Source organism: Aeromonas tecta, assembly GCF_000820185.1.
Classification (GTDB): Bacteria; Pseudomonadota; Gammaproteobacteria; order Enterobacterales; family Aeromonadaceae; genus Aeromonas; species Aeromonas tecta.
Map to the genome: position 1 here is coordinate 1 of NZ_CDCA01000024.1, position 45,342 is coordinate 45,342.

41 protein-coding genes, 3 tRNA genes and 1 pseudogene are annotated in these 45,342 nt (G+C 60.4%); 29 read left to right on the top strand and 16 right to left on the bottom strand.

The window, feature by feature from the left end; translation table 11 throughout:
- Nucleotides 1-89 precede the first annotated feature (89 nt).
- The 3 genes from BN1137_RS08925 (at nt 90) to BN1137_RS08935 (ending at nt 2,948) form a co-directional block, all read left to right on the top strand.
- Nucleotides 90-1,616: a YjjI family glycine radical enzyme gene (locus tag BN1137_RS08925; protein WP_050718266.1), complete on the top strand. Its 1,527-nt coding sequence runs from the start codon at nt 90-92 to the stop codon at nt 1,614-1,616.
- A 10-nt stretch (nt 1,617-1,626) separates the two neighbouring features.
- Nucleotides 1,627-2,499 carry a YjjW family glycine radical enzyme activase gene (locus BN1137_RS08930; protein WP_050718299.1) on the top strand — a complete coding sequence of 291 codons (873 nt, stop codon included), beginning with the start codon at nt 1,627-1,629 and terminating at the stop codon, nt 2,497-2,499.
- Nucleotides 2,500-2,624: 125 nt separating this feature from the next.
- The gene (locus BN1137_RS08935) at nt 2,625-2,948 is read left to right on the top strand and encodes a DUF1820 family protein (RefSeq protein WP_050718300.1); all 324 of its coding nucleotides are present in this window, start codon (nt 2,625-2,627) and stop codon (nt 2,946-2,948) included.
- Nucleotides 2,949-2,961: 13 nt separating this feature from the next.
- Here BN1137_RS08935 and BN1137_RS08940 read toward each other — a convergent pair whose 3' ends face one another.
- The 3 genes from BN1137_RS08940 to BN1137_RS08950 form a co-directional block, all read right to left on the bottom strand.
- Nucleotides 2,962-3,891, bottom strand: a complete 930-nt coding sequence (locus BN1137_RS08940) for a LysR family transcriptional regulator (protein WP_050718267.1) — start codon at nt 3,889-3,891, stop codon at nt 2,962-2,964.
- A 133-nt stretch (nt 3,892-4,024) separates the two neighbouring features.
- The gene (locus BN1137_RS08945; protein ID WP_050718268.1) at nt 4,025-5,221 is read right to left on the bottom strand and encodes an amino acid aminotransferase; all 1,197 of its coding nucleotides are present in this window, start codon (nt 5,219-5,221) and stop codon (nt 4,025-4,027) included.
- Between the two features lie 185 nt (nt 5,222-5,406).
- Nucleotides 5,407-5,682 carry a metal/formaldehyde-sensitive transcriptional repressor gene (locus BN1137_RS08950; RefSeq protein WP_050718269.1) on the bottom strand — a complete coding sequence of 92 codons (276 nt, stop codon included), beginning with the start codon at nt 5,680-5,682 and terminating at the stop codon, nt 5,407-5,409.
- Nucleotides 5,683-5,753: 71 nt separating this feature from the next.
- Here BN1137_RS08950 and dmeF point away from each other — a divergent pair, with 71 nt between their 5' ends.
- Complete coding sequence (dmeF, locus tag BN1137_RS08955; protein WP_050718270.1) at nt 5,754-6,707, top strand: CDF family Co(II)/Ni(II) efflux transporter DmeF; 954 nt, start codon at nt 5,754-5,756, stop codon at nt 6,705-6,707.
- Nucleotides 6,708-6,720: 13 nt separating this feature from the next.
- Here the strand turns inward: dmeF and BN1137_RS08960 are convergent, their stop codons facing one another.
- Complete coding sequence (locus BN1137_RS08960; RefSeq protein WP_050718271.1) at nt 6,721-7,134, bottom strand: hypothetical protein; 414 nt, start codon at nt 7,132-7,134, stop codon at nt 6,721-6,723.
- Between the two features lie 261 nt (nt 7,135-7,395).
- Here BN1137_RS08960 and pulA point away from each other — a divergent pair, with 261 nt between their 5' ends.
- On the top strand, nt 7,396-11,433 hold the full coding sequence (gene pulA, locus BN1137_RS08965) for a pullulanase-type alpha-1,6-glucosidase (protein ID WP_050718272.1): 4,038 nt from the start codon (nt 7,396-7,398) through the stop codon (nt 11,431-11,433).
- A gap of 235 nt (nt 11,434-11,668) precedes the next feature.
- On the opposite strand, the gene BN1137_RS08970 is transcribed toward pulA, so the two are convergent.
- Entirely contained in the window at nt 11,669-14,113 is a 2,445-nt protein-coding gene (locus BN1137_RS08970; RefSeq protein WP_050718273.1) for a zinc/cadmium/mercury/lead-transporting ATPase, read from the bottom strand.
- Between the two features lie 237 nt (nt 14,114-14,350).
- On the opposite strand from BN1137_RS08970, the gene tpx reads away from it, so the two are divergent.
- Nucleotides 14,351-14,854: a thiol peroxidase gene (gene tpx, locus BN1137_RS08975; protein ID WP_050718274.1), complete on the top strand. Its 504-nt coding sequence runs from the start codon at nt 14,351-14,353 to the stop codon at nt 14,852-14,854.
- 79 nt (nt 14,855-14,933) lie between these two features.
- Here tpx and BN1137_RS08980 read toward each other — a convergent pair whose 3' ends face one another.
- Nucleotides 14,934-15,488: a hypothetical protein gene (locus BN1137_RS08980; protein ID WP_050718275.1), complete on the bottom strand. Its 555-nt coding sequence runs from the start codon at nt 15,486-15,488 to the stop codon at nt 14,934-14,936.
- 155 nt (nt 15,489-15,643) lie between these two features.
- Here BN1137_RS08980 and BN1137_RS08985 point away from each other — a divergent pair, with 155 nt between their 5' ends.
- Together BN1137_RS08985 and BN1137_RS08990 are read left to right on the top strand one after the other, a co-directional pair.
- Nucleotides 15,644-16,864 carry a DEAD/DEAH box helicase gene (locus tag BN1137_RS08985; RefSeq protein WP_050718276.1) on the top strand — a complete coding sequence of 407 codons (1,221 nt, stop codon included), beginning with the start codon at nt 15,644-15,646 and terminating at the stop codon, nt 16,862-16,864.
- A gap of 187 nt (nt 16,865-17,051) precedes the next feature.
- Nucleotides 17,052-18,545: an alkaline phosphatase D family protein gene (locus tag BN1137_RS08990; RefSeq protein ID WP_050718277.1), complete on the top strand. Its 1,494-nt coding sequence runs from the start codon at nt 17,052-17,054 to the stop codon at nt 18,543-18,545.
- A 117-nt stretch (nt 18,546-18,662) separates the two neighbouring features.
- Here BN1137_RS08990 and BN1137_RS08995 read toward each other — a convergent pair whose 3' ends face one another.
- The 5 genes from BN1137_RS08995 to BN1137_RS09015 form a co-directional block, all read right to left on the bottom strand.
- The gene (locus tag BN1137_RS08995; RefSeq protein WP_050718278.1) at nt 18,663-19,460 is read right to left on the bottom strand and encodes a hypothetical protein; all 798 of its coding nucleotides are present in this window, start codon (nt 19,458-19,460) and stop codon (nt 18,663-18,665) included.
- A complete protein-coding gene (locus tag BN1137_RS09000) occupies nt 19,457-20,773 on the bottom strand; it encodes a sphingomyelin phosphodiesterase (protein ID WP_050718279.1) in 1,317 nt (438 codons plus the stop codon). Before BN1137_RS09000 ends, BN1137_RS08995 begins: the two co-directional genes overlap by 4 nt.
- A gap of 192 nt (nt 20,774-20,965) precedes the next feature.
- Nucleotides 20,966-22,525 carry a methyl-accepting chemotaxis protein gene (locus BN1137_RS09005; protein WP_050718280.1) on the bottom strand — a complete coding sequence of 520 codons (1,560 nt, stop codon included), beginning with the start codon at nt 22,523-22,525 and terminating at the stop codon, nt 20,966-20,968.
- Nucleotides 22,526-22,682: 157 nt separating this feature from the next.
- Nucleotides 22,683-22,982: a hypothetical protein gene (locus tag BN1137_RS09010; RefSeq protein ID WP_050718281.1), complete on the bottom strand. Its 300-nt coding sequence runs from the start codon at nt 22,980-22,982 to the stop codon at nt 22,683-22,685.
- 126 nt (nt 22,983-23,108) lie between these two features.
- Nucleotides 23,109-24,713 (bottom strand): peptide ABC transporter substrate-binding protein, encoded by a 1,605-nt coding sequence (locus BN1137_RS09015; RefSeq protein ID WP_050718282.1) that lies wholly within the window; start codon nt 24,711-24,713, stop codon nt 23,109-23,111.
- Between the two features lie 179 nt (nt 24,714-24,892).
- On the opposite strand from BN1137_RS09015, the gene BN1137_RS09020 reads away from it, so the two are divergent.
- A complete protein-coding gene (locus BN1137_RS09020) occupies nt 24,893-25,600 on the top strand; it encodes a ParB-like protein (protein ID WP_050718283.1) in 708 nt (235 codons plus the stop codon).
- Nucleotides 25,601-25,648: 48 nt separating this feature from the next.
- On the opposite strand, the gene BN1137_RS09025 is transcribed toward BN1137_RS09020, so the two are convergent.
- On the bottom strand, nt 25,649-26,314 hold the full coding sequence (locus BN1137_RS09025; protein WP_050718284.1) for a CatB-related O-acetyltransferase: 666 nt from the start codon (nt 26,312-26,314) through the stop codon (nt 25,649-25,651).
- A gap of 296 nt (nt 26,315-26,610) precedes the next feature.
- Between BN1137_RS09025 and BN1137_RS09030 the strand changes: the two genes are divergently transcribed.
- Complete coding sequence (locus BN1137_RS09030; RefSeq protein WP_050718285.1) at nt 26,611-27,039, top strand: DUF2753 family protein; 429 nt, start codon at nt 26,611-26,613, stop codon at nt 27,037-27,039.
- A 3-nt stretch (nt 27,040-27,042) separates the two neighbouring features.
- Here the strand turns inward: BN1137_RS09030 and BN1137_RS09035 are convergent, their stop codons facing one another.
- Entirely contained in the window at nt 27,043-27,792 is a 750-nt protein-coding gene (locus BN1137_RS09035) for an enoyl-CoA hydratase-related protein (RefSeq protein ID WP_050718286.1), read from the bottom strand.
- An 89-nt stretch (nt 27,793-27,881) separates the two neighbouring features.
- Here BN1137_RS09035 and BN1137_RS09040 point away from each other — a divergent pair, with 89 nt between their 5' ends.
- From BN1137_RS09040 to BN1137_RS09050, 3 genes are all read left to right on the top strand, one after another.
- Entirely contained in the window at nt 27,882-28,322 is a 441-nt protein-coding gene (locus BN1137_RS09040) for a copper chaperone PCu(A)C (RefSeq protein ID WP_050718287.1), read from the top strand.
- A 92-nt stretch (nt 28,323-28,414) separates the two neighbouring features.
- Nucleotides 28,415-29,044, top strand: a complete 630-nt coding sequence (locus BN1137_RS09045) for a TIGR04219 family outer membrane beta-barrel protein (protein ID WP_050718288.1) — start codon at nt 28,415-28,417, stop codon at nt 29,042-29,044.
- A gap of 54 nt (nt 29,045-29,098) precedes the next feature.
- A complete protein-coding gene (locus tag BN1137_RS09050; protein WP_050718289.1) occupies nt 29,099-29,779 on the top strand; it encodes an SDR family oxidoreductase in 681 nt (226 codons plus the stop codon).
- Nucleotides 29,780-29,864: 85 nt separating this feature from the next.
- On the opposite strand, the pseudogene BN1137_RS23035 reads toward BN1137_RS09050, so the two are convergent.
- From BN1137_RS23035 to BN1137_RS09060, 3 genes and pseudogenes are all read right to left on the bottom strand, one after another.
- Nucleotides 29,865-29,984 (bottom strand): annotated as a pseudogene (locus BN1137_RS23035) (His/Gly/Thr/Pro-type tRNA ligase C-terminal domain-containing protein); the annotation flags it as partial.
- 287 nt (nt 29,985-30,271) lie between these two features.
- Nucleotides 30,272-30,901 (bottom strand): 3'-5' exonuclease, encoded by a 630-nt coding sequence (locus BN1137_RS09055; RefSeq protein ID WP_050718290.1) that lies wholly within the window; start codon nt 30,899-30,901, stop codon nt 30,272-30,274.
- A 195-nt stretch (nt 30,902-31,096) separates the two neighbouring features.
- Nucleotides 31,097-32,821, bottom strand: a complete 1,725-nt coding sequence (locus BN1137_RS09060; RefSeq protein ID WP_050718291.1) for a proline--tRNA ligase — start codon at nt 32,819-32,821, stop codon at nt 31,097-31,099.
- A gap of 250 nt (nt 32,822-33,071) precedes the next feature.
- On the opposite strand from BN1137_RS09060, the gene ruvA reads away from it, so the two are divergent.
- The 16 genes from ruvA to BN1137_RS09135 all read left to right on the top strand — a co-directional run bounded on the left by ruvA (nt 33,072) and on the right by BN1137_RS09135 (nt 45,304).
- The gene (gene ruvA, locus BN1137_RS09065; RefSeq protein WP_042653365.1) at nt 33,072-33,686 is read left to right on the top strand and encodes a Holliday junction branch migration protein RuvA; all 615 of its coding nucleotides are present in this window, start codon (nt 33,072-33,074) and stop codon (nt 33,684-33,686) included.
- 60 nt (nt 33,687-33,746) lie between these two features.
- The gene (gene ruvB, locus BN1137_RS09070; protein WP_042653366.1) at nt 33,747-34,757 is read left to right on the top strand and encodes a Holliday junction branch migration DNA helicase RuvB; all 1,011 of its coding nucleotides are present in this window, start codon (nt 33,747-33,749) and stop codon (nt 34,755-34,757) included.
- 935 nt (nt 34,758-35,692) lie between these two features.
- Entirely contained in the window at nt 35,693-37,249 is a 1,557-nt protein-coding gene (cydA, locus tag BN1137_RS09075; RefSeq protein WP_050718292.1) for a cytochrome ubiquinol oxidase subunit I, read from the top strand.
- Nucleotides 37,250-37,261: 12 nt separating this feature from the next.
- Nucleotides 37,262-38,398, top strand: coding sequence for a cytochrome d ubiquinol oxidase subunit II (gene cydB / locus BN1137_RS09080; RefSeq protein ID WP_050718293.1), 1,137 nt, complete (start codon nt 37,262-37,264; stop codon nt 38,396-38,398).
- Between the two features lie 14 nt (nt 38,399-38,412).
- On the top strand, nt 38,413-38,529 hold the full coding sequence (gene cydX / locus BN1137_RS21900) for a cytochrome bd-I oxidase subunit CydX (protein WP_005331536.1): 117 nt from the start codon (nt 38,413-38,415) through the stop codon (nt 38,527-38,529).
- Nucleotides 38,516-38,827 carry a cyd operon YbgE family protein gene (locus BN1137_RS09085; protein ID WP_050718294.1) on the top strand — a complete coding sequence of 104 codons (312 nt, stop codon included), beginning with the start codon at nt 38,516-38,518 and terminating at the stop codon, nt 38,825-38,827. Before cydX ends, BN1137_RS09085 begins: the two co-directional genes overlap by 14 nt.
- 369 nt (nt 38,828-39,196) lie before the next feature.
- On the top strand, nt 39,197-39,604 hold the full coding sequence (gene ybgC / locus BN1137_RS09090) for a tol-pal system-associated acyl-CoA thioesterase (RefSeq protein WP_050718295.1): 408 nt from the start codon (nt 39,197-39,199) through the stop codon (nt 39,602-39,604).
- Nucleotides 39,594-40,283, top strand: a complete 690-nt coding sequence (gene tolQ, locus BN1137_RS09095) for a protein TolQ (RefSeq protein WP_050718296.1) — start codon at nt 39,594-39,596, stop codon at nt 40,281-40,283. The genes ybgC and tolQ overlap by 11 nt, the downstream gene beginning before the upstream one ends.
- Entirely contained in the window at nt 40,284-40,730 is a 447-nt protein-coding gene (gene tolR, locus BN1137_RS09100) for a protein TolR (protein ID WP_005331545.1), read from the top strand.
- A 5-nt stretch (nt 40,731-40,735) separates the two neighbouring features.
- Nucleotides 40,736-41,866: a cell envelope integrity protein TolA gene (tolA, locus tag BN1137_RS09105; protein WP_050718297.1), complete on the top strand. Its 1,131-nt coding sequence runs from the start codon at nt 40,736-40,738 to the stop codon at nt 41,864-41,866.
- A gap of 80 nt (nt 41,867-41,946) precedes the next feature.
- Nucleotides 41,947-43,272, top strand: coding sequence for a Tol-Pal system beta propeller repeat protein TolB (gene tolB, locus BN1137_RS09110; protein WP_050718301.1), 1,326 nt, complete (start codon nt 41,947-41,949; stop codon nt 43,270-43,272).
- Between the two features lie 50 nt (nt 43,273-43,322).
- Nucleotides 43,323-43,847, top strand: a complete 525-nt coding sequence (pal, locus tag BN1137_RS09115; RefSeq protein ID WP_033130714.1) for a peptidoglycan-associated lipoprotein Pal — start codon at nt 43,323-43,325, stop codon at nt 43,845-43,847.
- A 160-nt stretch (nt 43,848-44,007) separates the two neighbouring features.
- Entirely contained in the window at nt 44,008-44,808 is an 801-nt protein-coding gene (ybgF, locus tag BN1137_RS09120; RefSeq protein ID WP_050718298.1) for a tol-pal system protein YbgF, read from the top strand.
- A gap of 174 nt (nt 44,809-44,982) precedes the next feature.
- A tRNA-Lys gene (locus tag BN1137_RS09125) sits at nt 44,983-45,058 on the top strand.
- Between the two features lie 32 nt (nt 45,059-45,090).
- Nucleotides 45,091-45,166 (top strand) — tRNA-Val (locus BN1137_RS09130).
- Nucleotides 45,167-45,228: 62 nt separating this feature from the next.
- Nucleotides 45,229-45,304 (top strand) — tRNA-Lys (locus tag BN1137_RS09135).
- Nucleotides 45,305-45,342 lie beyond the last annotated feature (38 nt).

The following is a 45,342-nucleotide window of genomic DNA, read 5'->3' on the forward strand; positions in this document are numbered from 1 at the left end:
ATTATCGACATCCGCTGTGTTGTGAATGTCACTTCAAATAAGGCCCTGCAAGTGTGAGGATTTAGCCATCATCCGTTTAGGAGCCTGCTATGTCCCTCACCGCCACCTGTCAGCGCATAGTGCGCGACCCTCTGCTCTCACCATCCCAAAAGAGTCACGCCCTGGCGCTGGCCGCCGAGAATGCCCTGCCTTACCCCGAGCTGCCCGCCAGCGTCGCCGATGCCATGGCAGAGGGAGTGTTGTGCGACATGTTTGAGGGGCACGCCCCCTACAAGCCGCGCTATGTGTTGCCGGATTACCAACGATTCCTGAGCCAGGGCTCGGCCTGGCTGGAGCTGGCGCCGCCCACGGATTTCGATGAGGCCCTCGATGCCCTGCGCATCTTCTATCACCATGTGCCCTCGGTGACCGGCATGCCGGTCTGGCTGGGGCGGCTGGATCAGTTGCTGCTGCCCTTTGTCGGGGCGCTGGACGATGAGACCCTCTATGGCAAGTTGCGGCGCTTCTGGATCTACCTGGACAGGGTGCTGCCGGACGCCTTCATGCACGTCAACATAGGGCCGGACGACAACCGGGTCTGCCGCCTGATCCTGCGCATCGACGGTGAACTCAAGCAGGTGGCGCCAAACCTCAGCCTGTTCCACGACCCTTCCCAGACTCCGGACTCTCTGCTGATGCAGGCGGTACAAAATATCGCAGAGTGTGGAAAACCCCATATCGTCAACTATCCACTGCACAGAGACACCTTCGATACCCGTGGTTTTGGCATCGTCAGCTGCTATAACGCCCTGCCGCTCGGGGGCGGAGCCAACACCCTGGTGCGTATCTCCCTCAAGGAAGTGGCCGCCCGGAGTGCCGGTATCGATGACTTCATGAATACCTGTCTGCCCCACTATTGCGAGCAGGCCTCCCTGCTCATCGAGGCTCGTGCCCGCTTCCTGCATCAGGCGTCCGGCTTCTTCGACAGCTTCCTGGTGCAGGAAGGGCTGATCGAAGAGGAGCGCTTCGTGCCCATGTTCGGCATCTATGGCATGGCGGAGGCGGTCAATATCTTGATGGACAAGGAAAATCTGCCTGAGCGTTACGGTCGTGACGAGGAGGCAAATAGGCTCGGCTATCGCATCTCGGCAGAGCTTTCTGACTATGTGACCAACAGACCTCAACCCCATGCCTGGGGCGGGCGAGCCCTGCTCCATGCCCAAGGCGGGCTCAGTGTGGATCGGGGGGTGACACCCGGGGTGAGGATACCCTATGGCGAGGAGCCGGATCCCGCCAGCCATGTGCTGGCGCTGGCGCCGCACCACGGCTTCTATGGCTCCGGCATCAGCGAGATCCTGACCCTGGATCCCACCATACGCCAAAACCCCCAGGCCCTGCTGCAGCTGTGCAAGGGGGCCTTCGCCATCGGCATGCGCGAATTCAGCGCCAATGTGGCGGACAGCGATCTGGTGCGGGTGACCGGCTACATGATCCGCAAGAGCGACGTGGCTCGCTTCGCGGCCGAAGGCTCGCGCCTGCAGACCACCTGCCTCGGCGCCGAGGCGAGCGAGCTGACCGGTATTCGCCAGCGGGCGCCACGGGTGGTGGGGCTTGAGGCCTGCCTGGGTGAGCGGTGACCTGAGCCGACTGCTGGCGAGGACCGCCATCGTCAGCAGAATATTGCCCTTCTCCTGCGTGGATGGGCCGGGCAATCGTCTGGTTATTTTCCTGCAGGGCTGCAACTTTCGCTGCCCGGGTTGCCACAACCCACACACCATAGGCTTGTGCGATCACTGCGGCGACTGCGTGGCCGATTGTCCAAGCGGCGCCCTGACGATGGCGGAGGGGCGGGTGAGCTGGCAGGCGGCGCTCTGTACCCATTGCGATCGCTGCACCGACGGTTGCCCACGCCAAGCCAGCCCCAAGACTCAAGTAATGTCGGTGGCCGAGGTGTTGGCAGAGCTGCGCCGCTATGGCCCGTTGCTGAGCGGCGTCACCGTCTCCGGCGGCGAGGCCAGCACCCAGTTGCCCTTCGTGGTCGCGCTGTTCACCACCATCAAGAGCGATCCCGCATTGACCCGCTTGAGCTGCCTGCTGGACAGCAACGGCTCCCTGGCGCCAACGGGCTGGCAACGGCTGCTGCCGGTGCTGGACGGCGCCATGCTCGATCTCAAGGGGTGGCGGGATGAGGTACACCGCGCGCTGACCGGTTATGATCGCGAGCGGGTGCTGGCCTCCCTGCAGCTGCTGGCGAGGTGCGGCAAGCTGACCGAGTTGCGCCTGCTGCAGGTGCCGGGCAGGACGGACTTCATTGATGCGCAGGGGAGGCTGGACGCCGGCCTCTGCGCCTTCTTGCGAAGTCTGGGCCCCGTGCCCATTCGCCTCAACGGCTTTCGCCAGCACGGGGTACGCGGCGCGGCGCTGGACTGGCAGGAGGCGACCCGCGCCGAGCTGGAGCAGCTCGCCAATGCCCTGCAGATGCAGGGCTTTGACGCTGTGTCACTGCCAGCTATCTATTGAATTGTGACGCCGTCCCGATTTTTTTCGCCCTGAGACTCGATATGACGTAGCTGTGATGGCCGTCTATTTGAGCCATGGGAGGGGGCGGCTAGAATGGGAAAACCGTCCACCATCAACAGATGCCCATGAGTGAAGCCAACGCCTTATATCGAGTGCAGTTCATTTGTCACAGCGAGCGTTACGAGGTCTACGTCAGAGAGGTGAATCAAGGCCAGCTGTTCGGCTTCATCGAGATAGCCAACTTCGTCTGGGACAACCACACCGCGCTTATCGTCGATCCCGGTCACGAGAAGCTCAAGAGCGAGTTTGCCGACGTCAACCGCACCCTGATCCCCATGCATCAGGTGCTGCGCATCGATCAGGTGCGCAAGCAGGGGGCGGCCCGCATCACCGAACTCGGCAACAACGTCGCCACCTTCCCCGGCCCCATCTATACCAAGAAGCCCTGAGCCCGCCCAAGGCTCAGCCCTGCTTTATAGCTCGTCCCAGCTGCAGGATCCGCTGGCGGAACCAGCGCAGTGCGGGCTCTTCCCCCGTTGGGCCATACCACACCAGGCTGTGGGTCACGGCGCCATAGTCGAAGGGGACCTCGAGGCGCACTAGCCCCGGTAGGTCGGACTGCGTCGCCCAGCCCTCGATGGCGGTGAGGATGAGATCGCTTTGGCGCAGCAAGGCTGCCGCGCTGCCAAAGTCCGGCAGGGTGGCACCTATCTGGCGGCGCACCTGCAACTGGGCAAGGCTCTGCTCGAAGAAGGGGTTCGCCAGTTCTTGATCGCGAATGGCGATGTGGCGCCAGCTCAGGTAAGCATCCAGATCCCAGGCTCGGCTGAGCGCCGGATGATCCGCCCGCAGCAAACAGACCAGCCTGTCTTCGCACAGGGTTTCCCACACCAGACCTGAGTGGCGGGGCAGGGGCTGACTCTGATCGTGGGGTAGGATCACGAAGTCGAGTTTGCCCGCCGCCAGCGCCGCCAGCCCCCGCTCATCCTTGTTCCAGATGGTGGGGGAGAGCCCAGGTACCTCCCGCATCAACTGACCCAATATGGGGCCCATCGGCCAACTCATGCCGCTCTCTCGCACTGCTATGTTCAGCTGTCCCTGCCAGTGGGCGGGGTCGAAGCCACTTTGACTGGTGAGGCCGTTCAGCTCGCTCAGTAGCCGGTGCAGGCTGGGCCCGAGTCGCTCGGCAAATGGCGTGAGCAGCAACTGGTTGCCCTGGCGATAGAGCAGCTGATCCCCGAGCAGCTCCCGCAGCTGATTGAGGGTCTTGCTGACGGAAGAGGGTGTGGTGCAGAGACGCTCGGCGCTGCGGGTGACGCTGCGGCTATCCAGCAGCAGGTGCAGGGTGACCAGATGGCGTCCGCCCAGGCGAGAGAGGGCAATCAGATCCATAGCGGCTCCCGGGATGGCATGAGCATGACCAGATGGTGTGCTCTCTGGCGAGAGAGGGAGGTCAGTTCCATAGAAGCTCCAGATAAGACGGAGAAGGGGAAACAAAAAGCCCCGCCGAGGCGGGGCTTGGGGCTTAGCCCTTGAGTACGGCAGCCATGGCGTCGGCCACGTAGTCGACGTTGCGGCTGTTGAGGCCCGCCACGCACATGCGACCGGAGCGCACCAGGTAGACGGCAAACTCTTCCCGCAGGCGATCGACCTGCTCCGGGGTGAAGCCGGTGTAGCTGAACATGCCGCGCTGGCTGATGAAGTAGCCAAAATCACGGCCAGGCACCTTGGCGCTCAGCACCTCGAACAGCTTCTGGCGCATGGCCTTGATGCGCACGCGCATCTCGTTCACTTCGCTCACCCAGAGGGCGTGCAGGCTGGCGTCGTTCATCACCGCTGCGGTGATCTGACCGCCGTGAGTGGGGGGGCTGGAGTAGTTGCGACGCACGGTCGCCTTCATCTGACCCAGCACCCGGCCCGCCTCTTCTGCATCCTGGCAGATGACCGACAGGCCGCCGCAGCGCTCGCCGTAGAAGGAGAGGTTCTTGGAGAAGGAGTTGCTGACGAAGAAGCTGACCCCCGCATCGACCATGGCGCGGATGGCGTAGGCATCCTCTTCCAGGCCATCACCGAAGCCCTGATAGGCGATGTCCATGAAGGGGATGAGGTTCTTTTCGACCACGAGGGTGATGACCTGATCCCACTGGGCGCGGGAGAGATCCACCCCGGTCGGGTTGTGGCAGCAGGGGTGCAGCAGCACGATGCTCTTGGCCGGCAGGGCACCGATGCAGGCGATCATGGCATCGAACTGGACGCCGCCGGTGGCCGCGTCGTAGTAGGGGTAGTCGTGCACCTTGATGCCGGCGCCCTCGAACATGGCCTTGTGGTTGTCCCAGGTCGGATTGCTGACCCAAACCTCGGAGGTCGGGAAGTAGCGCTTGAGCAGATCGGCACCTATCTTCAATGCGCCCGAGCCGCCAATGGTCTGGATGGTGGCGATGCGACCGGCCTTGACTGCGGCATGCTCGGCCCCAAACAGCAGATGCTGCACGGCGGTGCGGTAGTTGGCAGCCCCTTCCATCGGCTGATAGGGGCGGGGCGCCGGGGCGGCGGCACGGGCGGCTTCGGCCTGCTGTACTGAGGCCAGCAGCGGAATGCGACCCTGCTCATCGTAATAGAGGCCGATCCCCAGGTTCACCTTCTGTTCGCGGGTGTCTTTGTGGAAGGTCTCGACTAGCGTCAGTATGGGGTCGCCAGCGTAGGCATCGACGTGTTCAAACATGGGGGGTCCTTGCGAATTGGAATCCAGAGTATGGCGATCGGTGATCGGCAGCCATGATGGCGTAAAGCCTGTTAGGGCTCAAGTCTGAACCCACTGTATTTCCCCCTTTCCCCCGAACTGAGCCACATGATGTCGAATATGGCGCTGGCGAGCGTTGAGGTGACGTTCGCCAATCAGTTAGCCCCTTATTTTAGGTAGGAGCGCAGCACCCGCACCACCTGGTCCAGATCCTCCAGCCGCTCGGTCGGGGTCGCCTCGGCGGCGCCAAGATGTTCGCGCATATGGCCCTCCAGCACCTCCAGCATCAGGCCGTTGACGGCGCCGCGAATGGCCGCGATCTGCTGCAAGATGGCGGCGCAGTCACTCTCCTGCTCCAGCGCGCTCTCCAGCGCCCCCGTCTGCCCTTTGATACGCCTGACCCTGGCCAGCAGCTTTTTCTTGTTGTGCACAGTGTGTGACATGCAGGATCCTCTCGATCGATAAAACTATACTGGGGTATAGTATATTGCATCCCAGCTCTCAGGAGAAATTCATGTCATCCGTCGCCTCTCACTGCCATCAACCCGTCGTACATCAAGGCAACCCTCTGGCCGAACAGAAGACCCGCTGGGCCGTGCTGCTGACCCTCGTCATGATGGTGGCGGAGATCGGCGGCGGCTGGATCTTCAACTCCATGGCGCTGCTGGCCGACGGTTGGCACATGAGCTCCCACGCCCTGGCGCTCGGCCTCTCGGTGCTGGCCTACCGCGCCGCCCGCCACTATGCGCGGGACTACAGGTTCAGCTTCGGCACCTGGAAGATAGAGGTGCTTGGCGGCTTCACCAGCGCCCTGCTGCTGGTGGGGGTGGCCGGGTTGATGCTGTTCGAATCGGTGGCCCGGCTGCTGGATCCCAGCCCGATCCATTATCAGCAGGCCATCGGCATCGCCCTACTTGGCCTCCTGGTCAACCTGACCTGTGCCTGGCTGCTCAAGGACGATCATGACCATCATCACGGTCACGACCACAGTCATCATGGGCATGACCATGGGCATGCTCACCATGAGCACGCCGATCAGCATGGCCATCAGGACTTGAACCTGCGGGCCGCCTATATCCACGTACTGGCGGATGCGGCGACTTCGGTACTGGCCATCTTCGCGCTGGTGGGGGGCATGTTGTGGGGGGCCGACTGGCTGGATCCCCTGATGGGCATAGCGGGCGCCGTGCTGGTCGCGGTATGGGCCAAGGGTCTGTTGCGAGACACTGGGCTGGTGCTGCTGGATGCCGAGATGGACGCCCCCGTGGTGGAGGAGATCCGGGAGGTGATTGCCGAGCTGCAGGGTGCCGAGATCCGTGACCTGCACGTCTGGCGGGTCGGGCAGGGGCAATACGCCGGTGTGTTGTCGCTGAAGATGGCTGAGCCAGTGCCGGCCAGCGAGATCCGCGAGCGGCTCGCCATCCACGAGGAGCTGGTGCACCTGACCATCGAGATTGCCAGGAGTTGAGACTGCGAGCGCCTCAGTGGGGCTGACGCTCGTCCCCCTCGTGGGACTTGTCATGCCAGATGGAGCCTATCAGCAGCTTGAGCAGCAGACCGGGCGGGTTGTCCAACAGGCGGCCGGATTCGAGCTGCAGATGGCCGTCCGAGCGAAAGCCCAGGCTGGCGTGCACCTTTCCCTCCTCATCGACTATCTGGATTAGTCCGTTCAGGGTTCCCCGCTCGCCGGGCTGGCAGCGCAGACGCAGCTCACGGGATTCTCCCAGCAGGGTAAAGGCACGGGATTGGGGAGGGGTCTCTTCGTAATCGGGCCAGTTGAAGAAGCTGTACTGCTCGGCGAGCCCGCCGGCCTGTTGGCAAAACTGGTCAAACAGCTGGCTGATGGCCAGGTACTCCCCATCCAGTCGTTTCGCCTGTTCATTGATGCGCGTCATCGGTTAACCCTCTCTATCCATTTGATCGGAATTGGTTTTTTTCTGCTGCGATCTCGTTGCTCTGGTGATGCTGCATATTTTGGCTCTGGTCTGTGAGCTTGCTCCAATTTTCGTTATGAAAACGTTATCTTGTTGAAAGAGATTGGTTTTTTTTGTCGCGTTGCTCACATTTACAACAATCCTCGCTGATTAATATGGCATCGCTCGGCTACGGCCGGGTACTCGTCTATCGAGACTAACTACAGCGGGAATTATAAAAAAATGGATATGAAAAAGACCAAAGTGGCGCTGGTAACAGCCTCACTGCTCGCGCTTTTGTCTGGCTGTAATGACAACAGCTCCTCTGCTACTACCCCAACCCCACAGGATGAGCCTGTCGCTCGCCTTCCCAATATGCAACCCCCGGCCGAACAGTTGGTAGCCGGTCCCAATGAGGCGGTGATCGCCCTGGTGGATACCCAGACCAGCGCCGCACGCAGTATCGCCGGACCCTTCGCGAGCCACAGCATGCACCTGTGGAACAACGATGCCTGTAATGCCACCGCCGAGAGTGGCCTGAACGCGAGCTGGGATGATGCCAGCAAGACACCGGCCGCGGTGGACAGCTTCGGCCCGAGCTGGGTAGTGCCGCTTGCCAAGATGGAAGGCTGCATCAACTTTATCGCCCGTAACGGCGATATGGCGAACCTGACCGGCGCCGACATGAAGGTGGTGTTCAGCGAGCACCCGGATCGCACCGTGGCAATCGTCGCGGGCAAGAACGAGATCTTCGGCAGCCGTGCCGAGGCCTTCACCGCCGCCTTCGGCGTGGCAGGGGCCAGCGCCCACCTGATCGATGGCAGCACCCTGATCTGGCAGGGAGGCAAGGACAAGCCCCATGTGCGCCTCTACTACACCGAATCCGGCACCATCACCGCCAACAGCGAGGGGGTATTCGACTTCCCCTACCTCAAGCTGACCGCCACCAGCCTGACTGCCGAACAGCAGGCCAAGTATCCGCATCTCAAGGATGCCGCCGCCTTCGCCCTGCCGTCGGGCAAGGATCTCAAGCCCCTGCTCAAAGGTGAGCTGGTGGCCATCGGCACAGACGCGAGTGGTATTTTGCAGGGGGCGACCCTGGTGCAGAGCGCCGGTGCCCTCGACGCTGTCTACGCAGAGGCCGCCGCCAAGCTCAGCTATGGTGCCGTGGTCGAGGGGGGCAACGTCACCTTCCGACTGTGGGCGCCGACCGCCAAGTCGGTCAAGCTGGCGCTGTTCGATGAGCAGCACAAATCCCTGGGCGAGCGTGCCATGACCCTGGACGAGACCAGCGGCAGCTGGAGCCTGCAGGCCGGCAATGATCTGGTTGGCAAATATTATCGCTACGACATTCAGGTCTATCACCCGCTGAGTCGCAAGCTGGAATCCTATCAGGTCACCGATCCCTACTCCCTGAGCCTGGCCATGAACTCCGAGTTCAGCCAGGTGGTGGACTTGGACGATCCTGCCCTCAAACCCGAGGGATGGGACAGCCTGAAGGCCCCCCACAGTCAGGCCAATCCGGCCGACATCGTCATCTACGAGGCCCATGTCCGGGATCTGACCGGCAACGATGAATCCACCCCGGTCGAGCATCGCGGCAAATTCCTCGGCCTGACCGACAGCGACAGCGTACCGGTCAAGCACCTGCAAGCCCTGGCCAAGAGCGGCGTCAGCCACCTGCATCTGCTGCCGGTGTTCGACATCGCCACCGTCAACGAAGATCCGGCCAAGGTCGCCAATATCGGCGATGACTTTAGCAAGCTGTGCGAGGTCAATCCCGAGGTCAAGAACTCCAAGTTCGCCAGCCATTGCGGTGGCGGTGAGACCATCGAGGCCGTGCTGACGGACCTGCAAACGACCGACAGCAAGGAGAACCCGGTGGTGCAGGAGCTGTATGGCTATCTGCGCGGGGTGGACTCCTTCAACTGGGGCTATGACCCCTACCACTACACCGCCCCAGAAGGCTCTTACGCTACCAATGCGGAAGGGTCTGTGCGGATCAAGGAGTTCCGCGAGATGGTGCAGGCCATCAAGCAGAACATCGGCATGAACGTGGTGATGGACGTGGTCTACAACCACACCAACGAAGCTGGCCTCGGTCCGAAATCCGTGCTCGACAAGATAGTGCCCTGGTATTACCAGCGCCTGAACCCGGAGACCGGCTCGGTCGAGAACTCCACCTGCTGCTCCAACACTGCGCCAGAACACGCCATGTTCGCCAAGCTGATGGATGATTCTCTGGTGACTTGGGCGCGGGACTACAAGATCGATGCCTTCCGCTTCGATCTGATGGGCCACCATCCGAAAGATCAGATGGTGCAGGCCCTGGCCGAGGTGAAGAAGGTCAACCCCGAGATGTACTTCTACGGGGAAGGCTGGAACTTCGGCGAGGTGCAGGATGACAAGCGTTTCGTACAGGCTATCCAGAAACACCTTGGTGGTACCGGCATCGGCTCCTTCTCCGACCGCTTGCGGGATGCAGTCCGTGGCGGCAGTCCATTTGATGGCGGCGAGGGCATTCGCAAGACCCAGGGCTTCGGCAATGGCGCCTTCGTCGATCCCAACGAGGTGAACGGCGTGGAGCTCGCCACCGCCCTGCATCAGTCCGATCTGGTGCGCCTCGGCATGGCAGGCAACCTCAAGGAGTTCGTGCTGACCGACAAGGATGGCATTCCGAAGAAGGGCTCTGACATCGACTACAACGGTCAACCCGCGGGTTATGCCCAGGATCCGACCGAAGTACAGAACTATGTCGACAAGCACGACAACCAGACCTTGTTCGACAACCTGGTCTACAAGGCGCCGGCAGGTGCCGATCTGGTGCGGATGCAAGGGGTGTCGCTCGCGACCGCCATGCTGGGGCAGGGGATCCCCTTCACCCACGCCGGTGTCGAGTTGCTGCGCTCCAAATCCATGGAGCGAGACAGCTATGATTCGGGCGACTGGTACAACCGGGTCGATTACACCCTCGGCGACAATAACTTCGACAAGGGCTTGCCGCGCAAGGACAAAGATGAAGCCAACTATGGCTTGATCGAGCAGGTGATCAACCTGCACAACAAGCCGACGCCGGGCCAGATGCAAGAGATGCAGGGCTTCTATCAGGAGCTGGCACAGCTGCGTCAGTCCTCCCGTCTGCTGCGCCTTGGCAGCGGTGCCGAGGTGATCAAGCGGGTCGACTTCCGTAACACCGGGCCGGATCAGGTGCCGGGCCTTATCGTGATGAGCGTGGATGATGGCACCAGCGCCGGTGCGGATCTGGATCCCGCCATCGATGGCCTGGTAGTGATGATCAATGCCACCAATGCGTCCCAGAGTATCGGCGACTTCCGTGACGGTAACGATCAGCCCATCGATCTCTCCGGCATGGTGCTGAGCGGTGCTCACCGCAGCAGTGACAGCATCGCCAGCGGTGCTTCGGTTGGTGGTGATGGATCCCTGTCACTGGGAGCTTGGTCTGCCGCCGTCTTCGTCAAACCGCAAGCCGGCGCTCAGGGCACCGGTCTACCGATCGGCAAGAAAACGGATATGAGCACCATACCCCCGTTCGGCAACACGGCGCTCTTCCTGAAGGGTTTCCTGGACTCGAGTTTTGGTGACAAGAACCCCCTGGTGTTCACCACCAACTTTATGTACGAGTTCACCACCGAGGTTACAACCGACCAGTTGGGAGAAACGAAAGTGAAAGTGGCGGATGCCGGTTGGAACATCAACTACGGCAGCTGTACCTCTAGTGACAAGCTAGTTGTGGGGGCACCGCTGACACTTTGCTCCGGTTCTAATGACAATGTAGGGCTCGACCTAGCTAAGGAAGGTACCTATAAGTTCGTGTTTACCGCCATGAACAAGGACAAACCTACCTTAAGCGTCAGTTACACCGAGCCGGTGAAAGCCTGCAAGGTGCTGGATACGGTGGCAGGCAATCCGCTCGGTTACAACTTGTTCGTCAAGGGTGAGCTGTCCGGTTGGAATGCCCAGCCCCAGTATCAACTGAGCTACAAGGGGATGGAAGGCGATCTCGCCATCTATCAAGCCGCATTCAACTATGCCGGCACCACAGAATTCAAGGTGGCCAACGAGGACTGGAGCAAGGAATACCTGCTCAATAATGGCGGTGCTGTCCAGGCTGAGACGGGCTACCCCATCGCCTTCTCCCAGCCTGCGAGCGCCAACAACAAGATCACCCTGCCGCAGGGTCTGTGGAGCGTGCTGGTGAAGGTGGATCCGGCAGCGGTCAAGCCAGGTACTGCCGTGATTCAGGAGTGCAGCGCCAAGTAAGCAACCCCATCGAGCCCATGGCTGACTCGGCAGCCATGGGTTGAATTCCACCTTGCCAAGGGTGGGATAAGCCGAGAGCGTAAGAACGAGGCGCGGACTGCCATCATCAGCCGCGCCTTGATTTTTTGGGATTAGGCAGCCACCTGGTCATAAAGAAAAGCCGCAACCCTAGGTTGCGGCTTTTTGCTTCCACTGGCCCGGCGAGGGGTCAGCTGGTTGGGGTAAACCGCCGGGGTCAGCGCTTGCGCAGCAATCGCAGGGCGTTGGCGGTGACCAGGGCGGTGGCGCCGGTATCGGCCAGCACCGCTATCCACAGGCCGGTGATGCCAAGCAGGCTGGTGACCAGGAAGATGGCCTTTAAGCCCAGTGCCAGCGCTATGTTCTGGTGGATATTGGCGAGCGCGGCGCGCGACAGCCGGATCATGGCGGCGATGCCACCGAGCTGGTTGTGGGTCAGGGCGGCATCGGCGGTTTCCAGCGCCACGTCTGTGCCACCGCCCATGGCGATACCGATACTGGCCCGCTTCATGGCGGGAGCGTCGTTGATGCCGTCCCCTATCATGGCCACCTTCTGCGTCCGGGCCAGCCTGGCTATCTCTTCCACCTTGCCTTCCGGCAGCAGGCCGGCGCGCCAGCCCATACCGAGTTCGCCGGCGATGGCTTCGGCTGCTCTGGGGTTGTCCCCGGTCAGCATGATGCTCTGCAGCCCAAGGGCGCTCAGCTCCTGCAGCGCGGCGGCGGCCTCGGGCCGGATCTGATCGCGCAGCGCCAGCAGGGCGACCGGTGCGGCCCCCGCCTGGCAAAGCAGCACCACCGTCTTGCCCTGTTGCTCAAGGGTCGCGATCCGGGCGTTGTGTACATCACTGAGCTGGGTGACTCGGCTCGGCGCCAGCAGTTGCCAGAGCACGCCATCGATGCGTCCCTCTACCCCCATGCCTGGCAGGGCACGAAGCTCAGTGGCTGCGGCCAGACTTAACCCCTGTTCGTTGGCCGCGGTCACCACGGCGCGGGCCAGGGGATGATGGGAGCCCTGCTCGATGGCCGCGGCCAGCGCCAGCCACTCGGACTCGGGTCTGCCATCTAGGCTGACTAGTTCGGTCAGTTGTGGCTTGCCCAGGGTCAGGGTGCCGGTCTTGTCGAAGGCGACGGTATCGACATGGGCGAGACGTTCCAGCGCGGCGCCTCCCTTGATGAGGGCTCCTTGCCTGGTCGCCGCCGCCAGGGCGGAGGTGACTGCCGCGGGAGTGGAGATCACCAGGGCGCAGGGGCAGCCGATGAGCAAGAGCGCCAGCCCACGATAGATCCACTCATCCCAGCTCTGGCCGAAGAAGAGCGGCGGTACCAGCACCACCAGCAGGGCGACCAGCATCATGGCCGGGGTGTACCAGCGGCTGAAGCGGTCGATGAAACGCTCGATAGGGGCGCGTTGGGTCTCGGCCTCTTCGATGAGGTGCAGGATGCGGTCGATGGCGTTGTTGCCGGGCTCTGAGACCACTTCCAGGCGCAATACCCTGTCTGCCGCCAGGCTGCCGGCGGCGACCTTGTCCCCCTGCCGACGCTCCACCGGGATGGATTCACCGGTCAGGGCGCTCTCATCAAATGCCCCGAGGGCGTCGAGCAGGCGGGCATCGGCGGGTAGGCGGGCGCCAGGGGCGATCTCGATGATATCCCCTGGGCGCAGCTGGTCAGCAGCTACCTCTTCGCGAACACCACCTGCTAGCGTGGAGCGGATGCGCAATGCCTTGTCCGGCACCAGCGCCATCAGGGCGGTGACCCCGGCGCGGGCGCGGCTGGCGGCATATGCCTCCAGGTGTTCCCCCAGCATAAACAGCAGCAATACCATGGCCGCTTCGGCGGTCTCACCGAGGAAGAGGGCGCCGAGCGCCGCGACCGTCATCAGGGTCTCGATGGCGAAGGGGGAGCCGCTCTTGGTCAGGGCCCAGGCCTTGCGGGCGACGGGCCAGAGTCCCCAGAGGGTCGCCAGGATAAACAAGGGTTTCCCGAGGGTATCGGGCAACAGTGCCGCCACCAGCATCAAGCTTGCCAGAGAGAGGGGTTGCCAATACTTGCCAAGCAGCGTCATCAGAGGGCTGCGCGGCTTGGTATCGGCTGCTGTTGTCTGGGTGTTTCCCTTGAGCTGGAAGCCCGCGGCCAGCACGGCGGCGGTGATGGGGTCGGGGGAGAGGCCGGGGGCCAGATCCACCACCAGTTTCTCGGTGGCAAACAGCACGCGGGCCTGCTGCACGCCAGCAACCCGGCTGACGGCGGTCTCTATCTTGCGGGCGCAGCTGGGGCAATCCATCCCCAATACCTGCCAGCTATGGCGACTGGCGTTCTGCTCTGGCTCGAGCAAGGTGGCGCGCTCGTCGGCGGCCTCGTTGTGGTCATGATGGTCGTGTGCATGTTGATGCTCATGATCATGGGCGTGGTCGGGGGCCTGGGGCTGAGCGCTGCAGCAGGCCTGGTCGCTACAGCTCCCTCTGGGGGGCTCTTCATCACCCGGCGGGTCGCTTTCGTCGTGCGCCTGATGGTCATGGGAGGGCTGGCTGGCACAGCCACTGACGGGCGCCACGCTGTCACAGCAATGGCTGTCATGCTGGTGTTCGGTCTGATTGGCAGGTTTGCCAACGGCCTTGATGGGGGCTGCGGCGTGCTGATGATTGCAGCAGGATTTGCTCATATGTCGTCCCTCTTGAACTGATCCCGCCGGTGCGAGATCCTGAATACCTGAGCCGAGTGTAAACCTTGGTGCTTAGTCCAAGGTCAAGCCACTTTATCGCTCGTCTATTCAGAAAGAGGTTGCCAGCCCGGCCCATTATAAAGAGCCTTATATCCCTCTTATTGGCGGGTGTTTGTCCTCTGCCGCTGGGCCTATACTGGGAACCTGGATCCTCCCTTAGATAATCAAGGACACAACATGAGCAATACCGTCACCCTGCAAGGCAACCCTGTCTCCGTTTCCGGCCACTTCCCCGTTGCCGGTGAGCAGGCCAAGCCCTTCTCCCTGGTTGCCAAAGACTTGTCCGATGCGACCCTGGCGACCTTCGCCGGTCAGCGCAAGATCCTGAACATCTTCCCAAGCGTCGATACCCCGACCTGCGCCACTTCCGTGCGTAAATTCAACGAGCAGGCCAGCAGCCTGAACAACGCCGTGGTGCTGTGCATCTCCGCCGACTTGCCGTTCGCCCAGTCCCGCTTCTGCGGCGCCGAAGGTCTGGACAAGGTCGTGAGCCTCTCCACCATGCGTGGCGTCTCCTTCCTGCAAGACTACGGCGTGGCCTTCTCCTCCGGCCCGCTGGTCGGTCTGGCTGCCCGTGCCATCGTGGTACTGGATGCCGACAACAAGGTGCTGCACAGCGAGCTGGTAGCCGAAGTCGCCGACGAGCCGAACTACGCCGCCGCCCTGGCTGCCCTGGCCTGATAGCGGTCCTGTCTACGTCAGTAGAAGCATCGAAAGTAAAACGGCCCGCTCTGTGAGCGGGCCGTTTTTTTATCAGCTTTCAGCTGTCTGCATCGGTTGACGCAAGCGCCTTATGCAGGAGCAGGCTCAGTTGATTATCGGGATCCTGTGGCAGGCTCAGCACGCCGAGCTGCTGCGCCTGATCGACTGAAATCTGTTTGGATAACAGCGCATTGAGCCCGGCCTCGCTGACCATGACAACCCTGTCTGTCGGTGTGGGCGGTGGGCTGTGCAGTTGCAGCAACAGTACCTCTTTACCCCTCATCTTTGACCAGAGTCCCGAGTCCACCAGCAGGATGGAGAAGCCTCCTGGCAGATCGGCGCGTTGCAGATCCTCTTTCAGCTGGCGCAGCCACTGCTGGGCTCGCACGAACCCTTCACCCCCATCCAGGGCGGGGATTTGGCTGATCTGCCGGGTCGAGATGGCATCGGCCGTTGCGATGGCGATATCGAGGGAGCCGGGCCAGGACAGCGCGAACGGATCTCCGACCAGCATATCGTAACCGCAGGCCATGGTCTGGAAAGGCAGGGTACTGGTGAGGCTGAGAGCCAGAATGCCGGCCATGAGGCGACGAGGGGAGGGGGGCTGATGCATCTTGCGTTGCTCCTTACCGGGAAAGACGGCACCCCTGCCGCCCAGATGAATTGATGAAAAGAACAACACAATGCCTGTGGATTGTCTATGGCGGTTGCACTCACGGGGGGTCGCTGGCTAGACTTCGCCTCCCACTCCCTTCTCCTTGTAGCGCCATGACCTTCAACGAATTTGCACTCGACTCCGCCTTGCTGGCCGCCCTGCCTGCCACTCTGCATACCCCGACCCGGATCCAGCAGCTTGCCATCCCTGCGGTATTGGCAGGGCAGGACGTGCTGGCGCTGGCCCAGACCGGCAGCGGCAAGACGCTGGCATTTGGTTTGCCGTTGCTGCAACGGCTGGACCCGGCCTCCGATCGGGTACAGGGGCTGGTGCTGGTGCCGACTCGCGAGTTGGCGCTGCAGGTGACGGCCGTGCTGCAAGGCATGGCCGAGGCATTGGGGCTGCGTGTCCTGACCCTGTGCGGCGGGGTGGCGCAGGAGCTGCAACAGGCCGAACTGGCGCAGGGGCCGCAACTGCTGGTGGCGACCCCGGGACGACTGCGGGATCTGCTGGCGCAGCGTTTGCTGGGATTGAGCCATCTGCGGTGTCTGGTGCTGGATGAAGCGGATCGCCTGCTGGAAATGGGTTTCTGGCCCGACATCCAGTGGCTGATGAATGCCATGCCTGCCGAGCGGCAGAATCTGCTGTTCTCCGCCACCCTGCCAACCGAGCTGGAGAGCTTGGCTACCGGCCTGCTGACCAACCCGACTCGCATCGAGGCCAATCCGCTCAACAGCCTGGTGGAGGATATCGAGGAGCGGCTCTATCTGGTCAACAAGAGCGGCAAGGTGCCGGCGCTCATCGCACTGTTAAAGGAGCAGAACTGGTCTCAGGTGCTGGTATTTATCAGCGCAAGGGACGATGCCGATGGCGTGGCCAGAAAGCTCGCCAAGGCGGGTATCACGGTGGCGGCCCTGCATGGCGACAAGGATCAGGCGGCGCGGGAGCTGGCGCTGGCAGATTTCAAAGCTGGCAAAACGCGGGTGCTGGTGGCCACCGATCTGATGGCGCGCGGCATCCATGTGGAGGCGCTGCCGGTGGTGATCAACCTGGACCTGCCCACCAGTGCTCCCGTCTATGTGCATCGCATCGGTCGTACCGCCCGCGCCGGGCACAAGGGGCTGGCGATGTCGCTGGTCTGCCACGGCGAGGCAGAGACGCTCGCGGCCATTCGCACCTTGACTGGACGGGAGCTGCCTTTGAGCGAGCTGCCCGGTTTCCCGGTGACCGACCAGCCGGCCAGCGGTGAGGGCAAGCGGGCACCCCGTGACAAGCAGGCCAATCGCCGCACCGCCAACAAGCGCAGCGTCAAACAGTTCAAAGGCAAGGCATAAGGTCATCTTCGCGCCCTTGAGCTTTGGGGCGGCAGTACGACACACCTTGTTATGACCGCCGCATCGTCAAACGGTTTGGGGACAGACTTATGTCTTCTTTGCTGCCCGAGAGGGCAGCCCAGCTGGTCAGTATCAAAGGGGGTCTATTTCGCTATGCTGCATGGGTGACATCATGGAGAGATAAGCGATGACAACCTTGGTAATGGGCCCCCTGCTGGGGCTTGAATCGGAGACGCAATACAGCATCTGTTTTCTGGCAGGGGCTGATTGCAAGGACGCGAGCGTCAGAGTCAATGGCAAGCTGCTGGCCGCCAGCAAGCAGGCAGATACCCACAGAGGTGGCTTCTGGCGAGCGCTCTGGACGGCGACTCCCAAGGCCAAACCCGGCACCATCATCTATGAGATAGTGCTGGACGGCGTTCCCGCCCGGGATCTGGCCGGGGCCGAGCAATGGCAGTTCCATCTGCCGGGGCGGCAAGACAAGGTGCTGATTGGTTATGCCTCCTGTAATGGGTTCTCCGACTTCAAACTGCTGACCTCCACCCCCCAGCCCTACGTCATGTGGGACAAGCTGGCCGCCGAACACCGCAAGGTTCCCTTCTCCCTGCTGTTGATGGGGGGCGATCAGGTCTATGCCGACTCCCTCTGGACCACGGTGCCGACCCTGAAAGCCTGGAACGAGCTGGACAGAGTGGAGAAGGTCAAACGCAAGGCGACCCGCACCATGGAGGAGCAGCTCGATCGCTTCTATTGCGAGCTCTACTGCAAACAGTGGGGCCGCCCCGAGGTGGCGCGCATGCTGGCCGCCATCCCCAGCGCCATGATGTGGGACGATCACGACATCTTCGATGGCTGGGGCAGTTATCCCGCCGACCTGCAGGGCTGCGAGGTCTATCAGGCCATCTATGCCGCCGCGGCCAAGTATTTCCGGTTGTTCCAGCTGCGCTCAGGCGCCAATGGATCCTTGCTGGATCCGCTGAACCTGAGTCACCACTCCTGGCGGCTGACATTTCGGGGTTATCAGATACTGGCGCTCGACAACAGGGCGACCCGCACCCTGACCCAGGTGATGAGCCGGGAGCAGTGGGATCAGGTCAACGAGGCGCTGGCCAGTTCCACCGAGGGGCACCTGCTGTTGATGGCGGGGGTGCCGGTGGTCTATCGGGACTTCTCCTTCACCGAGGCTGCGCTGGACGCGACCCCCTGGGAGGAGGAGCTGACCGACGATCTCAAGGATCACTGGCGCGCCAAGGCCCACGAGGGGGAGCGGGCGCGGCTCATCATGCGGCTGCTGGACAACGCCCAGCAGCGGCGCAAGGCCGACAAGGGCGCCTCGCGGACCCTGATCCTGTCGGGAGATGTGCACGTGGGCTGCCTCGGGGTCATTCAGGACCGGCGGGTGGGCAAGGGGGTGATGAATGTGCACCAGCTGGTCTCCTCCGGCATAGTGCATCCCTGTCCCACCCAGTTCCAGTGGATGGGGATCCTCGCCATGACCAACGACAACCCCGAGTACCTCGACGAGAGCCGGTTGATCCGTACCGAGCTCATCAAGCCGTTCGGCGCCCCCGTCTATCTGCGTACCCGCAACTTCGCCACCCTGCAGATGGGCAGCGATGACAAGCTGTGGGCCAACTGGCATTGCGAGAATGGTGTGGCGGCCAGCTACCCGCTGGCCTGAGGTATCAGAGAAACAACAGGGCCCCGGTGGGCCCTTTTTTGTGGTTGATGATGGGGGCACGCGGTGCGCCAGCGAGGCATGATCCAGTGTCTTGCCCCGCAAGGGCAAGGCATTGGCTCAGGGTTGACCCTGTTCCTGGGCGAAGAAGTCGCGCCGCCACTGGCTGAGCACCGCCTCTCTGTGCTGCTGCCAGCGCTCCGGCGCCATGGCGTTCTGGCTGGCCAGCAATTGCTGCTCCAGCTCGGCCAGCTGCTGCTGATAGCGGCTGCGCTGATCCAGCTGCTGTTGGCGCTGACCGGCAAAGGCCAGGCTGGCCTCGACCTGGGGGGCGGGCAGGAAGTGGCGGGCCAGGGTCTCCAGCTCCGCATCCCCCCACAGCTGACGGGCCTGCAGCAGGCGGGCATCCGGGTTGAACAGATCCGCCGCCAGATCCGGGTGTTGCTCTGTCCACTCATCCTGCAACCGGGTCAGGGCGGCCAACCGCTCGGCCAGGGTCAGTTGCTCGCTCTCGTTGGAAAGCTGCTCCAACGCCTGGGCATAGCGCCCCTGCAGCAGGGTCAGGCTCTCCCCCTCGCTTAGCCATTGCCCCTCGACGTTCCTCAGGTTGTCCAGCCGTTCATCCAGAGGCTGGTTACTCTGCTGGATCTCGCCCGCGAGCTGACTCTCGGCCTCCTCAGGCAACGTTTGCCAACTGCGGGCTTGGGCCTGCCCCTGATTGGCTGCGATGGCCACCGACCCCGGCGTTGCGGGCGTCAGCGTTGCCATTCCTGTGGCGGTTTGTACCGGTGTTGGCTGCTGCGGGGCTATGTTCAACTGCTTTCCCCCTGCTTCTGTTGTCGATTCATTCTGCCAGACTGGCCTGAGTAGCAAGAGTGCGGGGAGCGCGAGGGCCAATACCCCGTAGCGCCGCTTCATCGGGCTATCTCCCCCTTGACCGGGAAGTGATCCGAGAGGTTGCTGGCGGGCCAGAGGCTGCCATCGCTGCTGCGCGGGATCCAGACGCTGTTGAGGTTGTGGCTGGCGGCGCCGTATTCCCGGCTCACCAGCAGATAGTCCAAATACTCGACGTTGGCGCCACCGGAGAGGGGGCCACCGGCGTAGGGGTTGAGCCTGGGATCGAAGGTCGCCTCGGTATAGCCACCGTAGGCGGGGGCATGGGCATTCAGGTTGGCCAGCATGTTGGCGTAGTCATCGGCAAACTTGCGCTTGTTGACGTTGAAGTCGCCACCGTAGATGACGGTGTCCGTGACCGGGATCTTGAGGCTGGCGGCCAGGGCGCGAATTTGGCCGAACTGGATCTGACGCAGCCTGCGCGCCTCGTCGGTATCGAAGCTGGCGGTGTGGGTGGCGAACAGGTGCCAGGCTTTGCCCCCCTTGATCACCTCGGCGTACATGACCCCCTTGTCGGCGAAGCAGTCGGTGCCGGTGCACTGGGGATAGACCAGCTGGGCCTCGCGCACTATGGGGTAGCGGCTGACGATCACCACGCCGCCGTCGTGGATGTTGATGCCCGGCTTGTCGAGCACCTTGGTCTGATAGGGGTACTCCTTGGCCAGCGCCTGCAGGAAGCCCGCCCGCCGTCCGTCGAACACCTCCTGCAGCAGCAGGGCGTCATAGCCCTTGAGGTGATCCGGCAGCAGAGTCAGCCGCTCTCCTATGCTGGAGGCGATCACCGGCAGCGCCCAGACGTTGTAGCTGGCGACCTTGAGTTTGTTCTCCGCTGGTTCCGGCTGCTCCCGGGACTGTGGCGGCGTCAGCATATAGTGCAGGTCGTCGTAGCGGCCGGTGAACTTGGCGGCGAAGGCCAGCTCCTGCGGCCCCGCCTGGCGATGCAGGGTGCGATCGCTCTGCCAGCCAGAGGCGCCGGTGGGCGTCTCGCCGCCGTGTTGCAAGGTGGTGTTCCACCAGGTGCCCTCCATCAACTGGTTGAGGCGATAGACATCCCCACCTGCGGTGGTGACGCGGGTCTCGAACAGATAGTTTTTACCAGCTTTGACCCCCTCGTAGCGGTTGAAGCTGAGCACCATGGCGCTCTCCCAGGGGCCCAGCTCCGTCCTGTGCTGAATCCACTGGCTGCCTTGCTGCAACTGGCCGCTGCCACTCTGGCGGATTTCCAGCTGGAGGGGCTCTGGGCCGTTGTTGGTGAGATAGACATCGGTATCGGCCAGCGCCTGCAGCGGAAAATGGCTGGCCAGCAGCAGGGCGGGGTAACTCAGGGCTTTGTGCATCAGTAAGTCCTTTTTGGTTGAAGCACGCTGGAAAATGATTGTTATGGCGGGCATAGAGGTCATTTCATTTACATTTTTGTTACAAATAAATGAAAGGCCCCATATGGGGAGGTAATTGAGAGGGCGATGGGGGAAGAGAAAAAGCGTCGCCAGCCGCATGTCGTGCGACATGCCTGGCGACACGGATGAGGGTCAGCTGTGGAACTGGTTGATTAGGCGGGAGAGGTTCTGCAGTCGCTCTACCAGCAGGGTGATGCCATCCAGTGCCTGCCGGCTGCTGTCGGCGGTGTGACTGGCCAGCTGATGGATCTGGTGGATCCCCTGATCCAGGGTGCTGGTGACATCCGCCTGCTGACTGACCGCCTGGGCTATCTCGTCGCTGGTACGGGTGACCTGGGTCAGCATCTGGTTGATCTGATTAAGCACTTCGGCCGTCGAGCCCACATGCTGCCGGCATAGCTCCGAGGTCTGGGCGCCCTGAGTCATGCCATCGGCCAGCTGTTGGGTGCTCTGTTGCAGCGCCCCTATCATGTCGCTGATTTCACCGGTGGAGCTGCGGGTCTTCTGTGCCAGCGCCCGGATCTCGTCGGCCACCACCGCAAAGCCGCGGCCCTGTTCGCCGGCCCGCGCCGCCTCGATGGCCGCGTTGAGGGAGAGCAAATTGGTCTGATCCGCTATCTGGCCTATCACCTCCAGGATCCCGCTGATCTTCTGGCTGTCCTGGGTTAGCCTCGCCAGCACGCCGTGGCTGGCATCCAGTTCGCGATGGAGCTGGTTGACGGACAACTCAGTGGTCGCCAATGCCTGCAGGCCGCTGGCCGAAACCCGCTGCACCTCGCTCACCAGGGCATTGGCCTGATGGGCGCTGCTGGCCACGTCGTGGATGGAGTGGCTCATCTGGGTGATAGCGGCGGCCAGCTGTTCGCTCTGGACTCGCTGCTGCTGCAGGTGGGTATCTATGGTCTGGATATGGCCCCTGTCATCCTCGGCGGCTTGCAGGATCTGCTGATTGGTGTCGGCGCTGCGCCCCACCACGGCCCTGAGCTCGGCCTTCTTCATGCGCAGCAGTAGCTCGAGGGCTCCCAGGCTGTCTCGGCGTCCGGTGTAGAGCACCTGACAGAGCGGGGTGCCCAGCTCCTCACCGGCGCTGGCCAACAGCCGTGCCAGCCGTTGTTGCAGGCGCCAGCCATGGGCCATCTGAGCCAGCAGGCAGAGCAGAGGGATCCCGCTCCAGCCAGGATGGCCGGTGATCAGGGTGACTGCCAGCCCGAGCAGAGCCGTGCCCGACAGCAGCAGGCTGAGCTGGCCAGGCTCCAGAGCGAGGCGACTGTGCCAGGGCAGGGCCTTGCCTGCCTGGATGCGGGCATAGAGCCGCTCGGCCCAGGCGATGTCCTGCTCGGCGGGGCGGGTGCGTACCGACTGGTACTCGATGATCTGTCGTCGCTCGTCGAGGATGGGGGTGACGTAGGCGTTGACCCAGTAGAACTGGCCACTCTTGGCGCGGTTCTTGACCAGGCCCATCCAGCTCTTGCCTTGTTTCAGCCGTTGCCACATGTCGGCAAAGGCGGCCTTGGGCATGTCTGGGTGGCGTACCAGATTGTGAGGAACCCCTTCCATCTCGCTGGCACTGTAGCCGGCCACGTCACAGAAGTGCTGATTGGCATAGGTGATGTGGCTGGCGGGATCCGTGGTGGAGATCAGTGATATGTGGTCGGGGAAGCGTATCTCCCCTTCTCCTTGGGTTGTGGTCATGTGCGCATCCTGATTTGAGCCAAGTAACTGATAAATTTGTTTTTATTGTGAGTGTTTGTTACGGCGTCATTGTAGATGCGGGGGGAGGAAACCAATCTTGGCTTAGGTCAATTAATCGCCACTGACAAGACGGAAAAGAGGTAGATGGGAAGTCGATTCAGCGACGGACGCTGAAGTCGTGGATCTCTCCCGTTCTCGGCTTGAAGCGGGGATCCTGGTCCTGATTGCGCTCGACCCAAGTCATGGCCTGGCAGAAACTCTCCTGTTTGGCGTACTCGTCACGGGCCTGATCGATGGCACGCTCGGCGCTGCGCCGCGCCATCTTGCTGGTCTTGCGATCGCTGAACTGCTGTTGCTGGCTCAGCATCCAGTCGACGAAGGCCTGCTGGCATTCGGGTTCGGTGGCGGCGCGGGTGGGCAGGGTTGAGAACAGCAGGATCAGGAGTAGAGGGCGCATATACCAGGGAGTTCAACGGCTGGGGTGGCACAAAGGCAGCATTCTATGTCGAGAATGGGCATGGGAGTAGTGCTTAAATGGGGCCAGTCAGGCTGGCCCCAGGAGGTCGATGTCTGATGAAGGGGCTCAGTGCTTGATAAGGTAAAGCTGGCGGCTGTAGGCCACGTCTTCCGGGTTGTTGATGGGATAGCCCTTGAGCCAGGGCTTGATCAGCCGGGCGTTGGTGTACTGGTAGATGGGGGCGATGGGCGCCTCGTCCTGCAGTATGGTCTCGGCCTCGTCGAACAGCCGGGCTCGCTTGCCCTCATCCTGGCTGCTGGCCGCCTGGGCCAGCAAGGCGTCATAGCGGGCATTGGCGAAGCGCGCCATGTTGCCGCTGTGATGAGATCCCCAGAGGCCGAGGAAGGCGGACGGATCGTTGTAATCCGCCACCCAGGAGGAGCGGATCACCTCGAACTGGCCGCTCTGGCGGCTGTCGAGGTAGGTCTTCCACTCCTGATTGGTCAGCTCGACCTGGGCGCCGAGCTTCTGCTTCCACAGGTTGGCGATGGCCAGTGCCATCTTCTTGTGGATCTCGGCGGTGTTGTAGAGCAGGGTCAGCTTGAGGGGCTTGGTCGGGCCATAGCCCGCCTCTTTGAGCAGTGCCCTGGCTTTTTCATCCAGTTGCTGCTGGCTGCTGCTTGAGAGCAGATTGGCCTTGGGCTCGAAACCGGCAGTCACGTCCGGGGTGAAGTGATAGGCCGGTTTCTCGCCGGTCCCCAGCACCTTGCTGGCGATGAGGCCACGGTCGATGGTGTAGGAGAGCGCCTTGCGCACCCGCACGTCGTCCAGCGGCGCACGCTGGGTGTTGAAGGCGTAGTAGTAGGTACCGAGCTGCTCCGGGGTATAGACCTCGTTTGGGATCTGCGTCATCAGTTTCTGGTACAGCTCCTTGGGGAAGGACTCGGTGATCTGCAGATCCCCCGCCAGGTAGCGCTTGGTGGCGGCGCTCTCCTGGTTGATGGGCACGAAGGTGACCTTGGTCAGCACAGTATGGGCGCGGTCCCAGTAATAGGGGTTCGGGGTCAGCTCCAGTCGCTCGTTCACCACCCGATGGCTCAGCACGAAGGCGCCGTTGCCCACTAGCTTGCCGGGTTGGGTCCACTGGTTGCCATATTGCTCCATGCTGGCCTGGTGCAGTGGCGACAGGCTGGGGTGGGTCAAGAGGCTCAGGAAGTAGGGCACCGGCTGGGACAGGTTGACCTGCAAGGTGTGATCATCGAGCGCCTCGACCCCGAGCTTTTCGGGGGCCAGTTTGCCGGCCACTATCTCGTCGACGTTGTTGAAATGGGCCAGCTGGGCGAACCAGGCGAAGGTGGCCGCTTCCTTGGGATCCACCAGCTTGCGCCAGCCATAGACGAAATCGCTGGCCTTGACCTTGTCGCCATTGGACCAGCGGGCATCCGGCCGCAGATGGAATGTGAACTGCTGGTTATCCTTGCTCTCCCAACGCATCGCCACGCCGGGCATCACCTTGCCATCCGGCCCCTGGGTCAGCAGCCCCTCATAGAGATCTCTCAGCACTTGCAGCTCGGGCAGGCCGACCAGTTTGAGCGGGCTCAGGCTGGTGGGTTCGTCTTTGAGGTGACGCACCACCGCCTGTTGTTCGGCGAGTTGGGTGCCGGGCGGGACATCGGCGGCCTGGACGCAGGCAGCGCCCAGCAGGGCCAGCAAGGGACTCCATCCTTTCATGGCTAATCCTTCAAATTGTGTGAAGCGGGGAGAAAACTTGGCGAGAAATGATCGCCGTCAGATGGGAAATCATGATATCCCCTTTGCTGGTCAGACCGCCAGCATGAGTCCCGCGATAAAGCGGGCGCCGAGGCGCTTTATTTATCCCCGCAATGGTGACGAGGGAAGAGGAGTCAAGAATGAGAGCATGGATGTTATTGGCCTGTCTGCTGAGCCCGGGCGCCTGGGCGCTGGCCCCCTGTGAGCGCAGCACTCAGGTCGGCAGCTGGTGCGAGCTGAGCATCACGCAGCTGCACCCGACCCAGGGAGGCGTGGGCCAGATCCAGGTCGACAACACGCAGGCCGAGCTGGCCGACAAGAGCGCGCAGCAGCTCGACAAGTTGATGAAGAAAAAAGAGATCCCCGTGGTCATCGCCCCCGACGGTGGCTACTGGCTGGTGGACAGGCACCACCTGACTAAGGCGCTATGGCAGCAGGGGGTGAAACAGGCGCGGGTCAAGGTGATCGGTCGGTTGCAGGACAAAACCCATTTCTGGAGCCAGATGCAGAATCACCATTGGGCCTGGCTGAAGGATGAGAAGGGCCAGCCGTTGACCCCGGAGCAGTTGCCCAAGCACATTGGCGAGCTGCCGGATTACCCCTATCGTACCCTGGCGGGGCTGTTGCAGGACGCGGGTTACTTCAGCAAGCAGGATCAGGTCTATTTCGTCGAGTTTGCCTGGGCCAGCTGGCTCGGCCAGCAGATGGACTGGCTGCCGGTCAATGAAGCCAACCTGGCGGATCGCCTCGCTCAGGCCAAGCGGCTGGCGTGCAATGACAAGGCCAAGGCCTTGCCGGGTTATCCCGGCAAGCAGTGCCGCCTCAACCCGCCACGCAGTAGCAGCTAAATAACACCCTCTGGTTGAACGAACGCGGGGCGCACAGGCGCCCCGCACTCATTTGCCCTGGCTGGCCGCTTGCCAGCGGGCGGCGGCCTGCTCCAGCAGCGTTACCTCTGCTTGCTGGATCAGCGGCAGCAGGGCCGCGACCTGCTCATCCGGCCAATCCCACCAGGCCAGCGCCAGCAGCCGGGTTATCTGCTCCTGGGTGAAGCGTTGCCGGATCACCCTGGCGGGGGAGCCAGCCACCACGCAATAGGGTGGCACATCCCGCGTGACCAGGCTGCGGGCGGCGATGATGGCGCCATCTCCGATGCTGACGCCCGGCATGATCATGGCGTCCATGCCGATCCAGACATCGTTGCCGATGCGGGTATCACCGGCGGGGCGATAGCTGCGCTTGAGCGCATCCAGATCGGCAAAGGGATAGGTGCTGATAAAGCCGGTGTTGTGGGTGTGGTTGCCGCCCATGATGATCTTCACGCCGGCGGCGATTTGCACATAGTCACCGATGTGGAGTTTGTCTATGTGCCAGAGCGGCTCCCAGCCGGTGTCGGGCGAGCGACTCCAGCGGTCGCCGTGCAGGTAGCGCACGACCTGCTCTTCGAAGGGGCCATCCCAGGCCCCGGAGTAGTAGCTGTGGTGCCCCTTGAGGCAGATGTTCGGATTGGTAACCGTCAGATGCAGGTACTCGACCTGCGACCAGTGTTGGCAGGGTTTCATGGCTGTGTTCCTCGTTGAATGGATCGAATCAGGCGTGGCGCGAGTCAGCGCAGCTAATAGATCCAGACCAGCAGGCGGGGCACGCACAGCGTGGAGCAGCCCAGCAGCTGGGGTAAACGGGGTCGTTGCATGAGAAGAGGGTTCCCGACAGAAGAGCACAGATGGTAAGGGATGGGGAGGGCGATGCCAAGTAGCCAGGGGAGCCGATGGTCAAAACCTGCACAAAAGGTCTGGTTGATATTTATTCTCAATTAGCCATGATACAGGCTCCACTCATGTTGGCTGGGGAGAGGGAGATGACGAATCACAATTGGCAGCGTTACATGCTGGAGGCGGAGAATGCGCTGGGCAAAGGGGCGCTTGGCACCGCTATCTGCCTCTATCAGCAGGCCCTTGGCGAGGTCTATGAGCTGGCATCCGACGATCTGGATGAGCTGGCCAGTATGCGCGTCGCCACCTGTCACCGGCTTGCCGACTTCTGGCGCGCCATGGAGGAGCCCGCCTACGAGCTGCGTTATCTCAAGCTCGCCTCCGAGCTGGTCACCGCGCTGGTGCCGCAATGCCCCAATCGCGAATGTGAGAGTCTGATCAGCGAGCTGGGCTGCTGCCGCGCCGCCCTGCTCTCCTTCCTCAAGCGTCACCCCAATCCCGAGATTGCCAAGCTGATCCAGTTGCAAGACAAGGTGCAGGGCTGCGAATTGATCGGCCGCTTCCGCCTCAACTAGCGATTAGCCTCTGCGCCTGAGCTTGTGGGCGATACGCTCCTGGGCTTCTTCTCCCTGCAAGGCCTGGGAGAAGGCCCGCGCCTCCATGTCGATGACGAAATGCACTGCCTGTTTGAGCTCCTGTTTGAGCAGGGCCTTGCTCCTTTGCAGCGCCTTGGGCGGCTTGGCGGCGAGTTTCAACCCCTGCTCCCGAGCGAAGGTCAGCACGCTGTCGGCCGATACCACCCGGTTGGCGAGGCCAAGGCGCAGCGCCTCCCCGGCATCGATGGCCTCGGCCAGTAGCAACAACTCGGCTGCCTTCAGGTGGCCGACGGCCCTGGGCAACAAGAGGCTTGAGGCAAACTCCGGCACCAGTCCCAGCTCGACAAACGGCAATTGCAGCCGGGCGTTATCCCCCAGATAGACCAGATCGCAGTGCAGCAGTAGGGTGGTGCCTATGCCCACCGCGGCCCCGGCGACCGCGGCGATGACCGGCTTGGGAAAATCGGCGAGGCAGTGCAGGAACTGCAAGATGGGGTCATCTGCCGCCAGACTCGACTTGCCCATAAAGTCGGCCAGATCGTTGCCAGCGGTGAAACAGTCGTGCTGCCCCTGCAACAACAGCACATGGACATCGTCGTCCCGGGCCGCCTGCTGCAACGCCTGGGTGAGTGCCAGATACATCTCGGTGTTGAGGGCATTGCGCTTGTCCGGCCGGTTGAGGGTCAGGATGAGCAAGCCATCCTGCTGCTCGGCCAGAATTGTGAGGGCCATGTCTGAATCCTTGTTATCAGAGGCTGCCAAAAGCTTGCCGCGGGGGTAAGCTTCGCTTCGTTTAACAACATCATAAAAGGATTTCAACCATGTTTAAACGTGCGTTTTACGCCATCCTGACCCTGCTGCTGGCGGCTCCCGCCCTGGCCAAGGTCGAGGCCGTCGATGGTTATGTGCGCCTGTTGCCTCCCGGTTCCCCCAACACCGCCGCCTTTATGGTGCTCAAAAACGACGGTGACAAGCCGGTGACCCTGACCGCCGCCTCGTCCCCGGACGCCGGGCGGGCCGAGATGCACACCCATCTGCACGAGAACGGGGTGATGAAGATGCGCCAGGTCGATGGCATCGAGATCCCGGCCAAGGGCGAGGTCGCCCTCAAACCCGGCAGCTTGCACATCATGCTGTTCGAGGTGCGTGAACTCTCCCAGGCGACGCCCTTCCCCCTGACCCTGATCCTGAGCGATGGTCAGACCATCAGCCTGAGCCTGCCGGTGAAGCCGGTCGAGCCGATGAAAGGTATGCAGCACTGACATTTCTGGACGCTTGTTCAGCTTTTTACTCTAGGTATTCCCGATACTCTGGGTAAAATGATGCCCTTTCCAGTCCATAAGGGAGCTATATGATGAAAAAGACCTTAATTGCCGCTAGCCTGCTGGCCCTGTTCAGCCATGCCGCCATGGCCGCCGATGACTGGCGTTTTGCGGCGGGTGCCGACATGTGGAACTCGCAAGGCAGCGGCCAGGTTGGCGATGTCGGTGCCGATGGCAGCTATGACGACAACTACAACTGGAATGGCTACCTGCAACTGGAGCACGGCATCTGGCTGCTGCCCAACGCCAAGTTCGAGATGTCCGATCTCAGCAGCAGTGGTGGCACCTTCAGCAATGATCTGCTGGCCTACGATCTGACTCTCTACTATCGCCTGATGAACAACGATATGTTCCAGCTCGATCTGGGTCTGACCGGTCGTCGCTACGACGGTGACTTCAACACCCAGCACTACTCCTATGACAAGGATGTGCTGATGGCCTATACCGCGGGTGAAGTGCGCATTCCGGGTACCGGCTTCGCGGCCTTCGGTGATCTGCGTATGCAAGATGCCGACAACTACGATTACCGTCTGGGTGGTTCCTACAAGTTTACCTCCCTGCCGCTCAAGATCCGTGCGGGCTGGCGTGAAGCCGAGATGGACTTCGACAAGGTCGATCAGAACATCGACGGCTGGTTCATCGGTGGTGAATTCACCTTCTGATCGGACGGGACATGATGATGGACTCCATCATCGGCATGTGACGAGGACAATATAATGGGCCACATCATAGTGACTGGCGCAGGCTCCGGCCTCGGACGCGCGCTGACAATCGGACTGGTTGAGCGCGGTCATCGGGTCTCCATGATGGGGCGCCGTTATCAGAAGCTGCAGGAGCAGGAGCGGCTGCTTGGCCGCGCCGTGGTCGGCATCGCCGCCGATCTGGCCCACCACGAAGAGGTGGAGATGGCGTTTTCCGCTGCTGTGGCCTGGGGTGGTTTGCCGGATCTGGTGATCCATTGTGCCGGCGTGGGCGAATTCGGCCCGGTCGGCGTCTACACCGCCGAGCAGGTGCGCCGGGTGGTGGAGAGCAATCTCATCTCCACCATACTGGTGGCCCAGCAGACGGTGCGCCTCATCGGCAGCAAGGGCGGCGTGCTCGCCAACGTGCTCTCCTCCGCGGCGCAGACCGGCAAGGCCAACGAGAGCCTCTATTGCGCCTCCAAATGGGGCATGCGAGGCTTCCTGGAGTCCTTGCGGGCCGAACTCAAGGGCTCTCCGCTACGACTGGTGAACCTCTATCCGAGCGGGATCCGCAGCGAGTTCTGGGATGGATCCTCCCATGTGGATTCGAGCAACTTCATGACGCCGGAAGACGCCGCCGCCTATATGTTGGATGCGTTGGAAGCCAGAAGCAGCTGCCATGTGACCGATCTCTTCATCGGTCGCAACGAGTAAGCCCCGCCTCGTCACGCCTTCCCGGCAGGCAGACAACAAAAAGCGCGCCATGGGCGCGCTTTTTTATTGCCGCATGGCGGCGGTATTAACGACCCGGCTTGCCCTTGAGCAGGGCGACGATGTCGTCGATCGCCACTTCCTGCTTCTCGCCGGAGCGGCGGCACTTGTACTCCACCACGCCGTTGTCCAGGCCGCGATCGCCGATGTTCTGGGGCATCGCCAGCGGGGCATGGGTAATATGCTGTGCAATTGGATGTGGGAATGATGGATATATTTTAAGGCCGACAATCCAATGTGTTAATTAAGGTTGGCATTATCAACATGTAAAAATAAATGTTTAGAGTGAAATGACAAAAGCACCGATTTTTATAATGCGTTATCGCTACTTACTACTCCAGTATTTAATGTTTAGAATATAATAAACGTATATCCAGTCCCATGCAGAATCATATTTAACTTCTGGTGGAGATTAGCTAATCGTACCTGAAGTTATCATTTTTTAGCCGCATATCCCTGCAGGAAGGACTGAACTGCATGCTTTGATTTTTTGCCAAGGGTTAGCAGCAATTCAAAATCAGGGTTGATAATGCCATGCCGGCACTCTAATTCCTTTAACAGGGCGAGCCACAGGTGCGCCGTCACCTCGGCATCCGCCAGTGCGCGGTGAAATACCCCGTCATTGGGTAAGCTCTGGTACTGTACCAAGGTAGCCAACTTATGGTTCGGCGCCTCGGGGAATAACCGTCTCGACAGCAGCAAGGAGCAGGCGAACTGCCCAGGATAGTGCGTCGAAAGTCGCTCTATTTCAGCATCCAGAAAGCGCTTGTCGAAGGAGGCATTATGGGCGACCAGATTATCATCACCGATAAACTCGACGAAGTCCGCCATCACCTCCCCGCAAGGTGGCGCCTGTTTCAGCATGGCATTGCTGATCCCGGTATATTGCTCAATAAAGCTGCTGACGTTAAAGCCAGGATTCATCAACGCCGAAAAACGTTCACTGATATGGCCGTTTTCAATCCGGACGGCGCCAATTTCGATCGCTCTATCACCTTGTCCTGGTGAGAGCCCGGTAGTCTCGAAATCGAGCACGACGACGGTATTGGCTAAGGCGGTGGACATAATCTCTCGGGCAATCTGGATAAAGAACGTCAGTCTAGGAAATCTGCTACTTCATGTACAGCGCAATATCGCGATACAACTGGAGCCTTGTGTTTGTGATGAGCAGCAGAGACAGGCAACATATAAAAAGCCCCGAGTGCAATTCACACTCGGGGCTTTTTTATCGAAAACGAAAAGCAGAGTTAGCAGGCGCTATTAGCGACCCAGCTTGCCCTTGAGCAGGGCGACGATGTCGGCGATCGCCACTTCCTGCTTCTCGCCGGAGCGGCGGCACTTGTACTCCACCACGCCGTTGTCCAGGCCGCGATCGCCGATGACGATGGCGTGCGGGATACCGATCAGCTCCATGTCGGCGAACATCACGCCCGGACGCTCCTTGCGGTCATCGAACAGCACGTCCACGCCGGCGGCCTTCAGCTCGGCGTAGAACTGCTGCGCCTGCTCGGCGACGCGCTCGGACTTGTGCATGTTCATCGGCACTATGGCCACTTCGAACGGGGCTATGGCCTCCGGCCAGATGATGCCGTACTGGTCGTTGTTCTGCTCGATGGCGGCGGCCACCAGGCGGGAGACCCCGATGCCGTAGCAACCCATCTCCATGGTGACGGACTTGCCGCCCTCGTTCAGCACGCTGGCCTTCATGGCCTCGGAGTACTTGGTACCCAGCTGGAAGATGTGGCCCACTTCGATGCCGCGCTTGAGCAGCAGCTTGCCCTGGCCGCAGGGGCTGGGGTCGCCTTCCACCACGTTGCGCAGATCGGCCACTTCATAAGTGGCGATGTCGCGATCCCAGTTGGCACCGGTCAGGTGGAAGCCGGTCTCGTTGGCGCCGCAGACAAAATCGGCAAGATGGGCGGCGCTGCGATCGGCGATGATGCGACCATTGAAGCCGACCGGGCCGATGGAGCCCGCATCACAGCCGGCGGCGGCCTTGATCTGCTCCTCGCTCGCGAAGGTCAGCGGGTTGGCGACACCTAGCAGCTTCTCGGCCTTGATCTCGTTCAGCTCGTGGTCGCCACGCAGCACCAGGGCGATGACCGCCTGCTGGCCGTGCTCGTCCGCCTCGGCCAGCACCAACAGGGTCTTGGCGATGGTAGCCGGCGCGACACTCAGGAAGGCGGCCACTTCATCTATGGTGTGGACGGCCGGGGTGGCGACCTTGGTCAGGGCCTGGGTCGCGGCGGCGCGCACGCCGGCAGGTGCCAGCGCCTCGGCCATCTCGATGTTGGCGGCGTAATCGGAGCTGTCGGAGAAGGCAATCAAGTCTTCACCGCTCTCGGCCAGCACCTGGAACTCGTGGGAGCCGGTGCCCCCGATGGAGCCGGTATCGGCCTGCACCGGACGGAAGTTCAGGCCCATGCGGGTGAAGGCGGCGCAGTAGGCGGCATGCATCCGCTCGTAGGTCTCGATCAGAGATTCTTTGTTGATGTGGAAGGAGTAGGCATCCTTCATCAGGAACTCGCGACCGCGCATCACGCCGAAGCGGGGACGCACCTCGTCGCGGAACTTGGTCTGGATCTGGTAGAGGTTCAGCGGCAGCTGCTTGTAGCTGTTCACCTCGTAGCGGATCAGGGAGGTGATCACCTCTTCGTGGGTCGGGCCCAGCACGAAGGGACGGTTGTGGCGGTCGGTCAGACGGCACAGCTCGGGGCCGTAATCGTCCCAGCGGCCGGACTCCTGCCACAGCTCGGCCGGTTGCACCACCGGCATGGAGACTTCGATGGCACCAGCATTGTTCATCTCTTCGCGAACAATGTTCTCGATCTTCTTCAGTACCCGCAGGCCGGACGGCAGCCAGGCATACATGCCGGAGGCCAGTTTGCGGATCATGCCGGCGCGCAGCATCAGCTGATGGCTGACGACTTCCGCGTCGGAGGGGGTTTCCTTGAGAGTGGAAAGCAGATATTGGCTGGTACGCATCGCGGTAGACCTTAGCTAGTTCGGGCGCTGGACCCTGGAAAATTTCAAGGGCCGGATTTTAACATGGGTCCATATCCTAACGCGATTTTCTATCTTCAATAAGTGACTAAATGCGGCCGGGTCGTCGTCATCCTGGCCTTATATGGCGGCCAGAGGCAGACACTGTCATCAGTATGCTGGATACTTATCCAGTAATTATTTAAGCTAGGCGCTACTTTATGGCTGGCTGTGTTGGTTGAGGAGAGATGTCGTGATTGGTCGCGTGAGAGGCATTGTGATTGAGAAGAATCCCCCCGAGGTGTTGCTCGAGGTGGGTGGCGTGGGCTATGAGGTACAGATGCCCATGAGCTGCTTCTATGATCTGCCCGAGCTCGGGAAGGAAGCGACCATTCACACCCATTTCGTGGTGCGGGAAGATGCCCAGCTGCTCTATGGCTTCAACCACAAGCAGGAGCGGGCGCTGTTTCGCGAGCTGATCAAGACCAATGGGGTCGGCCCCAAGCTGGCGCTGGCGATCCTGTCCGGCATGACCGCCACCCAGTTCGTGCTGAGCGTCGAGCGCGAGGAGATAAGCTCCCTGGTTAAATTGCCCGGCGTGGGCAAGAAGACCGCCGAACGGCTGGTGGTGGAGATGAAGGACCGCCTCAAGGGCTGGGTCAGCCACGATCTGTTCTCGCCCGCCACCATCAGTCTGCCCGCCCAGGAGAGCCAGCTGCGCGCCCCCGATGCGAGCGAAGAGGCCGCCAGCGCCCTGGTGGCACTCGGCTACAAGCCGCAGCAGGCGAGCCAGATTGTCAGCAAGGTGGCCAAGGAGGGGATGTCGGTTGAGTCGATCATCCGTGAATCCCTGCGTAGCCTGGTGTGAGGATGAACATGAATCAAGCGGCTCGCCCTGTCTCGATCTTCGGTGTGCGTGGGGTAATGCATGATTGAAGCGGATCGTCTTATCTCGGCCGGTGCCGCCCGCGAGGAGGAGGTCATCGATCGGGCCATCCGGCCCAAGAAGCTGGCCGATTACACCGGTCAGGATCCCGTCTGCGCCCAGATGGAGATCTTCATCGAGGCGGCGCGTCAGCGCGGGGAGGCGCTCGATCACCTGCTGATCTTCGGCCCGCCCGGCCTTGGCAAGACCACGCTCGCCAATATCGTGGCCAACGAGATGGGGGTCAACATCAAGACCACCTCGGGTCCGGTGCTGGAGAAGGCAGGGGATCTGGCGGCGCTGCTCACCAACCTCGAGCCGAACGACGTGCTGTTCATCGACGAGATCCACCGTCTCAGCCCTGTGGTGGAGGAGGTGCTCTATCCGGCCATGGAGGATTACCAGCTCGACATCATGATAGGGGAAGGGCCTGCTGCCCGCTCCATCAAGCTGGATCTGCCCCCCTTCACCCTGATCGGCGCCACCACCCGGGCCGGCTCGCTGACCAGCCCGCTGCGGGACAGATTCGGTATCGTCCAGCGGCTGGAGTTCTACAACGTCAAGGATCTCACCGACATAGTCGCGCGCAGCGCCCGTTGCCTCGGGCTCGAGATGTCGGGGGATGGGGCGCTGGAGGTGGCGCGCCGCTCCCGGGGCACCCCGCGGATTGCTAACCGTTTGTTGCGGCGGGTACGGGATTTCGCCCAGGTGAAATCCGATGGCCGGATTGATGGACCCATAGCAGCCCGCGCCATGGACATGCTGGACGTGGATAACCAGGGCTTCGACTTCATGGACCGCAAGTTATTGTTGGCTGTCATCGACAAGTTTATGGGGGGCCCGGTCGGCCTCGATAACCTGGCGGCCGCGATCGGTGAAGAGAAAGACACCATAGAAGATGTGCTTGAGCCTTATCTCATCCAGCAGGGCTACCTGCAGCGCACGCCCAGAGGGCGGCTGGCGACCCCGAGAGCCTATGCTCACTTCGGCCTGCAACGGCCCGATGAGGGATAAAAACAGCTGATTGAACAAAAAACCGCCTCCAGGGGCGGTTTTTTACTATTCTGACAAAAAAAAGCCCACCGCTGAGCAGGGTGGGCAAAGACAATTCAGGATGGATGTTCACAGACAGTGAGAGTGTCCAGAGACAGACCGGAAAAACACAAAGGAGCCGTCGCGAGGCTTCAGAGTCGGTTCATTTGATAGAGCTGAACGAACGAAAGCTTGTAGTAACGAATGGTCTTGGCAACAAACTTTTTCATCTTAAATTCCAACAAACAGGTTCGAGATGTTCATCGAATACATACCGGGAACCCAGAATGACCGGCCTGTACTCAGGGGCGTACCCTCACTGCGAGGCGCATTGTAGGAGCTCTTTCCGGGCCGGACAAACAAGAAAATTTACCTGTTTCGGATTAGATAAAGTAATTGATATGGTGGCCGGTCCAATAAGCATAAACATGTGTTTTTGTTGGTTTTAAATTGGAATTGCCGTGGGTGGTTCAGATTGGGAAATACAGAATGAAATCGCCCCGCCACACTATTCTTTTAACAGAATTGAAACTAATATTGATTTATCTAAAATTGATTTAAATCAAACATTTACAGATAAGTGTTTTTTGTGAACAAGCTCTCAAAATTAACCTGCACCCGTTGGTAAGTTACCTTGAAAAGGCATGTATTGATGATGGTTTTACATTGATTTCAATCAAATAAAGGTGATATAAAACGGCGGTCATTATAGGCGGGAATGGAATTACAGTTCTTGTTTATTAAATGTTAAACATTAGCTTTTTTTGTTCCTGTATATTGCCTTGTTGTTAATGTGGTGGCAGTCGAATCCGGTCGCCGGTGTCAACCGGGGTGTGACCGGCCATTCGGGGACTTCCAATGGAAGCTTTGTCCTTAAAACTTAAAATAGCCGTGCCAATAATCGGTGAGGAAACATCATGATTGCTGAGCATGTGGTAGACCTATCGCGGTTCCAATTTGCCGCGACGGCCCTTTATCACTTCCTGTTTGTACCCCTGACGCTGGGAATGGCCTTCATTCTGGCGATCATGGAGTCTGTCTATGTGATGACCAACAACTCTGTTTACCGGGACATGACCAAGTTCTGGGGCAAGTTGTTCGGGATCAACTTCGCCCTCGGGGTCACCACTGGGCTTACCATGGAGTTTCAGTTCGGTACCAACTGGGCTTACTACTCCCACTATGTCGGCGACATCTTCGGGGCCCCGCTGGCCATCGAAGGGCTGATGGCCTTCTTCCTGGAGTCCACCTTCGTCGGTATGTTCTTCTTCGGTTGGGATCGCCTCACCAAGCGCCAGCATCTGGCGGCCACCTGGTTGATGGCGCTGGGGACCAACCTCTCCGCCCTCTGGATCCTGGTCGCCAACGGCTGGATGCAGAACCCGGTCGGTGCCGAATTCAACTTCGAGTCCATGCGGATGGAGATGGTGAGCTTCGCCGATCTGGTGTTCAACCCGGTTGCGCAGGTCAAGTTCGTCCACACCGTGGCGGCTGGCTATACCACGGGTGCCATGTTCGTGCTGGGTATCTCCTCCTATTACCTGCTGAAGAGTCGTGATGTGGCCTTCGCCCGTCGCTCCTTCGCCATCGCGGCCGCGTTCGGCATGGCCTCTATCCTGTCCGTGCTGATCCTGGGTGACGAGTCCGGTTACGAGACGGGTGAAGTGCAGAAGGTGAAACTGGCCGCCATCGAGGCGGAGTGGAACACCGAGCCGGCACCGGCTTCCTTTACCCTGTTCGGCATCCCGAATCAGGAAGAGATGCGCACCGATTACGCCATCAAGATCCCCTATGCCCTCGGCATCATCGCGACCCGTTCCCTGGACGGCCAGGTGACCGGTCTGAAGGATCTGAAGAGCGAGCATGAACTGCGCGTGCGCAACGGCATGATTGCCTACGACCTGCTGACCAAGCTGCAATCCGGTGACAAGTCCGACGATACCCGCGCCCGCTTCGACGAAGTGAAGCAGGATCTGGGCTACGGTCTGCTGCTCAAGCGCTACACCAGCAACGTGACCGACGCGACCGACGAGCAGATCAAGTCCGCCGTGGATGACTCCATCCCGCAGGTGGCCCCGCTGTTCTTCGCCTTCCGCATCATGGTTGCCTGCGGCATGCTGATGTTGCTGCTGATTGGCCTGGCCTTCTATGACAGCACCCGTCACAAGATCGGTGAGCGCAAGTGGCTGCTCAAGGCGCTGCTGTACGGTATCCCGTTGCCCTGGATCGCCATCGAGTGTGGCTGGTTCGTCGCGGAATATGGCCGTCAGCCCTGGACCATCGCCGAAATGCTGCCGACCTCGGTCTCTGCATCCAATATTCCTGCGTCCGAGATCTGGTTCTCTCTGATCGGGATCTGCCTGTTCTACACGGTGCTGCTCGTCATCGAGATGTACCTGATGTTCAAGTACGCGCGTCTTGGCCCAAGCAGCCTGAGAACCGGCAAGTACCACTTTGAACAGAGCAAGGCATAAGGAGAGGATCTCATGTTTGATTACGAATTATTGCGCTTGATCTGGTGGGTGCTGGTCGGCGTGCTGCTGATCGGGTTCGCCGTCACCGACGGTTTCGATATGGGGGTGGGCGCACTGCTCCCCTTCGTCGGCAAGAAGGATGTCGAGCGTCGCGTGATGCTCAACACCATGGGGCCGCACTGGGAAGGTAACCAGGTCTGGCTGGTCACGGCGGGTGGTGCTCTGTTTGCCGCCTGGCCCATGGTCTATGCGGCTGCCTTCTCCGGCTTCTATATCGCCATGATATTGACCCTGATGGCGCTGTTCCTGCGCCCGGTCGGGTTCAAGTATCGTTCCCTGCGGGAAGACGCCAAGTGGCGCAACAACTGGGACTGGGGTCTGTTCATCGGCAGCTCCGTGCCGCCGATCATCTTCGGGGTCGCCTTCGGCAACCTGCTGCAGGGTGTGCCGTTCAGCTTCAACCAGTTCCTGATGTTGACCTATCACGGCAACTTCTTCGGTCTGCTCAACCCGTTCGGCCTGCTGGCCGGTCTGGTCAGCCTGTTCATGATCGTCACCCAGGGTGCTACCTGGCTGATGATGAAGACCGAGGGCGAAGTGCTGGCCCGTTCCCGCACCGCCGCCATGATCTTCTCCCTGCTGACCCTGGTTTGCTTCGCGCTGGCCGGTGTCTGGGTGAGTGGCATGGATGGTTATGTGGTGGTCAGCAATATCGTGACCGATGCCGTCACCAACCCGCTGCATAAAGAAGTGGTGGTGCAGGCCGGTGCCTGGATGAACAACTACAGCCTCTACCCCTGGATGATTGCCGCCCCCGTGCTGGGTCTGGCGATGAGCCTGCTGACCGCGGCTGCGGCCAAGCTGGGCAAGGGCTGGTTGGCGTTCCTGTGCTCTTCCCTGGCCATTGCGGGCATCATTCTGACGGCGGGCTTCTCCATGTTCCCGTTCGTCATGCCCTCCAGCCTGGAACCCTCACAGAGTCTGACCATGTGGGATGCCACTGCCTCCTTCAACACCCTCAAGGTGATGACTGTCGTGGCGGTCATCTTTGTCCCGACCGTGCTGGCCTATACCCTCTGGACCTACATCAAGATGTTTGGCCGGGTGAGTAACAAGCACATCGAAGACAACCAACAATCGCTCTATTAAGAAGGTGCCCTGATATGTGGTATTTCACCTGGATCCTGGGTTTGTTGCTGGCCTGTGCGTTTGGGATCATCAATGCGCTCTGGCTGGAGCACACCGAGAACCTGGATCGTCAGATCGATGAAGATAAGTGACAGTCTCGCCCGGCTGGCCGCTCCGCTGGAGCGCCAGCCATGGCAGGGTCTGATGTTGCTGGCGGGGACCCTGCTGGGCGTCGCCATCTTGCAGGCGCCCAACCTGATCGCCGCCAACACCAGCGAGCACGGGCTGCTGCTCGCGCCCTGGCTGATGTGGGCGGTCTGTTGCGGGGTGATGCACGGGTTGGGATTCCATCCCCGTAGCCTCATCGGTCGGTTGCTGTTTTGCCCCTGGCTCGCCATGCCCAGTCTGTTATATGGGCTTTGGCTAACTCAGGGCTATTTCCTGTCATAAAAATGAAGGGAGGTAGATATTTATCTGCCTCCCTTCTGCTTTTTCCGCGCCGCTCGGCGACTCGCCTTCCCCTCGATTCAGCTCGCTTGTCTTGTTGCGCTGTCTGAGCACAACAGCTCCCCTGTGATGAGTTGGACAAGAGATGCCTTTCCCTGCGCTTGATGGCGGTTATCCCGCATTCGCCAGCGCTTCTATTTGCCTTTGTTCGCCGAGGCCAGTGGCTTGTCTTGCTATGGATTGACCCTGAAATATTTCCTGCCATAAAAAATGGCGAGGGATGGGATTTCCCTGTCTCCCCCTGCTTCTTTCCTATTCAGCCCTGCGCTATGATAGCCCCCCATCTGATTGTCGAATGGATCACAGATTTTTATGGGGGAAGTCTCTGAGTTTCCGGTACGTGTCTACTACGAGGACACCGACGCCGGAGGCATCGTCTACAACGCCAACTATCTCAAGTTTATGGAACGGGCTCGTACCGAGTTCCTGCGTGCCGGTGGTATCGAACAGGATGTCCTGCTGCAAGAAGGGCTTGCCTTCGTGGTGAGTCGAACCGAGATCGATTTCCGCGCTGCGGCCCGCTTCAATGAACTTCTGACCGTATTGACGCAAGTGACTGAAATGAAACGCGCTTCCATGCGCTTTTCGCAACAGATACTGGCGGCTGATGGACGACTGATCACCCAGGCCATGGTACAGATAGCCTGTGTCAGTCATCCGCAAATGAAACCTGTCGCAATACCTGAAAAAATTAAGGGAGTGCTGTTAAGTGCACGCTGAAATTTCGTTTATTGGCCTGTTCTGGCAAGCCAGTCTGTTGGTAAAACTGGTCATGATGACCCTGATGAGCATGTCGGTCGTCTCCTGGGCGCTGATCTTCCAGCGTGCCAAGGCCATCAAGGCGGCGAACCTCGCCTCCGAGCAGTTTGAAGACCGGTTCTGGTCCGGGGTCGATCTCAATCGTCTCTATCAGGAATCCTCTTCCCGCCGCGATGACATCGAAGGCATGGAAGACATCTTCTATTCCGGCTTCAAGGAGTACGCCCGCCTGCTCAAGGCCGGTGCCCGTGGTCAGGATGCGGTGATGGACGGTACTTACCGCGCCATGCGGGTCTCCCTGTCCCGTGCGGTGGATGAGCTGGAATCCAACCTGCCAGTCTTGGCGACCATCGGCTCCATCAGTCCCTACATCGGTCTGTTTGGTACCGTATGGGGCATCATGAACGCCTTTATCGCCCTGGGTCAGGTGCAGCAGGCGACCCTGCAGATGGTGGCACCGGGTATCGCGGAGGCGTTGATCGCCACCGCCATGGGCCTGTTTGCAGCCATTCCGGCGGTCATCTTCTACAACCGGTTCACCAACAAGGTGGAGCGGCTGGAAAATGCCTACGCCAACTTCATGGACGAGTTCACCACCATTTTGAACCGCCAGATTGCTCAACAGCAGGGTGAGAAGTAAATGCAAACCTATCAGCGGATCCGGCGCAAGAAGGTCGCCGAGATCAACGTGGTGCCTTATATCGACGTCATGCTGGTGTTGCTCATCATCTTCATGGCGGTGACGCCGGTGATAACCCAAGGGGTCAAGGTGGACCTGCCGCAGGCGGAGTCCGAGCAGTTGCCCGAAGATGCCAAGCCCCCCTTCATCGTCAGCGTGAACACCGAGGGGGAGTACGTCATCAAGGCCGGCGAGGCGGATGATGAGCCTGTGCCGAGCGGCACCCCGGAGGCGATGCAGCAATACATCACCGAGAAGGCGATGGGCTATCTGGCCATCAACCAGAACGCCCCCGTGGTGGTGGCGGGTGACAAATCCGTGCGCTACGAAGAGGTGATCCTGTTGATGGTCGCGCTCAAGAAAGCCGGTGTGCCTCAGGTTGGCCTGATGACGGATCCGGTGAACTGACGGAGATGGATGTGAAGCGTGGTATTTCCGGTTATCTCATCGCGTCGGTGCTGCTGCATCTGATCATCGGCATCATTCTGTTGGTCGGGGTTGACTTCAGCAAGCCCAAGCGTCCCGAGTCGAAGGGACAGATCGTCAATGCGGTGATGCTCGACAGCGAGTTCCTGGAGCAACAGGCGCAGCAGATCCAGCAGCAGAAAAAGGCGCAACCCAAGGCTGCGCAGCAGCAGAAAGAGAAGGACAAGGAAGACACCGAGCAGGTCAAGCGCGAGTTGGCGAAAGAGCAGGAACGTCTGCGCATCGCCGAGACCAAGCGCAAGGAAGCCGAAGAGGCGACCCGCAAGGCCGAGACTGAGAAACAGAAGAAGGTAGCCGAGCAGAAGCAGACGGAAGAGAAGGCACAAAAAGCCGAGGAAGCCCGCAAGCTGGAAGCCCAGAAGACCAAGCAGGCCGAAGCCAAACGTCAGGAAGAAGAGTTGGCCAAGGCGCTGGCGTTGAAGAAAAAGAAAGAAGAGCTCGAGAAGAAGCAGGCCGACGAGAAAGCCAAGGCGGATGCGGCCAAGAAGGCCGAGGCTGACAAGAAAGCCAAGGCGGAGGCCGAGAAGAAAACCAAGGCAGAAGCCGACAAGAAGGCCAAGGCCGAGGCCGATAAAAAGGCTGCGGACGAAGCTGCCAAGAAGGCAAAAGCTGACGCAGAGAAGAAGGCGAAGGCGGAAGCTGACAAGAAGGCCAAGATAGACGCGGAGCGCAAGCGCAAGGCGGCTGAAGAGGCCAAGCTGCAAAAAGAGATGGAAGCCATGATGCAGCAGCAGCTGGAGGCGGAAGCCAATTCTCGCAGCCAGGCCGCATCGGCGGCAGCCAAGGGTGAGGTCGATAAATATGCGGCACTCATCAAGGCCACGGTCGAGCGCTACATGATTTTGGATCCCACCATGCGGGGCAAAACCTGTACTATCGGCGTTAAACTGGCCAGCAGCGGCTTTGTCATTTCGGTGGATAACGGCCAGGGTGACCCGGCGGTCTGCCGCTCCGGCAAGGCGGCGGTGTTGAAGGCCAATCAGCTGCCGGTACCGAAAGATCCTGCGGCATTCGAGATGTTAAAGGAGTTTAACCTCAAGTTAGAACCGAACATCTAAGCAGGATAGGCTGGCTCTTTCGCCTCTTGCCGGGAAAGGAATTTAACCTCTCATTTTTATTGGAACAGAGTATTAAAACCATGATAAAAAAAGTGTTTTTTGCTTTGGTTGGCTGCCTTCTGCTGGGCCAGAGCGCTCAGGCGGCCTTGGACATCGTCATCACCGGCGGGATTGACAGCGCAAGACCCATCGCGATTGCGCCCTTCAAGTGGGAAGGCAATGGTCAGCTGCCGCAAGACATCGCCGAGGTGGTCTCCAACGACCTGATGCGCAGTGGCAAGTTCAAGCCGCTGGCTCGTGGCCAGATGCCGCAGACCCCGAGCAGCAGTGGCGAGATCAACTTCGCGCCCTGGGCTTCCCAGGGCGTCGAGGCCGTGGTGGTCGGTACCGTCGCCGCCGTGGGCGATGGCACCTACAAGATCAACTTCGAATTGGTCGATGTGCTGAAAGGCCAGCTGGCCAAGACCCAAGGCGGGGAAGCAAACGGCTACATCCTCGATAGCCGCATGGCGACTATCCCGGGTGCCCAGATGCGCCAGTTTGCTCACCGCATCTCCGACATCGTCTATGAGCGCCTGACTGGCGAGCGTGGCGCCTTCCTGACCCGTCTGGCATATGTGTCGGTGGAACAGGGTGCCCAGTTCCCCTATCAGCTGCGTATTTCCGATTACGATGGCTATAACGAGAAGACCCTGCTGCGCTCACGCGAGCCGCTGATGTCACCGGCCTGGTCGCCGGATGGCAGCAAGCTGGCTTATGTCAGCTTCGAGAACCAGAAGTCAGAGATCTATGTGCAGGATATCTATAACCAGCAGCGCAGTCTGATCACCAGCTTCCGTGGCATCAACGGGGCGCCGGAATGGTCTCCAGATGGTCGTCGATTGGCTATTGTTTTGTCCAAAGATGGTCAGCCTGATCTCTATGTCATTGATGTGGCAAGCAAGCAACTCACTCGAGTCACAAATAACCGCACCATCGACACCGAACCCTCCTGGCTGCCGGATGGTCAAACTTTGATTTTCACCTCTGAACGTGGTGGCAAACCCCAGATTTATAGCGTAAATTTGGCGACTGGCGTCACTCGCCGGATGACCTGGGAAGGGGATTCCAACCAGGGGGCATCCATCACGCCGGACGGCAAGTCCATGGTGATGGTGACCCGGGTTCAGGGACAATATCGCATCGCTCGTCAAGATATGGAAAGCGGAGCCATGTTGGTACTGACTCAGAGTGCTCTGGATGAGTCGCCAAGTGTGGCTCCCAATGGCAGCATGATCATCTATGCCACCATCTATCAGGGTCGCAAGAGCCTGGCTTTGGTATCGACCGACGGTCGTTTCAAGGCAGTGCTCCCGACCAGTAGCGGTGAAATTCGTGCACCAGCTTGGTCGCCCTTCTTGAATTGATAAAAAAATCGATTGTTTTTTGTTTTGTTATAAAGGTTTAAGGAAATAGCATGCAACTCAATAAACTGCTCAAGGGTCTGGCCATCGCACTGCCACTGTTCACCCTGGCTGCCTGTAGTTCTTCTTCCGATTCTGACGCCGCTGGCGCCGAATCTGGCATGACCGACGGCATGGGCGGTGTACAAACCGGTGGCGCCAACGGCATGTTGTCCCCGGAAGAGCAGATGCGTCAGAAGTTCGAAGCTCTGCAACGCGATAACGTAATCTTCTTCCCGTACGATGGTTACGACATTCAAGGTCAGTACGCCGACCTGCTGGATGCGCACGCCAGCTACCTGCGTGAGCGTCCGTCCGTCAAGGTGTTGATCGAAGGCCACGCCGATGAGCGCGGTACTCCGGAATACAACATCGCACTGGGCGAGCGTCGTGCCAAGGCTGTTGCCAAGTATCTGCAAACCCTGGGTGTGCAGGCTGAGCAGCTCTCCATCGTCAGCTATGGCGAAGAGAAGCCGCTGGACTTGTCTCATACCGAGGATGCCTTTGCCAAGAACCGCCGCGCGGTCCTGGTCTACTAAGGTTTGACGCGAACGAAATTCGTGTATATGCAAGCGGCCATTTCGATGGCCGTTTTATTTACACCGAGCCTGCGGATTTTATCCGAATGAAATTTGTGTATAAGCAAGCGACTAATGCGATGACCGCTTTAGTTGCACTAAACGCTAAGGTTTGATCCGAATGAAATCTGTGTATAAACAAGCGACTCTTGTGATGGCCGTGTTGGTGGCGCTGAACGCTCAGGCGGCTGCGCCGGTGAGCGATCTCAGTGGCGACAGTGGCAGTGCCGTAGTCCTCAGTGGCAACAATGGCGCCATCGTGCCCACGGGGAGCCTGGAAGACAGGGTCGCCTTGCTGGAGCGCACCCTCAATGCCCGGCTGCGGCTACAGGCCGAGTTGCAGCAACAGGTCGACTCGTTGCAAGGGGAAGTCTCCGAACTGCGCGGCCAGCTTGAGCAGCAGACCTATCAGATGGAGCAGTCGCAACAGCGCCAGCGCCAGCTGTATCAGGAGCTCGACAAGGTGGCGAACAGCCAGCCTGCCGCGCCCTCTGCCGCTTCTACGGCGGCGGCCACTCCCGCTGCTGCGGCCAACTACTCGACCAATCAGGACGAGAACCAGGCCTACGATGCGGCCGTGAACATGGTGCTCAAGGAGAAGAACTACGACAAGGCCATTCCCGCCTTCGAAGGGTTCATCAAACAGTTCCCGAACTCCAGCTATGTCCCCAATGCCCATTACTGGCTCGGCCAGCTGATGTTCAACAAGGGCGATCGGAGTGGCGCCGCGGCCCAGTTCACGACGGTAGCGACCAAATACAGCAAGTCACCCAAGCGGGCCGATGCCCTGCTGAAACTGGGTATGCTGGCACAGCTCGATGGCAAGAAAGCAGAGGCCAAGACCTTCTATGAGCAGGTGATCAAGGGCTACCCCAACACCTCGCCGGCCCAGTTGGCCAAGCAGAGTCTGAGCAAGCTGTAGTATTGCTGTAGGTCACTGTTTTCGTAACAGTCTTGTAAATACGGCAGCACTTTGTATGCGCAGTGAGCAAACAGATTTAATTTAAGAATTTTCTATTGCGCCGGGATGATAAATCCGTAATATAGGCCGCCGTCAGAGCCGGTGCAGTAATGCAGTCGGAACTGGTCGTGGTGAGGGTCGTTAGCTCAGTCGGTAGAGCAGTTGACTTTTAATCAATTGGTCGCTGGTTCGAATCCAGCACGACCCACCATTTCTTCACTGTGGGTGAAGACAAGATTCCCAGGTCGTTTAGCTCAGCTGGGAGAGCACCTCCCTTACAAGGAGGGGGTCACTGGTTCGAGCCCAGTAACGACCACCAGTTTTGTAAGTAAAGCGTTAGAGCTGTTTGCCGAAGGTGAGCAGTGCCAGGCAAGTCGGTGGGGGTCGTTAGCTCAGTTGGTAGAGCAGTTGACTCTTAATCAATTGGTCGCTGGTTCGAACCCAGCACGACCCACCAATCTTGGCAACAGAGTACCCCAGGTCGTTTAGCTCAGC

Coding starts and splice junctions, on each gene's coding strand:
- cydA (WP_050718292.1), top strand. CDS start 35,693: ATGATTGCTGAGCATGTGGTAGACCTATCGCGGTTCCAATTTGCCGCG.
- BN1137_RS09025 (WP_050718284.1), bottom strand. CDS start 26,314: ATGAAACCCTGCCAACACTGGTCGCAGGTCGAGTACCTGCATCTGACG.
- BN1137_RS09060 (WP_050718291.1), bottom strand. CDS start 32,821: ATGCGTACCAGCCAATATCTGCTTTCCACTCTCAAGGAAACCCCCTCC.
- BN1137_RS08960 (WP_050718271.1), bottom strand. CDS start 7,134: ATGACGCGCATCAATGAACAGGCGAAACGACTGGATGGGGAGTACCTG.
- BN1137_RS08940 (WP_050718267.1), bottom strand. CDS start 3,891: ATGGATCTGATTGCCCTCTCTCGCCTGGGCGGACGCCATCTGGTCACC.
- tolA (WP_050718297.1), top strand. CDS start 40,736: ATGGATGTGAAGCGTGGTATTTCCGGTTATCTCATCGCGTCGGTGCTG.
- BN1137_RS09085 (WP_050718294.1), top strand. CDS start 38,516: ATGAAGATAAGTGACAGTCTCGCCCGGCTGGCCGCTCCGCTGGAGCGC.
- BN1137_RS08925 (WP_050718266.1), top strand. CDS start 90: ATGTCCCTCACCGCCACCTGTCAGCGCATAGTGCGCGACCCTCTGCTC.
- BN1137_RS08945 (WP_050718268.1), bottom strand. CDS start 5,221: ATGTTTGAACACGTCGATGCCTACGCTGGCGACCCCATACTGACGCTA.
- BN1137_RS08985 (WP_050718276.1), top strand. CDS start 15,644: ATGACCTTCAACGAATTTGCACTCGACTCCGCCTTGCTGGCCGCCCTG.
- tpx (WP_050718274.1), top strand. CDS start 14,351: ATGAGCAATACCGTCACCCTGCAAGGCAACCCTGTCTCCGTTTCCGGC.
- BN1137_RS09040 (WP_050718287.1), top strand. CDS start 27,882: ATGTTTAAACGTGCGTTTTACGCCATCCTGACCCTGCTGCTGGCGGCT.
- BN1137_RS09015 (WP_050718282.1), bottom strand. CDS start 24,713: ATGAAAGGATGGAGTCCCTTGCTGGCCCTGCTGGGCGCTGCCTGCGTC.
- BN1137_RS08980 (WP_050718275.1), bottom strand. CDS start 15,488: ATGCATCAGCCCCCCTCCCCTCGTCGCCTCATGGCCGGCATTCTGGCT.
- BN1137_RS09020 (WP_050718283.1), top strand. CDS start 24,893: ATGAGAGCATGGATGTTATTGGCCTGTCTGCTGAGCCCGGGCGCCTGG.
- BN1137_RS08990 (WP_050718277.1), top strand. CDS start 17,052: ATGACAACCTTGGTAATGGGCCCCCTGCTGGGGCTTGAATCGGAGACG.
- cydB (WP_050718293.1), top strand. CDS start 37,262: ATGTTTGATTACGAATTATTGCGCTTGATCTGGTGGGTGCTGGTCGGC.
- ybgF (WP_050718298.1), top strand. CDS start 44,008: ATGAAATCTGTGTATAAACAAGCGACTCTTGTGATGGCCGTGTTGGTG.
- ybgC (WP_050718295.1), top strand. CDS start 39,197: ATGGGGGAAGTCTCTGAGTTTCCGGTACGTGTCTACTACGAGGACACC.
- BN1137_RS09010 (WP_050718281.1), bottom strand. CDS start 22,982: ATGCGCCCTCTACTCCTGATCCTGCTGTTCTCAACCCTGCCCACCCGC.
- BN1137_RS09050 (WP_050718289.1), top strand. CDS start 29,099: ATGGGCCACATCATAGTGACTGGCGCAGGCTCCGGCCTCGGACGCGCG.
- dmeF (WP_050718270.1), top strand. CDS start 5,754: ATGTCATCCGTCGCCTCTCACTGCCATCAACCCGTCGTACATCAAGGC.
- BN1137_RS09005 (WP_050718280.1), bottom strand. CDS start 22,525: ATGACCACAACCCAAGGAGAAGGGGAGATACGCTTCCCCGACCACATA.
- BN1137_RS09030 (WP_050718285.1), top strand. CDS start 26,611: ATGACGAATCACAATTGGCAGCGTTACATGCTGGAGGCGGAGAATGCG.
- tolR (WP_005331545.1), top strand. CDS start 40,284: ATGCAAACCTATCAGCGGATCCGGCGCAAGAAGGTCGCCGAGATCAAC.
- BN1137_RS09035 (WP_050718286.1), bottom strand. CDS start 27,792: ATGGCCCTCACAATTCTGGCCGAGCAGCAGGATGGCTTGCTCATCCTG.
- tolB (WP_050718301.1), top strand. CDS start 41,947: ATGATAAAAAAAGTGTTTTTTGCTTTGGTTGGCTGCCTTCTGCTGGGC.
- BN1137_RS09000 (WP_050718279.1), bottom strand. CDS start 20,773: ATGCACAAAGCCCTGAGTTACCCCGCCCTGCTGCTGGCCAGCCATTTT.
- ruvB (WP_042653366.1), top strand. CDS start 33,747: ATGATTGAAGCGGATCGTCTTATCTCGGCCGGTGCCGCCCGCGAGGAG.
- cydX (WP_005331536.1), top strand. CDS start 38,413: ATGTGGTATTTCACCTGGATCCTGGGTTTGTTGCTGGCCTGTGCGTTT.
- BN1137_RS09045 (WP_050718288.1), top strand. CDS start 28,415: ATGAAAAAGACCTTAATTGCCGCTAGCCTGCTGGCCCTGTTCAGCCAT.
- pal (WP_033130714.1), top strand. CDS start 43,323: ATGCAACTCAATAAACTGCTCAAGGGTCTGGCCATCGCACTGCCACTG.
- BN1137_RS08995 (WP_050718278.1), bottom strand. CDS start 19,460: ATGAAGCGGCGCTACGGGGTATTGGCCCTCGCGCTCCCCGCACTCTTG.
- BN1137_RS08970 (WP_050718273.1), bottom strand. CDS start 14,113: ATGAGCAAATCCTGCTGCAATCATCAGCACGCCGCAGCCCCCATCAAG.
- BN1137_RS09055 (WP_050718290.1), bottom strand. CDS start 30,901: ATGTCCACCGCCTTAGCCAATACCGTCGTCGTGCTCGATTTCGAGACT.
- BN1137_RS08935 (WP_050718300.1), top strand. CDS start 2,625: ATGAGTGAAGCCAACGCCTTATATCGAGTGCAGTTCATTTGTCACAGC.
- BN1137_RS08950 (WP_050718269.1), bottom strand. CDS start 5,682: ATGTCACACACTGTGCACAACAAGAAAAAGCTGCTGGCCAGGGTCAGG.
- pulA (WP_050718272.1), top strand. CDS start 7,396: ATGGATATGAAAAAGACCAAAGTGGCGCTGGTAACAGCCTCACTGCTC.